This is a genomic window from Flavobacterium plurextorum (genome assembly GCF_002217395.1).
In the GTDB taxonomy this organism is placed as follows: domain Bacteria; phylum Bacteroidota; class Bacteroidia; order Flavobacteriales; family Flavobacteriaceae; genus Flavobacterium; species Flavobacterium plurextorum.
In genome coordinates this window covers 1-57671 of record NZ_MUHD01000028.1, presented here as the reverse complement: position 1 = coordinate 57671, position 57671 = coordinate 1, and the positions used below count along the sequence as shown (strand labels likewise).

Sequence of the window (57671 nt, the reverse complement as noted above, 5' to 3'; positions counted from 1 at the left end):
TTTCCATCCATTCCAGTCATCTTCATACATACCATCTTCAATAGAAATAATTGGATATTTAGCAGCAAGTTCAGCTAAATAATCAGCTTGTTCTTCAGATGTTCTGATTTTTCCAGTTTCTCCTTCAAATTTAGTGTAATCGTATTTTCCGTTTACATAAAATTCAGAAGCAGCACAGTCAAGAGCAATCATAATTTCGTCTCCAAAAGTATAACCTGCTTTTTCAACTGCTAATTTGATAGTATCTAAAGCATCTTCAGTACCACCAGCTAAGTTTGGAGCAAAACCTCCTTCATCACCAACAGCAGTACTTAAACCTCTATCATGTAACACTTTTTTCAAACTGTGGAAAATTTCAGTTCCCATTTGCATAGCATGTGTAAAAGAAGTTGCTTTTACAGGGAAAATCATAAACTCTTGAAATGCGATAGGAGCATCAGAGTGAGAACCACCGTTGATGATATTCATCATCGGAACAGGTAATGTATTAGCAGAAACCCCACCTACATATCTGTATAATGGCAAACCAAGTTCATTAGCAGCAGCTTTTGCAGCAGCAAGAGAAACTCCTAAAATTGCATTAGCTCCTAGTTTTGATTTATTTGGAGTTCCGTCTAAATCAATCATTAATTGGTCAATTGTATTTTGTTCGAAAACAGAAGTTCCAACTAATTCTTCAGCAATAACAGTATTTACATTGTTCACTGCATTCAAAACTCCCTTACCAAGATAAGCTTTACCTCCATCACGTAATTCAACAGCTTCATGCTCTCCAGTTGATGCTCCAGATGGAACAGCAGCTCTACCTAAAACTCCATTTTCAGTTACTACATCAACTTCAATAGTAGGATTTCCTCTAGAATCAAGAATTTGTCTTGCGTGAACTTTAATTATAATACTCATTATTTTTACTTTTTTATTAATAAATTATATTTTTTTTTCGAAATTATAAAAATATTTAATACTTAAAACGGATTTAAAGTAATAAACACCTTTATTTATTAACTACATCGTTTTAGATAAAGCTAATTCTATATTCTCGACAAATTGATCGAACAAATAAGACGAATCATGAGGTCCAGGACTAGCTTCTGGATGGTATTGCACTGAAAAACAATTTTTATTCTTCATTCTCATACCTGCAACTGTCCCGTCATTTAAATGTAAATGTGTTATTTCTAAATCAGGATGATTATCTAATTGCTCTTTCTTCACAGCAAAACCATGATTTTGAGAAGTAATTTCTCCTTTACCTGTAATAATGTTTTTCACAGGATGATTAATCCCACGATGCCCGTTAAACATTTTATAAGTTTCAACACCATTTGCCAAAGCAATAACTTGATGTCCTAAACAAATTCCAAATAAAGGTTTATCGTCTGCAAGGATTTTCTTTGCAACTTCAATTGCTCCAAAAAGCGGATCAGGATCACCAGGGCCGTTTGACAAGAAATATCCATCAGGATTAAATGACGCCAAATCTTCATAAGTAGAATTGTATGGAAAAACTTTCACATAACAATCTCTTTTAGCAAGATTTCTTAAAATATTCTTTTTGATTCCAAGATCTAAAGCTGAAACTTTATACTTAGCATTTTCTTCTCCAAAATAATATGGCTCAGTTGTTGACACTTTAGAAGCCAACTCCAATCCTTCCATATTTGGAACATCAGCTAATTCTTTCTTCAAGTCTTCTACAGAAGTTCCATCAGTACAAATAACAGCATTCATAGCACCATTATCACGAATGTAACTAACAAGAGCTCTTGTATCAACATCAGAAATGCATATTAAATTTTGTTTCACGAAATAATCTTCTAAACTCTCAGAAGCTCTTTCTCTTGAAAAATTAAAGCTAAAGTTTTTACAAACTAAACCTGCAATCTTGATGCTCTCAGACTCAATCTCTAAATCATTTACACCATAATTACCGATATGTGGATTAGTAGCGACCATTATTTGGCCAAAATAAGAAGGATCTGTAAAGATTTCTTGATATCCAGTCATTCCAGTATTAAAACATACTTCTCCGAAAGTTTTACCGCTTATACCGATAGATTTTCCATGAAAAATAGTTCCGTCACTAAGTAATAAAATGGCGCTTTGTCGTGTTGTGTATTTCATTCTTTAATTTGTATTGTTTTTAATCGTATTATGAAACCGAAAGTTTCACTTGTAATTAGATATTTTGCAAATTTACTTCTTTAAAAGAGTGCTGCCAAGATTTTTTAAAAATTTCATTGATAAAAATAAAACCAAGACATTTAAAAAAGTTAAATTTTAATTTCCTCTAAAAAAATCAAAAAAAAAGGATAAACTAAAAATTAGTTTATCCTTGATTTCTATAGAATCATTACTTTCATAATTATTCAGAAGCTTCAGTAGTCGTTTCTGATTCAGCAGCAGGAGCTTCAGGAGTAGTCTCCTCAGCTTTTTTAGCTTTACCACCACGACGGCTTTTTGCTTTTTTAACTTCTTTTTTACCACCATTGTAAAGTTCATTGAAATCTACAAGTTCGATCATTGCCATATCAGCATTATCTCCCAAACGATTTCCAACTTTAATGATACGAGTGTATCCACCTGGACGGTCACCAACTTTAGCAGCTACATCTCTGAACAAGTCAGTTACAGCATATTTGCTACGTAAGTAAGCAAAAACAATACGACGATTGTGAGTCGTATCTTCTTTTGATTTTGTGATTAAAGGCTCAACAAATTGTTTAAGCGCTTTAGCCTTAGCAACAGTAGTGTTAATACGTTTGTGCTCAATAAGAGAACAAGCCATATTAGCTAACATAGCTTTTCTATGTCCAGTCTGTCTGCTTAAGTGGTTGAATTTTTTTCCGTGTCTCATGACGTGTTTTTTTTATCTTCATCTTGCTACAATCCGCTATGGAGAGCAAAATATGAAGTAAATTATTCTTTATCTAATTTGTATTTAGCTAAATCCATTCCGAAAGTTAAATTTTTAACCGCTACAAGTTCATCTAGCTCAGTTAAAGATTTTTTACCAAAATTACGGAATTTCATTAGGTCATTTTTATTGAACGATACTAAATCACCAAGTGTATCAACTTCAGCCGCTTTCAAGCAATTTAATGCTCTCACAGATAAATCCATATCAACAAGCTTAGTTTTAAGCAATTGTCTCATATGCAATGACTCTTCATCATACGATTCTGTTTGTGCAATTTCGTCAGCCTCAAGTGTAATTCTTTCGTCAGAAAACAACATGAAATGGTGAATTAAAACTTTTGCAGCTTCAGTAAGAGCATCTTTAGGATTAATAGATCCATCAGTTTTAATTTCAAAAACCAATTTTTCGTAATCTGTTTTTTGCTCTACACGGAAGTTTTCAATTGCATACTTTACATTTTTTACCGGAGTAAAAATAGAGTCAGTAAAAATTGTTCCAATTGCAGCATTCTGTTTTTTGTTCTCCTCAGCAGGAACGTATCCTCTACCTTTTTCGATTGTTAAATCGAAGTTCAATTTGATTTTAGAATCTAAATTACAGATAACAAGGTCTGGATTCAAAACTTGGAAACCTGAAATAAATTTTTGAAAATCACCTGCTGTCAATTGATCTTTACCTGAAACAGAAATAGTAACTGATTCATTATCGATATCTTCGATCTGACGCTTGAAACGTACTTGTTTTAGATTAAGGATAATTTCGGTAACATCTTCAACAACACCTGAAATAGTAGAAAACTCATGATCTACACCTTCGATACGAACAGATGTAATTGCATAACCTTCTAATGCTGAAAGCAAAACTCTTCTAAGTGCATTACCAACTGTCAATCCATAACCAGGTTCTAAAGGTCTAAATTCGAATTTACCTTCAAAATCGGTTGAATCGATCATGATAACTTTATCGGGCTTTTGAAAATTAAATATTGCCATAAATTTCGACTAAGTCAATTATTATTTGTTGTACAACTCTACGATTAATTGTTCTTTAATGTTTTCTGGAATTTGAAGTCTTGCAGGTACAGAAACGAAAGTTCCTTCTTTAAGATCATTGTTCCAAGTAATCCATTCATAAACATGACTTGAATTTGATAAAGAACGTTCGATAGCTTCTAAAGATTTAGATTTTTCACGAACTGCAACTTTATCACCAGGCTTAAGGTGGTAAGAAGGAATATTTACAACCTCACCATTAACAGTAATGTGTCTGTGAGATACTATTTGACGAGCACCTCTTCTAGATGGAGCAATTCCCATTCTAAAAACAACATTATCTAATCTTGCTTCACATAATTGTAATAAAACCTCACCAGTTACTCCTTTAGTTGCTGATGCTTTTTCGAATAAATTTCTGAATTGTTTTTCTAAAATTCCATAAGAATATTTAGCTTTTTGCTTTTCCATTAACTGAACAGCGTACTCAGATTTTTTTCCTCTTTTTTTAGCCATCCCGTGTTGTCCAGGTGGGTAATTTCTTTTTTCGAAAGATTTATCATCTCCGAAGATTGCTTCGCCAAACTTACGAGCGATTCTTGTGCTAGGACCAGTATATCTTGCCATTTTAAATTGTTTAAGATTGAGATTATGAATTCAGGTCTTATCCTTCGATAATCTATATTCAATCTAGGTTATACTATAATTTTTGAGTATTAAACTCTACGTCTTTTAGGAGGACGACATCCATTGTGAGGCATTGGAGTAACATCGATAATCTCTGTAACTTCAATTCCACCGTTATGAATAGAACGGATAGCAGACTCACGTCCGTTACCTGGTCCTTTTACATAAACTTTTACTTTTTTAAGTCCTGCCTCAAGAGCTACTTTACTACAATCTTCTGCCGCCATTTGAGCTGCGTACGGAGTGTTCTTTTTAGAACCTCTGAAACCCATCTTACCTGCTGAAGACCAAGCAATAACTTCACCTTTCTTATTTGTCAAAGAAATGATAATATTGTTAAAAGTCGAAGAAACATGTGCTTCACCCGTTGATTCAACGATAACTTTACGTTTTTTTGCAGTTGCTTTAGCCATATTACTTATTATTTAGTTGCTTTTTTCTTGTTAGCAACAGTTTTTCTTTTTCCTTTTCTTGTTCTAGAGTTATTCTTAGTTCTTTGACCTCTTAAAGGAAGTCCAGATCTATGACGAATACCTCTATAACAACCAATATCCATCAAACGTTTGATGTTTAAAGAAACTTCAGAACGTAATTCTCCTTCAATTTTGTAAAATGATACAGCGTCACGAATCGCTCCGATTTCGTCATCATTCCAATCTTGAACTTTTTTATCTTGGCTAACTTGAGCTTTCTCTAAAATCTCAATAGCTCTACTTTTTCCTAATCCGAAAATATAGGTAAGTGCAATAACACCTCTTTTGTTTTTTGGGATATCTACCCCTGCTATTCTTGCCATAATTATCCTTGTCTTTGTTTAAATCTAGGATTTTTTTTGTTTATTACGTACAATCTCCCTTTTCTACGCACGATAATGCACTCGGCACTTCTCTTTTTTACTGATGCTCTAACTTTCATAGTGAATATCCTTTAATATCGATAAGTAATTCTTGCTTTTGACAAATCGTAAGGACTCATTTCTAGTTTCACTTTATCACCAGGTAATAACTTGATATAATGCATTCGCATCTTTCCAGAAATATGAGCAATTACAATATGTCCATTTTCTAACTCCACACGGAACATCGCATTTGATAATGCTTCAATGATTGATCCGTCTTGTTCTATTGCTGATTGTTTTGCCATAAATATATTAAGCTACCGCTTTTCTATTTTTACCAGTCTTCATTAAACCATCATAATGCTTGTTTAACAAGTATGAATTGATCTGTTGAATAGTATCTATTGCAACTCCAACCATAATTATTAATGAGGTACCTCCAAAAAACATTGCCCAAGATTGTTGTACATCCATAATACTTACAACAATAGCTGGGAACACAGCAATCAAAGCAAGGAATAAAGATCCTGGGAAAGTTATTAAAGACATCACCTTATCAAGAAATTCAGAAGTTTCAGCTCCTGGACGAACGCCCGGAATAAAACCACCGCTTCTCTTTAAATCATCAGCCATCTTGTTAGTAGGTACGGTAATTGCAGTATAAAAGAATGTAAATACAATAATTAAAGTTGCAAAAACAAAGTTATACCAAAAACCAAACATATTACTAAATGCACCAACAATTGATTGTGATGTATCTGATTTAGACAATCCAGCTACAGCTGCAGGGATAAACATAATTGCCTGAGCAAAAATGATTGGCATAACTCCAGAAGCATTAAGCTTTAAAGGAATCCATTGTCTATTACCTCCTGCCAAATCTTGCTCATAATCACCAGTTGTAGTACGACGAGCGTATTGAACTGGGATTCTACGTACGGCCATTGTAAGCAATACACAAGAAATGATTACCAATAACCACACAATAATTTCAATAACTAATAACATTGGACCTCCATTGTTATTGGTAACTCTCGTTGTAAACTCTTGTATAAAAGCTTGCGGTAAACGAGCTAGAATACCAACCATAATTAATAATGAAATTCCATTTCCAATACCTTTATCTGTAATTTTCTCACCAAGCCACATAGCAAAAATAGTACCAGTTACTAAGATGATAACAGACGAGAACAAAAATTCAGGAGAATTAAAGCCTAGTAGAAATGCACTACTAGGCAATGTTCTGTATAAATTATAGATATAAGTTGGACCTTGAACCAGTGTAATAGCTATAGTCAACCAACGAGTGATTTGATTAATCTTTTTTCTACCACTTTCTCCATCGTTCTGAAGTTTTTGCAAATATGGAATCGCAATTCCCATTAACTGAACAACAATAGATGCAGAAATATAAGGCATAATACCTAAAGCAAAAACTGAAGCTTTAGAGAAAGCACCTCCTGTAAACATGTCTAGGATAGATCCTAAACCATTTTTAGTTTGTCCCGCTAATCCTGTTAATTGAGTTGCGTCAATTCCAGGAAGCGTAACGTGTGCACCAAAACGATATACTAAAAGCAACCCTAATGTAATTAAGATTCTGTTTTTCAGTTCTTCGATTTTCCAAACATTACTTATTGATTCAATAAATTTCTTCATCTTAATAGATAAGTTATATAGTTACAGCTTCTCCACCAGCAGCTTCAATAGCAGCTTTTGCAGTAGCAGTAAATTTGTGGGCAGTTACTTTTAATTTTGCTTTCAATTCTCCTCTACCTAAAATCTTAACGATTTCATTTTTAGTAGCTAGACGATTTGCTACGAAATCTGTCATAGAAACAGAATCAGTAATCACACCATTGTCTACTAACAATTGAAGCGTATCTAAATTAACACCTTCGTATTCTTTACGATTGATGTTTGTGAAACCAAACTTAGGCACACGTCTTTGAAGTGGCATTTGCCCTCCTTCAAAACCAATCTTTTTAGAATAACCAGAACGAGATTTTGCTCCTTTGTGACCTCTTGCAGCAGTGCCACCTTTTCCAGAACCTTCTCCTCTACCTAATCTTTTATTTTGATTGTGTGTAGATCCTTCAGCAGGTTGTAAGTTACTTAAATTCATAACAGTATTTGTTATTTAGCTTCTTCAACAGAAACTAAGTGTTTAACTTTGTTTATCATCCCAAGGATAGCAGGATTTGACTCATGCTCCACAACTTGTCCCATTTTACGTAGACCTAAAGCTTCCAAACCTCTCTTTTGAGAAAGAGGACAGTTGATCTTGCTTCTTACTTGTTTTACTAATAATTTAGCCATAATTTCCTTGATTAACCTTTAAAAACTTTTTCTAAAGAAACTCCTCTTTGTTTTGCAACAGTGTGAGCGCTTCTCATTTGTAATAAAGCATCAAAAGTTGCTTTAACTACGTTATGTGGATTTGATGATCCTTGAGATTTTGATAATACGTCGTGAATACCTACTGATTCAAGAACCGAACGAACAGCTCCACCAGCAATAACTCCTGTACCATGAGAAGCAGGAATTAAGAATACACGTGCACCACCAAATTTTCCTTTTTGTTCGTGAGGAACAGATTGTCCATTCAAAGGAATTTTTACTAAATTTTTCTTAGCATCTTCTACTGCTTTCGCAATTGCTTCAGAAACGTCTTTAGATTTTCCTAATCCATGACCAACTACTCCATTTTCATCACCTACAACTACAATAGCAGAAAAACCGAAAGCTCTACCACCTTTTGTAACTTTAGTAACACGATTAACACTTACCAGACGATCTTTAAGTTCAAGACCACTTGGTTTTACCAATTCTACATTTTTGTATTTAGACATAATATATTAGAATTTAAGTCCAGCCGCTCTTGCGCCTTCTGCTAATGATTTAATACGACCGTGATATAAATATCCACCTCTATCAAAAGTGATGGTATCAATCCCAGCTTTTAACGCTTTCTCTGCAACTAATTTTCCAACAGCAGCAGCGATTTCAACGTTAGTACCTTTTCCTATTTCTTTTTCTCTTGAAGATGCAGCTAATATAGTAACTCCATTTACATCATCAATAAGTTGAGCGTAAATTTCTTTATTACTTCTAAATACAGATAGTCTTGGGTTAGCAGCAGTACCACTAATCGATTTTCTAATTCTGAATCTAATTCTCTGTCTTCTATCAGATTTTGTTAATGACATAATCTTATTTTTTAAGCTGATTTACCTGCTTTTCTTCTTAATACTTCACCCACAAATTTAACACCTTTTCCTTTGTATGGCTCTGGCTTACGGAAACCTCTGATTTTCGCAGCAACTTGACCTAAAAGTTGTTTATCAAATGATGTTAATTTTACGATTGGGTTCTTACCTTTTTCAGATATCGTCTCTAAAGCTACTTCTGGAGCAATTTCTAAAACAATATTGTGAGAATATCCAAGAGCTAAATCTAATTTTTGACCTTGGTTTGAAGCTCTATAACCAACTCCAACTAATTCTAGTTCTTTAGTAAAACCTTCATTTACTCCAACAATCATGTTATTGATTAATGATCTGTATAATCCGTGTTTTGCTCTTTGGTCTTTATGATCAGATGATCTTTCAACTGAAACTTGATCACCTTCAACTTTCACAGTTACGTCCGAAAACTCCTGAGTTAGTTGACCTTTTTTTCCTTTTACTGTAATAATACCGTCTTTAACTTCAACAGTTACACCAGCAGGGATTACAATTGGGCTTTTACCTATTCTTGACATCTTATCTAGTGTTTAAAATTAGTATACGTAACAAATTACTTCACCACCTACATTCAACTGCTTAGCTTGTTTTCCAGTCATCAAACCTTTTGATGTAGAAACAATAGCAATTCCTAATCCGTTAAGGATTCTAGGTAATTTGGCAGCACCAGCATACTTACGTAAACCTGGTTTACTAATTCTTTGGATATCTTTAATCACAGGCTCTTTAGTATCTTTATCGTACTTTAAAGCAATCTTGATAGAACCTTGAACAGTGTTCGTCTCAAATTTGTAACTCAAGATGTAACCTTGATCAAATAAGATCTTAGTTATTTCTTTTTTTAGATTAGAAGCTGGAATTTCAACAACTTTGTGGTTTGCAGCCACAGCGTTACGAACTCTAGTCAAATAATCTGCAATAGGATCTGTATACATATGTATTTGATTGCGATTATGGTTTTCGGGAGACACCCGTCTCCCGAACCTTTAATCAATTAAAATTATTTTTTGGTTTGCAAAAGTAATAACTTATTGCGAGATTACCAAGATGCTTTTTTTACTCCAGGAATTAACCCATTATTAGCCATCTCACGGAAAGTTACACGTGAAATACCGAATTGACGGATATAACCTCTTGGTCTACCTGTTAATTTACAACGATTGTGCAAACGAACTGGTGAAGCATTTTTAGGTAATTTTTGTAAGCCTTCATAATCTCCAGCTTCTAATAAAGCTTTTCTTTTTTCAGCGTACTTAGCTACCGTTTTCTCTCTTTTAACCTCACGGGCTTTCATTGATTCTTTAGCCATGTCTTAATTCTTTTTAAAAGGTAATCCTAATTCAGCCAATAATGACTTTGCTTCCTTGTCTGTTTTTGCAGTAGTAACAAATGTAATATCCATTCCTGAGATTTTGTTTACTTTGTCAATATCAATTTCTGGGAAAATGATTTGCTCCAAAACTCCAAGATTGTAGTTACCTCTTCCGTCGAAACCAGTAGCTTTGATACCACTAAAATCTCTAACGCGTGGTAAAGCAGAAGTAATAAGTCTATCTAAAAACTCATACATTCTTTCACCACGTAAAGTAACTTTTGCTCCAATAGGCATCCCTTTTCTCAATTTGAATGACGCAACGTCTTTCTTTGAAATTGTAGATACTGCTTTTTGTCCAGTGATCTTTGTCAACTCATCAACTGCATAGTCAATAAGTTTTTTATCAGATACAGCTGCACCAACTCCACGGCTCAAAACGATTTTTTCAAGTTTAGGAACTTGCATTACGTTTGTATATCCGAACTCTTCTTTAAGAGCAGAGATTACTCTACTCTTATATTCTTCTTTTAGTCTAGGTGTATATGCCATTACTATAGTACTTGATTAGATTTTTTTGAAAATCTTACTTTCTTATCTCCTTCTACTCTAATACCTACTCTAGTTGTTTCCTTAGTTTTAGGATCAATTAGAGAAATGTTAGAAATTTGAATAGAAGCTTCTTTCTTAACGATACCACCTTGAGGGTTTTTAGCACTTGGTTTTGTATGTTTTGAAACCATGTTTACACCTTCAACTATCGCTTTATTTTTCTCACGGTAAACACGTAAAACTTTACCTTCAGCACCTTTATGGTCTCCAGCAATAACTCTTACGATATCTCCTGATTTTATTTTTAGCTTTATCATCTTAAAACGAATTAAAGCACTTCTGGTGCTAATGATACAATTTTCATGAATTGTTTTTCACGAAGTTCTCTTGCTACCGGACCAAAAACACGAGTCCCTCTCATTTCACCTGCAGCGTTCAAAAGAACACATGCATTGTCATCGAAACGGATATAAGAACCATCAGCTCTTCTCACTTCTTTTTTGGTACGCACAACAACTGCAGTTGAAACAGCTCCTTTTTTCACGTTACCGTTTGGAGTTGCATCTTTAATAGATACTACAATCTTGTCACCAACAGAGGCATACCTTCTTTTGGTACCTCCTAAAACACGGATAGTTAAAACTTCTTTTGCTCCCGTGTTATCTGCTACTTTTAGTCTTGATTCCTGTTGTACCATAATTATTTAGCTCTTTCTAAGATTTCAACTAATCTCCAACATTTTGTTTTACTTAAAGGACGCGTTTCGCTAATTCTTACAGTATCTCCAATGTTACAGTCGTTTGTTTCGTCGTGTGCAACATATTTCTTAGTTTTCAACACGAACTTACCGTATAATGGGTGTTTTACTTTTCTTACTTCAGCAATAACAATAGATTTATCCATTTTATTTGAAGTAACAACACCTATTCTTTCTTTTCTTAAATTTCTTTTTTCTTCCATCTTTCAGCAGAATACAATTATTGTAACTCTCTTTTAGTTAACTCTGTAGCCAATCTTGCAACTGTTCTTCTAACACTTCTAATTTGAAGCGGATTAGCAATTGGAGAAATAGCGTGAGCCATTTTTAGGTCAGCATATACTTTCTTAGTTTGACTAAGTTTTTCTTGCAACTCCGCTGCAGAAAGATCTTTTATTTCTGATTGTTTCATAATAAATATTAATTATGCTTCGAAATCTCTAGCAACGACGAACTTAGTTTTTACTGGAAGTTTTTGAGCTGCAAGACGTAAAGCCTCTTTTGCAACTGACAATGGAACTCCTCCAACTTCAAACATAATTCTTCCTGGTTTAACAACAGCAGCCCAATACTCAACTGCTCCTTTACCTTTACCCATACGTACTTCAAGAGGTTTCTTAGTGATAGGTTTGTCTGGAAATATTTTAATCCATAATTGTCCTTCTCTCTTCATGTAACGAGTTGCAGCAATACGCGCAGCTTCGATTTGACGAGAAGTTAAGAACATTCCATCTTCATGTACAGATTTAATACCAAACATTCCATTAGAAAGTTCATGCCCTCTTTGAGAGTTACCTTTCATTTTACCTTTTTGTACCTTACGGTATTTTGTTCTTTTAGGCTGTAACATTTTTCTTTAGTTTAAAAATTTACTTTCTTTTACGAGCGTCTGGTTTTCCACCTTTATTAAAGTTAGATTTACCTCTAGGGGCATCTCCACCTTTACCACCACCAGTTCCAGATTGTTTTTTATCCATTCCTGCAAGCGGAGAAAGATCTCTCTTTCCATAAACTTCACCTTTCATGATCCATACTTTGATCCCCATTCTACCATAAGTAGTATGAGCTTCAGCCAAAGCATAATCAATATCAGCTCTGAAAGTTGATAGAGGAATTCTACCTTCTTTGAAACCTTCTGAACGCGCCATCTCAGCACCATTCAAACGACCAGAAATCAAAACTTTGATACCTTCAGCGTTCATACGCATAGAAGCAGCAATAGCCATTTTGATTGCACGTCTGTAAGAAATACGGCTTTCGATTTGACGAGCGATGCTTGTCGCCACAAGATAAGCATCTAACTCAGGTCGTTTAATTTCAAAGATGTTAATTTGAACCTCTTTGTCAGTAACTTTCTTAAGTTCTTCTTTCAACTTGTCTACCTCTTGTCCACCTTTTCCGATAATAATACCAGGTCTAGCAGTAGTGATAGTAACGGTTACAAGTTTCAAAGTTCTCTCAATGATTACTTTTGATACACTAGCTTTTGATAAACGAGCGTGGATATACTTTCTGATTTTGTGATCTTCGGCAAGTTTATCACCGTAGTCATTTCCACCATACCAGTTTGAGTCCCATCCTCTGATGATACCAAGTCTATTTCCAATTGGATTTGTCTTTTGTCCCATGCTGCTTAAGAATTGCTTTGTGTGTTATTGATAGCTCCAAGCACGATTGTAACGTGATTAGAACGTTTTCTTATTCTGTGTGCGCGACCTTGTGGAGCTGGACGAAGTCTTTTCAACATCATTCCACCATCTACTCTGATCTCTTTAACAAATAATCCAGCTTCTTCTAAATTACCTTCACTATTTTTTTGCTCCCAGTTGTTGATTGCAGATAACAATAGTTTCTCTAATTTTCTTGAAGCTTCTTTAGAACTGAATCTTAAAATGTTAAGTGCTCTTTCTACCTTCTGACCTCTTACCAAGTCCGCTACTAAGCGCATTTTTCTAGGTGAAGTAGGGCAGTTATTCAATTTTGCGAAAGCAATAGACTTATTAGCCTCTTTTCTCGCATCTGCTGTTTCTCTTTTACGAACTCCCATTGCTTCTTATTTTTTACCTTTATTTTTTGCTCCAGCATGACCTCTAAAAGATCTAGTTGGTGAAAACTCTCCTAATTTGTGACCTACCATGTTTTCTGTTACGTAAACTGGTACAAATTGACGACCGTTATGAACTGCGATAGTTTGTCCAACGAAATCCGGAGTAATCATAGAAGCTCTAGACCAAGTCTTTACCACACTATTTTTACCACTTTCTACGTTTTCTTGAACTTTCTTGTCTAATTTATAATGAACGAAAGGTCCTTTTTTTAATGAACGTGCCATATCTTATTATTTCTTTCTACGTTCTACGATATACTTGTTACTCGGGTTTTTCTTAGAACGAGTTCTGTAACCTTTAGCTGGCAATCCGTTTCTTGAACGTGGGTGCCCTCCAGAAGAACGTCCTTCACCACCTCCCATAGGGTGATCAACTGGGTTCATCGCTACTGGTCTAGTTCTAGGTCTTCTTCCTAACCATCTTGTTCTACCTGCTTTTCCAGACACAACTAATTGGTGGTCAGAATTAGAAACAGCTCCAATTGTAGCCGAACAAGTCAACAAGATCAATCTTGTTTCACCAGATGGCATTTTAATAGTAGCGTATTTCCCGTCTCTTGCCATTAACTGAGCAAAAGTTCCAGCTGAACGAGCAATAACAGCTCCTTGTCCTGGACGTAACTCAATACAAGATATAACAGTTCCAAGAGGAATTCTGCTTAAAGGTAATGTATTACCAATTTCAGGTTGAGATTCTGGACCAGAGACTAATTTCTGACCAACTTTCAATCCGTTTTGAGCAATTACATAAGTTTTCTCTCCATCAGCATAAGCTAATAAAGCGATAAATGCAGTACGATTTGGATCGTATTCGATTGATTTCACTGTAGCTGGAATTCCATCTTTAGTTCTTTTGAAATCAATAATACGATATCTCTGCTTGTGACCACCACCCGTATAACGCATGGTCATCTTTCCTTGACTATTTCTACCTCCAGAGTTTTTTATCGGCGCTATCAAAGAGCGTTCCGGCTTATCAGTTGTAATGGCGTCATAACCATTCACAACTCTAAATCGCTGACCTGGGGTAATAGGTTTTAATTTTCTTACTGACATTTTTCTATCTTAGATATTGTTGTAAAAATCAATTGTTTCTCCTTCTTGTACTTGAACAATTGCTTTTTTGATTGCATTTGTCTTTCCACTGATTAAACCACTTTTAGTGTATTTAGTAGATCTATCTGGTCTCACATTCATTGTGTTAACAGAAACGATAGTTACTCCATAAGCAGCCTCAACAGCTTTCTTAATTTGAACTTTGTTCGCTTTTTTGTCAACAACAAATCCGAAACGGTTTAGAACTTCACTTTCTTTGGTTACTTTTTCAGTTACTATAGGTCTAATTATGATACTCATACTCCTATTATTTACTTAAATTTTCTTCAATTAACTCCAAAGAACCTTCTAAAAGCACCAAGTTATTAGTGTTTAATATTGCGTAAGTGCTTAATTCTGAGCTAGTTACGACATTAGAAGCCTTTAAATTGCGTGACGACAAATATACATTTTTATTTGACTCTCCCAACACAAATAGAGATTTTTTATTTTCTAACCCTAAAGCTTTCAAAACGTTAATGAAATTTTTAGTGTTTGGCGCTTCAAAATTAAAGTCTTCAAGAACGATAATATTCGACTCTTTTGCTTTGATTGAGAAAGCTGATTTTCTTGCCAATCTTTTTAAGCTTTTATTCAATTTAAATGAATAACTTCTTGGTCTTGGTCCGAAAATTGTTCCACCACCTTTAAACAATGGATTTTTGATACTTCCCGCACGAGCCGTACCAGTTCCTTTTTGTTTTTTAATCTTACGTGTACTACCAGTCACTTCAGCTCTTTCTTTAGCTTTATGAGTACCTTGTCTTTGATTAGCAAGATATTGCTTAACATCAAGATATACAGCGTGATTGTTTGGTTCAATTGCGAATACTGAATCAGAAAGTTGAACTTTTCTACCAGTATCTTTTCCGTTGAAATCTAATACTTTTACTTCCATTACTTCTGAATGATTACATAAGAGTTTTTGTGACCAGGAATACACCCTTTAACAACAAGTAGATTCTTTTCAGCAACTACTTTTAAAACTCTAAGGTTTTGAACTTTTACATTATCTCCTCCCATTCTTCCAGCCATACGCATTCCTTTGAATACTCTAGATGGATAAGAAGAAGCTCCCACAGAACCTGGCGCTCTTAAACGGTTGTGCTGACCATGAGTAGCTTGCCCAACACCACCAAAACCGTGACGCTTAACAACACCTTGGAAACCTTTACCTTTAGACACACCTTGTACATCTACAAATTCTCCTTCTTCAAAAATAGAAACATCAATAAGATCTCCTAATTTTTGTTCAGTTGCAAAATCTTGGAATTCAACGACTTTTTTCTTAGCAACAGTTCCAGCTTTTTTAAAGTGACCTAAAGCCGCTTTAGTAGAATGTTTCTCGTTTTTGTCATCGAAACCTAGTTGCAACGCTTCGTACCCGTCAACACCTTTGGTTCTGACTTGGGTAACAACACACGGCCCAGCCTCGATTACTGTACAAGGAATGTTTTTCCCGTTTTCGTCGAAAATACTAGTCATGCCGATTTTTTTACCAATTAACCCAGACATAAATATTAATTATTAATTACTAAAATTCCCTTCAATTTGAAAATAACAGAAATTTCCAAACAGGGAGTGCAAAAGTAGACATTAAAATTGAATATACCAAACAGTTACAAAAATTAAATCGCTCATTATCAAAATCCAAGGATCTAACTCGCTAAAAACAGACTATATTTCAACAAAAAAAATACACCTCAAAACACAAAAACAAAATAAAGTTATCAACAAAAACAGGCCCGGCAATTAAAGAAAAAACACTGGCAAGTACCTAAACAAAAGACCTTTCAATAAAAAACACAACATTAAATCAAAACTCAAACAACAAAAACACAACGAGAAATTAAAGAAAACTGCAACAAAAAAAGCGAGACATTTCTGTCTCGCTTTTTATATATAAAATATAATAAAATTATACTTTTATTTCTACTTCAACTCCACTTGGCAATTCAAGTTTCATTAAAGCATCAATAGTTTTCGATGAAGATGAATAAATATCAATCAATCTCTTGTATGACATTACTTCAAATTGCTCTCTCGCTTTTTTGTTTACGTGCGGAGAACGTAGCACAGTGAAAAGTTTTTTGTGAGTTGGCAACGGAATTGGACCTGTTACAACTGCTCCAGTAGTTTTTACTGTTTTTACGATCTTTTCAGCAGATTTATCTACCAACATGTGATCGTAAGATTTTAGTTTTATTCTGATTTTTTGACTCATTTTCTTAAAATTAAGCGTTACCTTTTGCTTTTTTGATTACCTCTTCTGAAATATTAGAAGGTGTTTCTGCATAGTGAGAAAACTCCATTGTTGAAGTAGCTCTACCAGAAGATAAAGTTCTTAACGTAGTTACGTATCCAAACATTTCTGACAAAGGCACATCAGCCTTAATAGTTTTAGCACCATTTCTATCACCCATGTCATTAACTTGACCTCTACGACGATTCAAGTCACCTACGATATCACCCATATTTTCTTCTGGAGTAATAACTTCGATTTTCATGATTGGTTCAAGAATAACAGCTCCAGCAGCACGTCCTGACTCTTTATAACCCATTCTCGCAGCTAATTCAAAAGATAATGCATCAGAATCCACAGGGTGGAAAGATCCATCAGTCAAAGTAACTTTTAAACTATCCACAGCATAACCTGCTAATGGACCAGTTTTCATAGCCTCTCTAAACCCTTTTTCAACAGCCGGGATATATTCTTTAGGAACGTTACCACCTTTTACAGCATTGATAAATTGTAATCCAACTGGAACTTTACCATCAACTTCATCAGCAGGCTCAATTGTAAATACGATATCACCGAATTTACCACGACCTCCAGATTGTTTCTTATAAGTCTCTCTATGTGTCGCAGATCTTGTAAACGCTTCTTTGTATTCAACTTGAGGCTCACCTTGGTTTACTTCAACTTTAAATTCACGTTTCATACGATCTACTAAGATATCTAAGTGAAGCTCACCCATACCTGAAATAATAGTTTGCCCAGAAGCCTCATCAGTTCTAACTGTAAACGTAGGATCTTCTTCAGCTAATTTAGCTAAAGCCATACCCATTTTATCAACGTCAGCTTTTGTTTTTGGCTCAATAGCAATACCAATTACAGGATCAGGGAATTTCATAGATTCCAAGATAATTGGATTCTTTTCATCACATAAAGTATCTCCTGTTTTAATATCTTTAAATCCAACAGCTGCACCAATATCTCCAGCCTCAATAAATTCGATTGGATTTTGCTTATTAGCGTGCATCTGGTAAATACGAGAAATTCTTTCTTTGTTTCCAGAACGAGTATTTAAAACATAAGAACCAGCATCTAAACGTCCAGAATATGCACGGAAGAAAGCTAAACGACCTACGAATGGGTCAGTAGCAATTTTAAATGCTAAAGCAGCGAACGGCTCTTTAACATCTGGCTTACGTAAAATTTTAGTCTGATCTTCTTCTAATAAATCAGCATCATCAGGATGAATACCTTCGATACCTTCTTTATCCAAAGGAGATGGTAAATATTTACAAACTGCATCCAACATAAATTGAACACCTTTGTTTTTGAAAGATGAACCAGCAAGCATTGGAATAATTGCCATATCAATAGTGGCAGCTCTTAATGCATTATTGATTTCTTCCTCTGTAATAGAGTTTTCATCTTCCATATATTTATCCAAAAGATTCTCATCATAAGTAGCAATCTCTTCGATAAGAATTGAACGATAATGCTTCACATCATCAATCATATCTGCAGGAATCTCAACAATATCAAAAGTAGCTCCTTGAGTTTCATCATGCCATACAATAGCTTGATTTTTAACTAAGTCAACGATACCTTTAAAATCAGCTTCATCACCAATAGGCAAAGTAATTGCAACCGCATTCGATTTCAACATATCTTTCACCTGCCCACAAACTGCCAAGAAGTTAGCCCCTTGACGGTCCATTTTATTTACGAATCCCATACGAGGAACTCTATATTGATCAGCAAGTCTCCAGTTAGTTTCCGATTGAGGCTCAACACCATCAACAGCACTAAATAAGAAAACTAAACCATCTAACACACGTAAAGAACGATTTACCTCTACAGTAAAATCAACGTGCCCAGGAGTATCAATAATATTAAAGTGGTACGGTAATGATTCTGGAAGAACTTTACCTTGCTCAGTTGGAAAATTCCAAGTACAAGTTGTAGCCGCAGAAGTAATTGTAATACCTCTTTCTTGCTCTTGTGCCATCCAGTCCATTGTCGCTGCACCATCGTGCACCTCACCAAGCTTGTGTGACTTTCCAGTATAAAAAAGAATACGCTCTGTTGTTGTTGTTTTACCAGCATCAATATGAGCAGCAATCCCAATATTTCTTGTATATTTTAAATCTCTAGCCATTTCTTACGAATTAAAATCTAAAGTGAGAGAATGCTTTGTTAGCCTCTGCCATTTTGTGAGTATCCATTCTTTTCTTAACCGCAGCACCTTCTTCTTTAGCAGCAGCTAAACATTCTGACGCTAAACGTTGTGCCATAGATTTTTCATTTCTTCTTCTAGAATAAAGTATTAACCACTTCATTGCCATAGAAATTTTTCTATCTGGACGAATCTGCATTGGAATTTGAAATGTAGCTCCACCAACTCTACGACTACGTACTTCTACGTGAGGCATAACATTTGTTAAAGCATCTTTCCAAATTTCTAATGAAGTTTTCTCTGAATCTTGTTTCTTAGACTCAATAATGTCAATTGCATCATAAAATACTTTGAAAGCTGTAGATTTCTTACCATCCCACATTAAGTTGTTCACAAAACGCGTTACTAATTGGTCGTTAAACCTCGGATCTGGTAAAAGTGGTCTTTTCTTTGCCGCTCTTTTTCTCATGTCTTTTTCTTAAAAGTTTTTAAATTACTTTTTTGCTTCTTTTGGGCGTTTAGCACCGTACTTAGATCTTCTTTGCGTTCTTCCTGCAACTCCTGACGTGTCAAGCGCTCCACGAACGATATGATATCTAACACCTGGTAAATCTTTTACCCTTCCGCCTCTAACTAATACTATCGAGTGCTCTTGTAGATTGTGTCCTTCTCCAGGAATGTAAGCATTCACCTCATTACCATTTGTCAAACGCACACGCGCAACTTTACGCATTGCTGAGTTTGGTTTTTTTGGTGTAGTAGTGTAAACACGCGTACAAACCCCTCTTCTTTGAGGACAAGAATCTAAAGCAACCGATTTACTCTTCTTAGTTATCTGAGTTCTTCCTGTTCTTACTAATTGTTGAATTGTTGGCATAATTAATACTAAAAATTATTTATGTATATTAAATTCCCGCTTTTTACGGGGTTGCAAATGTATAAAATATTTTTCACTATACAAACGTTAATCCATTAATTTTCAACAACATTATTTATCGCTATGTTTTTACGAACAAACAATAGATATTTGTAACGCATTTAATCAACACAAAATAACACTTGAAACAATTTATCCTTATATTTTTCTTCAGCCTAAGTTTTTCTTGTTATGCCCAAAGTCTTCACTTAACCATTAGTGGATCAAACCCTCTCGAAACTCAAACTATTGACTCAACAAATTACTCAAAAACCCACAAAAACACAAAATCCCTTCTTAACGAAATAAGAATCACATCGCAGAAATTATCAAAAAAAGGATACATAGACAACCAAACAACAACAGCCACAAAAATAAACGACAGCACCTATAACACCTTAATAATCTTAAAAAAACAAATCACCAGCATACATATAAATATAAAATCAAACAATTCCATTTTCAATTTAGAAACAAAAAAAAACGACAGTATATTCATTCCATACAATGAAATAGAAAACTTTTTAAACAAAGCAACACTTGACGCCGAAAAACAAGGCTACGCATTAAACAAACTTAAACTTGAAAACATCCAACGAAAAAACAAAACAATATACTCTGACTTAAAATTTGAATCAGAAAAAAAGCGCACCATAAACTCGATCATCATAAAATATCAAAATACCACCAAAGCAGATTATTTCCCAAAAGGACATCTAAAACAGCTAAACAAAAAATACACAAACAAAACCTTCAATCAAGAAACACTAAAAGAACTTTACACAGATATTAACAACTACGAGTTTCTTAATCAAACAAAATATCCAGAGATTCTATTCACAAAGGACTCTACTAAAATTTATACTTATATAGAAAAAAGAAAAGCCAACAGTTTTGATGGCTACATTGGTTTCTCAAATGAAGAGAGCAAAAAAATCAGACTCAATGGATACCTTGACATCACCCTGTTAAACACATTACACTCAGGAGAGCAATTTTCGCTATACTGGAAAAGCGACGGCAACCAACAACAATCCTTTAATACAAAAATTGAAATACCATACATTTTCCAAAGCCCACTTGGAATAAAAGCTCAATTAAACATATTCAAGCAAGACAGTACTTTTCAAAACACCAAAACATCTATTGATCTAGGTTATTTTTTAAAATACAACTCTAAAATCTACCTAGGCTACCAAGCCACAGAATCAAGTAACATTCAAAATGTAAACAATTCAATCATTAGCGATTACAAGAACTCCTTCACAACACTAACCTTTGATTACAAAGAAAACGACAACAGTAATGATCTTTTTTACAAAAAAGCTACTATTTATTCCACAATTGGTTTTGGAAAAAGAAACACACCTAACTCACCAACAACAAAAACAACTCCACAATTACTCCTCAACTTAAATCTATCTTACAACTTTGAACTCAATAAAAAAAACTACTTCTACGTAAACCTTCAAAGCCAGTACCTAAAAAGCAAAAACTACATACCAAATGAACTATTCCGCTTTGGAGGATTAAAATCAATTCGAGGATTTGCAGAAAACAGCCTTCAGGGCAACAATGTCAACCTACTCCTAACAGAATACAGATACCGAACAAGCCAAAACTTATATATACACAGCATACTCGACAGCGGACTATACCAAGACCAAACCTCTCAAACAAATCCAAAAAAAATCAACACATTATTCTCTGCCGGTATTGGACTAGGGCTATTAACAAAAAACGGACTTTTAAAAATCACAATAGCTAACGGAAGCACAAACAAAACAGAAATAAAACTAAACAACAGCATGCTAAACATAAACTACAACGTTAAATTCTAACAACAACCCGCCCTTTAAAAACTTAACCTTTATTTCACATTACTCAAAAAACAAACCCACAAAAGCACCCAACACTAAACAAGAAATACCCAACTTTTAACCGCATTATAAATAGCTTAACACACAACAATTCAGTAATTATCCTAATTTTAACAGAAAACAACAGACCAAATACTCTCTTTTTTAAGACAAAAGTTATAAAAAAAACATTTAAATAGTCTGCTTGAATAAATTTAACATTTACCCCATTGTTGATATTTTTAATTATTCTCAATTTTAACACAAAAAAATACGGATTTGCAATTTTAAGCATGTTTTTTCAAACAAAACAACAAATTACGTGTTCAAAATTATAATTTAACTAAAAAAAAAACGCCTTATATTAGGTAGATTAACAAATTATTAAGATTTTTGTCAAACTAATTCAAAATATTTAAAAATGAAACTAAAGTTCAATGGATTCTTAGTACTTTTATTAGTACTAGTTGCGCAACTTTCTTTTGCGCAAGAAAGAGCTGTCTCTGGAACAGTTTCTGACAATGCAGGAATGCCTTTACCAGGTGTTAGTGTATTAGTTAAAGGAACTAAGACAGGAACGCAAACAGACTTTGATGGTAAATTTTCGATCAAAGCTTCTTCAAGCCAAGTTTTGGTATTTAGCTACATCGGGATGAAAACCCAAGAAGTAGCTGCGACTTCTGCGAATGTTAATGTAAAACTAGCTGATGCTGGCGCACAAGAACTAGAAGGTGTTGTTGTAACTGCCTTTGGTATTAAAAGAGAGAAAAAATCTCTTGGTTACGCAACAACAACCTTAAAATCAGAACAACTAACAGCGGTAGTAAACACTAACCCATTTGAAACACTTTCTGGTAAAATTGCGGGGGTAGATATTACTGCCCCATCTCAACCTGGAGCATCAACTAAAGTGATTATTCGTGGTTTAAACACTATTACTGGAAACTCTGGCCCTCTTTACATTGTAGATGGATCCCCTATTAACAACACAGCAACAGGTACAGGAAACGATGGAATTGGTACTGTAACAAGATCATATGATGCTGGTAACGGTATTAGTGACCTTGATCCTAACAACATCGAAAGCATGACCGTACTTAAAGGAGCAGCCGCATCTGCTTTATACGGTTCAAGAGCTGGTGGTGGTGTAATTCTTATTACCACTAAAAAAGGAAAAGCAAACACTGGAATTAAAGTTGACATGTTAGCATCAACAGAATTCAGTGAAGTAGCAAGAGTTCCTCATCTACAAAACCAATTTGGTCAAGGATGGAATGGAGCTGGTTATTCAAACCCAAACACTTTCAGCAACGAAAACGGTTCTTGGGGACCTGCATTCAACGGCGAAGTAAGACCTTGGGGAACTATATACAATAACACTCAACAAATCAAACCTTATGTTGGATTAAAAAATAACGTAAGAGATTTTTACAACACTGGTTCGTTAGCTACACAATCTGTAAACTTAAGCGGAGGTGGTGACACTTCAGATTTCTCATTAGTTTTCTCTAATGTAAACAGTGATGGAGTTGTTCCTTCTGATGCTGATTTGTACAAAAAACAATCTGTAGGTTTTAATGGTGGATTAAAATCGAACAAATTCACTTTAAGAACATCTATAAACTATGTTTACAAAAATCAAGCAGTTGTAAATACTGGACAAGGTGATGATGCTGGACAAGGATCCACTTTACAACAGGATTTACTTCAAATACCTAGAGATGTCAGCATTGTAGACTTACATGATTACAAGAATAACGTTTTCAACACACCTGATTACTATTTCACTCCTTATGCTGCAAATCCTTATTTTTCAATAAATGAAAACAGTACTAAAATTTATGGTAATAACATTTTTGGAAATGTAAACTTAAGCTACAAAATTACTGACAAACTTACTGCATCATGGCAAGTCGGAGGTAACTTAAGATCTGAGAGATTAAAAAGTTACGGAGCTGTTGTAGATTATGCCCCAGGCACTCCACAAGCTATTGCAGCAGCAAACAGAGTAGTTGGTGGAGTTACAGAAGGAAGATCAGAGTTCAGCGAATTCGACACCTTCTTTAACCTTAACTATAACACAAACTTAAGTGAGGATTGGACATTAAATCTTTTAGGAGGTCTAAATTACAACAAAAGAGAATCTGATGAGTTAACTAATACAATTACACAGTTAGGTATTAAAAACTTCTACGAACTTTCAAATTCTGCCCAAAGACCAGTAATCACACAGAATAACTCTGTAAGAAAAAATGCCGCTGTTTATGCTTCTGCTGAATTTGCGTACAAAAACAGATATTTTGCAACTATTACAGGTAGAGAAGATGTAACTTCTACATTGCCAATTGGCAATAATGCTTACTTCTACCCAGCTTTATCTCTTGGTGCTATAGTAATTGACAACGGAAGTACTTTCTTAAAATTAAGAGGAGCTGCTTCTAAAATTGCAAATGACACTCAACCTTACGTTACTGAAAATTCATATATCCCAGGTTCTGCTGCTGCAAACGCTGGTATAATTGCATCGCCAATTGGAGGAGTAAGCTATTATGAAGCATCTGGAAGACTTGGAAACCCAGAATTAAAACCAGAATCTACAGTTGAATATGAAATTGGAGCCGAAGGGTCTTTCTTGAAGAACAGAATCAGCTACGATGTTGCATTTTATCACAAAACCACTTCTGACCTAATTGTTAACTTACCTTTAGATCCTTCAACTGGATTTGTAAGTAAATACATTAATGCTGCAGAAATTATAAATAAAGGTATTGAACTTTCACTTACTGGAAGCCCAATCAAAAACAAAGACTTTTCTTGGAGTATTACCTATACTTTCACTAAAAACTTAAATGAAGTTACAGAATTAGCACCTGGATTCAAGGATATTGACCTAACAAGTTCATATGGAGTGACTTACAGAGCGACCAAAGGACAACCTATCGGAACATTCTATTCTCAAGCGCCAAAAACAAATGCGGCTGGACAATATATTGTAAATCCAGCTTCAGGAATGTATGAAGTAACTGATGACATCCAACGTTTAGGAAACTCACAACGTGATTTCGTTATGGGACTACAAAACACTTTTAAATACAAAAACTTTAACTTAGGCTTCTCATTAGACTGGAAACAAGGCGGAGAATTCTATTCTTACACTAAGAGACTTTCTCATTTCGTAGGAAACGGTATCGAAACTGTATTTAATGATAGAAACCCATTTATCATTCCTAATTCTGTTAACGAGCATGTTGACTCAAATGGCGCTGTAACTTACACAGAGAACACTACACCAATTGCTTATGACAAAGTTGCATCTTTCTACAATACTACAAATAATCCTGGTATTGAATCCACTCACGTAATTGACAAAACTTTTATAAGATTAAGAGAAGTTAATTTTAACTATGATTTCCCTTCTTCAGTAAGCAAAAATATGGGAATAAACAAAATTACACTTGGAGTTTACGCAAGAAATCTTTTCATGTGGACTCCTGGATCAAACCCATATACAGATCCTGAAACTGGAACATTCGGAACAGGTGTAATTTCAGATTTTGGAGAATTTGCATCTAACCCATCACAAAGATCAATTGGTGGAGTCTTAAAATTATCATTCTAATAATAAATATAGAAAAATGAAAAAAATAGCAACATTAGTAACAGCTCTTTTCTTATTAGTGTCATGTGACGATACATTTGACATTAATAGAGATCCGGATCTATTACCTCCGGGACAAGCATATAGCACCATTCTACCTGCTGGTATTGCAGGAGTAGCAGGAGCTCAAGGATCTTACTATGCAATTATAGGCGGATTTTGGTCACAATTCTGGACACAAAATAATACTTCTAATCAATACAAAGACGTAGATCAATATAGTATTGGAACCAATGATTATCAACAAGGTTGGACAGCAATGTATGATGCTTTAAATGACATTAGAGTTGTAAAAGCAAAAGCAAAAACTGAAGGCAACTGGAATTACTTTTTAATCGCGACGGTTCTTGAAGTACAAGCTTCTCAAGTAATGACAGATTTATATGACGACATTCCTTATGCAGAAGCAAACAACCCACAAATACTTCAACCTAAATTCAACACAGGAAAAGAAGCATATGATTTAATGATCGCAGATTTAAAGTTAGCACTATCAAAAGATCAAAGTGCATCAGTAGGTGATGTTCCATCTAAAGATGATTTCATCTTTGGAGGAAACATGGAAAACTGGACAAAATATGGTAACACTTTACTGCTAAAATTACACTTGAGATTAACTCAAGTAAACCCAGCACTTGCCGAATCTGGAATTAAATCTTTAATTAATTCAGGAGCTCAATTTTTAGATGTTGATGCCGCTATGACTCAATTTGAAGATGCAGCTGACAGAAGCAATCCTTTGTTTGAGTCAGATAGAAGACAATTGAATACAACACAAAACTTGAAAGCTAGTAAAACTATGTACAACTATCTTCAAGGTAAAGCTGACCCGCGTCTTGCTAAGTATTACGGAGCTGGGGTACCAAATAACCAAGGAGATTTTGAAAATACAACACCAGGACTTTCAACAGTAATCCTAAATGCGAAAACTCCAGTATATTTCATTAGCGCTGAGGAAAGCTACTTTTTACAGGCAGAAGCTCTTACAAGATATTATGCTGGTGCTGGAGCAAAAGCAAAATATGATTTAGGAGTAGCAGCAAACTTCACTAAATATTCTCTTGATGGATCTACTTTTACTGCTGCAGCTGGTAAATATGAATTCCCTGCAACTGGAACAACTGCACAGATCGAGGCAATTATTACACAAAAATGGATTTCAAGCTTCCCTGGTAATGGATACGAATCATTTGTAGAACAAAACAGAACTGGTTTCCCTAAAGAATCATCTGTAGCTCAAACTGATCCAGCATATATTGCAGGTCAATTAGCTATGTCTGTAGAAAATGTAACTGGAAACAAATTCCCTAGAAGAGTGGTTTTACCTAATACCGTAAAATCAAGAAACCCTAACGCTCCTACTTTAAAAGCGATCACTGTACCTGTATGGTGGGATGTTAATTAAAAAAAATAAACGATGAAAAAAATACTTATATTAGCAATAGTAGCTTCAGGGTTATTATTTACATCTTGTGAGGCAGATAGCGATAATGTTTCAAAAGTTACAAAGTACGCTAACATGTCTATTAATGGTGACGCACTTGTTGTCATGACACAAGGAGAAACCTATACAGAATTAGGTGCCAAAGCCGAAGCTGGAGGACAGCAACTTGAAGTTAAAACTGCTGGAACCGTAGACACTAGTAAACCTAGCATGTACAAAGTTAACTACTCTGCAGTGAATAGTGACGGATTTCCAGCCACAGTAACACGTACAGTTGTTGTTTTAAGTAACAAACCAAGCACAATAGACCTAACTGGTACTTTTCTTAGAAATGGCAACCCTAACGTCGTAAAAAGCTTAGGAGGAAGAAAATATACCTGTGACAATGCAACAGGTTACAATGTGGCCGATGACATGTTAACTATGGTATTCTATAACATAGATGACAAACAAGTATATGCGCCATACAACCCTAACGCTTCTGTATCTGGAATTTCAGCCGAAAGTAACATTGGAACCATTACCGACAAAGACAACTGGAGATGGGTAATTTATGCTTCAGCTGTATTTGGTACTGCGGAAAGAATATTTAAAAGATAATTTAATAAAATGAAAATGAAAAAATTAAAACAAAATATAACACGTATACTTGCTGCAATGCTAGTACTTACGTCATTTTCAGCTTGTGACGAAGTTGGAAACACCGATGCTGGAGGAACATCGACACAGGCTCTTGCCGGGGATTGGTTTGTCCAAACATCACTTAATGGCAAAGTAGTAATTGGTTATAAACGTATTTCTACTTACAATACATCAGCAAATGATGGAAAAGATATGTGGATTGATGATCACGGTACTATTTGGTTGTTTAAGTGCAAAACACCTGTAAATCTTGGCGCATCGACATTTGCAGGAAATAAATTAGTAAGTAGCGTTGTAGACGACGATCCTGATACAAAAGACGTTGTTGAAACATATGACATTACTGTAAACATTACAGACGGTAAAGTCGTTAAAAATGGAACAAAATCTACTGGAGGTCACACTGTTGACGCCATCTCTTTTAAAGCTGAATTCTCAGATGATCCAGGAAAAATCTATGAAATAGCAGGTTATAAGAGAACTGGTTTCGCTGAAGACGAACACTAAGCTAAATAAAGATTTTTATTTCAAAACCATCCCATTCATTTGGGGTGGTTTTTTTTTATATAAACAATATACCTATATTTGTCCTATGGAAAAAGAACATCAAATATTTGGCATTAGAGCCATTATAGAAGCAATACAAGCAGGTCAGGAAGTAGATAAAGTATTTATACAAAAAGATATTTCTGGTGAATTAATGAAAGATTTAATGAAGGTAATGAAACGTGCCAACATTAATTTCTCTTATGTTCCTGTTGAAAAACTAAACCGACTAACTCCAAACAATCACCAAGGTGCAGTAGCTACTATTTCACCGATTGGTTTTATCGATATAGAACACCTTGTAGAATCAACAATTGCTTCTGGTTCTAAACCATTATTTTTAATACTAGATCAAATCTCAGACGCTAGAAATTTTGGTGCAATTATTAGAACAGCTGAATGTACTGGTGTAAACGGAATTATAGTACAAAAAGCTGGTTCTGCTCCCGTAAACGGCGATACTGTTAAAACATCAGCTGGTGCTGTTTTTAATGTGCCTATCTGCAAAGTAGAACATATTAAAGATGCAATATTCTATCTTCAGGGATCCGGAATTAAAACTGTTGCAGCAACCGAAAAAACGGATCAGAACATTTATGATTTAGCATTAAATGAACCCGTAGCAATCATCATGGGATCTGAAGACAGAGGAATTAACCCATCTGTACTTAAGATCGTTGATGAAAAAGCAAAATTACCAATGTTTGGATCAATAGGATCTCTAAATGTATCTGTTGCCTGCGGTGCTTTTTTATATGAAGCCGTTCGCCAAAGAAGCTAAAAAATTTTGAAATAGGGTGGCAACTTAATACAATATTGAATGTCTTTAAAACCTGTTTATAAAATAATATTTAACAAACGTAGCTTAATCGTTGCAGCACTTTTCACTGCGACGATTAACTATGGACAAACAACAAAGTACAATCAATTTTGGGGCGAAGTTCAATTTAACAGAACTCTCAGCGAAAAATGGTCTACCGAATTAAACATTGGCACAAGCTACAGCAGTACCGAATCTTCTCCCAATATATTTGACGAAAACACACAAAGATCTCTTCGCGGATGGGCACATTATTACCTATCACCACGCTGGAAATTATCCTCTTTTGTCGCATTCTACAACAACAAAGATGTGCCTGAAATAGGTCAATTTCAATCTCCAGAATGGAGATTTGCTTTACAAGGCATTTATTATTTTCATAAAACAGGATATACACTCAGTACACGATTAAGAACTGAGCTTCGCCATATGAAAAATCAAGATGATACCTTTGAAAATGTACTACGATATAGACAGCAAATTAAATATATCAAACCAATAAATAGTAAAATTTTAAGAGAAGGAGTTGTCTACGCCATCGCATCTGATGAACTTTTTTTCAAATCTGGCACAAAAGTAACCGGACAAAGTTTCTTCGACAGAAATAGATTAAATATAGGAGCAGGATACTTATTCACAGAAGACACACAAATTGAACTAACTTATGCCAATGAATACTTGCCAAGAAATGACAATAATCAAATTGTAAATGCAGTATCATTAACCTTAACGTTCAACAACCTCCTGAAGAATATAGATAAAAAGATTTTACATAAACCTGAAGCTCCACACGAAGATTAACCTCACTTCTCCTCTTTTTTCAAAAAGCATGCAAGTTGTTTCATAATTGCATCTTTATGAAGTTTAAAGTTATAATCGCGCACAAATTCCGTCCCCTTCATATTGATTGCTGCGACAACAGCTTCAAACTTAGAAAATGCCTCTAGATCTTTATTGTCTATTAAATACAAAACCTGCATAATCGAATCATTTTCTAAATACTGTGTGTCATAATGAGTTAACTTATACTCTTTATGATCTGCCAGCTGAATAACTAAATCGTCTTTAATTTTTTTTCCTTCTTTTTTTTGAGGAAAAGGAGTTGGCTGAAGCGCCACAAAATAATTCTCTTTGTCAGTAACAATATTAATTTTTAGAGATTTAGACTTTGTTGTATAAAAAACAGCAGGATCAAAATAATATACCATAGATCCATCAGCCAGCACCCTATTTTTAACATCACACTGTGCATAAAAACTAGAACTGCAAAACAACAAAACCAAAACAGCAAATAATACTTTTCTCATAATCTCAAATAAATAAATGTGCCAAACAAAAATAACTAAATTTCCACGAAAACTAATTATTATTCTCCTGATTATCTACTGATTCAGTTTTAGTTACGATATAACGCACACCAATATCCGAGCTAAAATAAGAGCCAAACTCATCAATCTCATCTTCATTCTTTTCAGTATTTACAAAATTTCCATTCTCATCAAAATGCTTCATAAATGGATCTTCAAGAGGATCAAAATCAGGCTTCTGCCATTCATAAACAATAGGTCTTGAATATTCAGGTGTTTTATAAAATAAACTAAGCGCAAATCCCGTTAAAAGACCCGCTAGATGACCTTCCCAGGAAACTTTAGCATCGACATCAGGAAAAACATACCAAATCATTCCGCCATAAAGTAAAATCACCGACAATGAAAGCGCAACTAACCGATAATATTTTGTTTGAATTCCTTTAAAGAAAATAAAACTAACCAAAACATAAATTAAACCACTTGCCCCGATATGAAAATTTTCTCGGCCAATAATCCATGTAATTAATCCCGAAAACAAAATACCATAACCAATAACAGGAATGGTTTGTTTGGGATAAAAATATTGCAACGCTGCCAACAGAACCAAAAGCGGAATGGAATTGTTATATAAATGCTCTAAATTTTCATGAATAAATGGACTAAAGAAAACGCCCTGTAATCCATAAAAATCACGTGGATAGATTCCATTCTTATAAAAATCGAAATCAAATCTAATCTGAACCCAATAAACAATCCACAATAAGAGGACAAAAATTACTGGAAGGCCAATAACAGCATTAGAAAACTTAAAGTGGTTATCATTCATCTATATCAAATTGTAGTCTAATAATTCACATCAAAAAACTATCCAGTTACAATTTACTGATAATTTGTCAGTCAGCAAAAATTTCTTAAATCTTACTTCTTACTAAGTTCCGAACCTCTAAATAATAAAAAATACATTTGAAAATAGTAATTTTACAAAATGGAAGCACCGTTAGCCGAGCGTATTCGCCCACAGAAACTAGAAGATTATATTAGTCAAAGCCACTTAGTAGGTCCTAATGGTTCATTGACACAACAAATTTCTAAAGGAATAATTCCCTCTTTAATTTTATGGGGCCCGCCGGGAACTGGTAAAACTACCTTGGCACAAATTATAGCCCAAGAATCAAAACGCCCGTTTTATATTCTAAGCGCTATTAATTCTGGTGTTAAGGATATTCGTGATGTAATTGAAAAAGCCAAGCAAAGCGGCGGCTTATTTACAGCCAAAAACCCGATCTTGTTTATCGATGAGATTCATAGATTTAGTAAATCTCAACAAGACTCTCTTTTAGCGGCTGTTGAAAGAGGCTGGATTACTCTAGTTGGTGCTACTACCGAAAATCCAAGTTTTGAAGTTATACCTGCATTACTGTCACGTTGTCAAGTTTACATTCTCAATGCTTTTACAAAATCAGATTTGGAAGCACTATTACACCGTGCACTAAAAAATGATAAATACTTAGCCTCAAAAAATATTGTATTAAAAGAAACAGAAGCATTATTACGTCTTTCTGGCGGTGACGGCCGAAAATTATTAAACATTTTCGAACTTGTCATCAATGCCGCAGCCACCGAAGAAGTTATTATTACAAACGACCGAGTATTTGAGTTAGTCCAACAAAACACAGTCTTGTACGATAAAAGCGGTGAACAGCATTATGATATTGTTTCAGCCTTTATAAAATCAATTCGAGGAAGTGATCCAAATGGAGCTGTTTACTGGCTGGCAAGAATGATTGAAGGCGGTGAAGATGTAAAGTTTATTGCACGCAGAATGTTGATTCTTTCAAGTGAAGACATTGGAAACGCAAATCCAACAGCGTTTATTATGGCAAATAATACCTTTCAAGCAGTAACCACAATTGGATATCCTGAAAGTCGAATAATTCTTAGCCAATGTGCCATTTATCTTGCTACTTCTCCAAAAAGTAATGCATCCTATATGGCCATAGGAAATGCACAGCAATTGGTAAAACAAACAGGCGATTTACCTGTTCCAATTCATTTGCGAAATGCTCCAACAAAACTTATGAAAGAGTTAGGTTACGGTGACGATTATAAATATTCACACGATTATGCAAATAACTTTGCTGAACAAGAATTCCTGCCTGATGCCATAAAACAAACGGTTCTTTATAATCCAGGAAACAATTCGAGAGAGAATAGTAACCGTGAATTCTTAAAGAACCGTTGGAAAGATAAATATGGCTATTAAACCATATATTTATTTAAAATTTTACTGAAATCTTTTCAGAAACTAATTTGTCATTTTGATAATACTCAAAATACCATTGATTGTCTTTTGCATTCAAACTTCCTTGAACACCGTCTTTAATTGCAATAAACGAATCTGGACGTGAAGTTTTCAAAAGCTTCATAACAACTTTTGGAGTTTTATCAATTAACTGATATCCGTTTTCCATTGGCTGCGCGTATAATAAATTAGGATCAGAAACATCTGCCGTTGGCGTTGCTGCAATTCGTACAGCAGGAACTAAAGCTGTTGCGGCAACAACATTCTGCGCATTATTAGAAACAGGCGCAGCAGTTTTTCCACTGTATTTATATTTCAAAGCATTAACCGATTTAAAAGCATCTTCTAAACTTTCCTTATAGGCTGCCTCATAATCTTTTTCTTTACTTCTTCCTGTTTCAGATGTATAAATTACTTTTCCATAACAATCTTTAAACTCAATAAAAAGTTTAGTTACTAAAAATGCGTTATCTCTTTTTACATCAATATATAAAAGATCACATCTATCGCTAAAACCTGCAGGAATTTCTTCATTTGCATAAAAAGCCTGAAATCCAGCCTTAACTAAATTCGATTTAGTAATCGTTGCTAATCTATACTGATTATCTGTTTTTATAAAATCATATTTAAGCGGTATAATAACAGCCTTATAATCGTTAATCGATTGTGCAAATCCAAAGACTGAACAAAGAAGCAAAGTCAACAAAACTTTTAGTTTCATAATTATAAATATTTTTTAAGTTCTAATAAATGATTAATTTGTTTATATTTTTGAGGCACCTCAATGTTTTTAATATTAAAAAAAATAGCATCCAGACCTGCATTCAAAGCACCATTTACATCAGCATCAAAATCATCACCAATCATAATACTGTTCTCTTTTGATGTTTGTGCCAAATTGACTGCATAATCAAAGATAATACTATTTGGTTTTTTGACACCCGCCGATTCTGAATTTGTAATAGTAGTAAAATAACTGCCTAAAGCTGCATTACTAATCTTTCGATCTTGCACGTTTGCAAAACCATTTGTTATGATGTGAAGCTTATACTTTGGTCTCAAATACTCTAAAACCTCAATAGTTCCATCAAAGAGATAATTATTGTCCGGCAAAAAATCTATATAATCATTAGCAATCTGATTGATGCTCTCATCAGAAATGGTATAATTTAGAGCTTCAAAAGAAAGCTTCAATCTATTGTAACGTAATTCTTGATGTGTAATTTTATCTTCTTGATATAATTTCCAGCAAGCTTGGTTAATAGGAGCATATTTTTCGATAAAATCTCCAATTCTAACTTCAGAATACTTCTCGCTAAAAATTCGGTCAAAAGCCATTTCTGAGTTTTTATCAAAATCCCAAAGCGTATGGTCTAAGTCAAAAAAAATGTCTGTAATATTGGTATTCATAAATTAAAATATTCCTTCATCTACAAAACTATAATATTTTGTTTCAGTAATAATCAAATGATCTAAAATTTTAACATCTAAAATCTCTCCAGCCGCTTTTATCCTCCGAGTTATTTCTTTATCTGCCTCGCTTGGCAGTAAATTACCTGAGGGATGATTATGACACAAAATCAAGCCAGTAGCTCGATTTTCTAATGCTAGTCTAAAAATTAATCGTGCGTCGACAATTGTCCCTGAAATTCCACCTTTACTTAACTGTATTTTAGAAATCACTTTATTTGAATTATTCAGAAAAAGCACCCAAAATTCCTCGTGAGGTAATTCTCCAATAATAGGCCGCATAATTTCGAAAGCAATTTTACTTGATGTAATCTTTTTCAACTCAATGATATCCTCTGCCCTGCGTCTGCGACCTAACTCTAAAGCCGCAATAATAGTAATCGCTTTTGCCTCTCCAATACCGCGAAAGTTAATTAACTGAGAAATATCCAACTTTCCTAATGAATTAAGATTGTCAACACTCGCTAAAATACGTTTACTCAAAGCTACAGCAGATTCATTACGACTTCCAGAACCAATTAAAATGGCCAACAACTCGGCATCACTCAAAGCATCCCTCCCTTTCAGCATTAATTTTTCGCGTGGCTTATCATCATCTGACCAATTTTTAATAGGAAAATGATTTGATTTCATAAAAAGCATTATTTATCAATTAACTGAAAAACTAAATCAGCTTATTTTTCAGGAGGACGAATATATTAAAAAATAAGAAAAATCATTCATAAAAAATCTATTCTATTTATTTTATGTGTAATTTTAATTCGCTTTAAATAAAAAACAACTGTATTAAAAATGAGATCAATTTATACCATCATAATCTTACTTACACTCTTGTCTTGCAATCAAAAACAAAAAGATTCTTTAAAGACTCAAAATCTACAAGAAACTGCGAAAACTTTTGATCAAAAATTATCAAGCGCAGCTATATCTATAATTGATTCATCAATAGATTATGATCCTGCCTATTTTGCTATTCAATATCCAGATGGAGATGTGCCAGCAAATAAAGGAGTTTGCACTGATGTAATAATACGTTCGTATAGAAAACTAGGAATTGATCTTCAGAAAGAAGTACATGAAGATATGATTGAAAATTTTAAAGCGTATCCTAATTTAAAAAAATGGGGAATGACTAAAACAGATACTAATATTGATCATAGAAGAGTACCCAATCTTGAAGTGTTTTTTGAAAGAAAAGGTATAAGTCTGCCAGTAACTCAAAATCCATCAGATTATAAAACAGGAGAAATCGTAACATGGATGATCAATAACAAATTGCCTCATATTGGAATCATAACCCATAAAAAATCAAAAGATGGAGAACGAAATTTAATCGTTCATAATATTGGCGGCGGACAAGTTCTAGAAGACTGTTTATTTGATTATAAAATTGTGGGACATTATAAATTTCAATTAGAAAATTAGATAATATGTCAAATTGATTATTCAAAAATAAATTCAAAAAAAATGCCGATTGTTTTACAATCGGCAAAATATCTCATTATCAAATTAACTAATTGACATATTATCTAATTAATCAAACCTTTTACTTCATCAAAATTCAAGCCTCCGTAATTTCCAGAACTCATTAATAAAAGTGCTGAATTATCAAGATTTAAGTTAAATAAATACTCCTTAAATTCAGCTGGGTTAGTGTAAATAATTAAATCTTTTCTATTAAACGAAGTTGCAATCTGCTCATAAGTTACTTCTTCCAATTGTTTAATTTTCACCGCATCTGGAGAATAAAAAACAACAGCAACATCAGCATATTCAAGTGCTCCCTCATATTCTTTTAAGAACTCTGCATTAAGACTGCTGTAAGTGTGTAATTCTAAACAAGCAACCAAAGTTCTATTTGGATATTGCTCTTTTACTGCTTTTGTTGTCGCAGCCACTTTACTTGGCGAATGAGCAAAATCTTTATAGGCAACTTTTCCTTTTCCTTCTGCAATTTTCTCCAAACGTTTAGAGGCGCCTTTAAAACTTGCAATTGCTTCGTAAAAATCAGCTTCGTCCACACCCATATTTTGACAGATCCATTTTGCTCCAGCCAAATTATTTAAATTATGTGCTCCAAAAACTTCAATAGGCATATCGCCTTCTGGTGTTTTCAAAAGCGTTACACCATCAGCAACAGAATATTCTGGAGTATGGTAAGCCATTTTACGAATTGGGTTTGTCGCAGCTTCTGAAACTCTTTTTACTTCAGGATCATTTTCATTATATACTAAAATTCCGCCATTTGTTATCTTCGAAATAAAAATCTCAAACTGCTCTACATAATTTTCATATGTTGGAAAAACATTAATATGATCCCAAGCAATTCCAGAAATTAGAGCAATATTTGGCTGATATAAATGAAACTTCGGACGACGATCTATTGGAGAAGACAAATACTCATCACCTTCTAAAACCATAAAATCATTCTCTTCAGTTAAATGAACCATGGTATCAAAACCTTCTAACTGTGCTCCTACCATATAATCTACCTCAATATTATGATAATGCATTACATGCAAAATCATCGAAGTAATTGTCGTTTTTCCGTGTGAACCACCAATAACAACACGAGTTTTATTTTTAGACTGCTCGTATAAAAACTCCGGATACGAATAAATTTTCAATCCTAATTCCTGCGCTTTCAACAATTCAGGGTTATCCGCTTTTGCGTGCATTCCTAAAATGATGGCATCAATATCAGAAGTTATTTTCTCAGGAAACCAGCCCATTTCTGCAGGAAGAATTCCTTTCTTTTCTAATCTTGATTTTGAAGGTTCAAAAATAGCATCGTCACTTCCAGTAACCTGATATCCTTTATTGTGTAATGCCAATGCAAGATTATGCATAGCGCTCCCGCCAATAGCGATGAAATGTGTTTTCATTTAAAATGTTTAATCGTTAAACTGTTTCATTGGTTAATCGAAATAGCAAGTAACTAACAAAACTCAATTATTATTCTTCAAAAATAAGGAAATATAGATTGTATAATTTGGTTTTGAAGATAAATTGCTAATTTGTGCGAAAATTATCTTTAAATAATTTGAACTATTAACAGGCTTAAGTAAAATTTGAATCTTTATAGATTAAAACTCTTCCATGAAAAACATATTATTTGTATTCTTATTAATTTCTACGATTCTTTTTGGACAGCAAAATGACAAAAAATGGGATAAAGTTATTGCTCTTGAAAAAGAAGGTAAAGTAAAATCTGCCAACTCGATCGTTAACAAAATTTACAAAAAATCAGTTACCGAAAAAGATGAAGTTCAAATGATAAAATGCTTTTTCTATCAATCTAAATTTTTACAGGTCGTTGATGAAAATGCACAAACCAAAATTTTAAACAATCTTAAAACAGATATTAATCGTGTTTCAACACCATCAAAAGCAATTCTGAATTTGGTATATGCAAAATGTCTGAGTGATTTTCACAAAAAAGAACCTTACTTTTCGTACAATAGGACAGATACTACTTTTCAGGATGACAATTTTAAAACTTGGACCGACGCTTTTCTTATCAGCCAAATTATAAATTGCTACAAGAATTCTCTTGAAAATGAAACCATTTTAAAAAGCACTCCACTTACAGATTATGAAACTATTTTTGATTATTCGATTATAAATGATTTTAAAAATCAGACTTTATATGACTATGTTTTAACCGAAAATATAAATTATTTTTCATCAAAAATTTATGTCGGAGAAATTTCAAAGAATGAATTCTATATTTATAAAAAAGACTTACTTGGCAGCTCAACCGATTTTGTAAATCTAAATTTCGATTTTATAAAAAATACAGAACTGAAAAATGTATTAATACTATATCAAAAACTAGAAAAAACAAGTCCAACACTAGAAAATCAATGGAATAGAATACGGTTTTGTAAAAATAACATGATTACTTACAATACTGATTATCTCTATTTTTTAAACAATTTTCAAAAAAACACTGACAATCAAAACTTAATTCAAAAAATTCAATTAGAGAAAGCCTTGTTTTATTCTAGGTTTGCTTCCAAAAAAAAACATCCTGATTATAAAATTAAGGCCGTCGCTTTACTTGACAGTATTTTGGCTTCAAATATTCACTCGAATACATACAAACTTGCTTTACAAGAAAAAACGCAAATACAAGCTAAGTACTTATCCGTTCAACTTCAAAAAAACAGTTATATAGGCGAAAACACCAGAGCGCTTATTTACTACAACAACATCAATAAATTAAAAATATCCTTCTACAAAATCAATCAAAATCAATTATCAGAATTAAAAAGTTTCCCTTATAATGTAGACATTCGTTCGCATAAAATACTCGAAAATAAAAAACCAGTTGTTACTCAAGATTATATACTTCCTGAGAAAAAAGATTATTTTCAGTATTCAACAGAAGTCCTTTTACCAGCATTAGAAAAAGGCTCTTATGTAGCATTTATCGAAAGTGATTCTGACACGAAAACACAAAAGGCTTTCTCTGCAGATTTCATAAACATTACCAATATTGCAGTTTCAGCCCAAAAAGGAGCTTCAAAGGACTTGTTGCAAATCTTGAACAGAAAAACAGGAATGCCTTTAGAAAATGTAACTATAAAACTGCCAACCCAAACTCTTAAAACCGACAAAAATGGTTTAGCATTTGCCGAAAAAACAGAACCAAATTATTATGTCGATGATTATATACAATTTGCAACCTCAAACGACACACTTTCAATTAACAAAAGATCGTTAAACTACCTCTATGGTTCAAATAATCAAGAAGAAAAGCCCAAAGGAAATGTAAAACTATATTTAGACAGAGCAATCTACAGACCTGGACAAACGATTTATTTTAAAGGAATTGCTTTTCAAAAAGAGAAAAACATAACTTCTGTTGTAAAAAACACGTTTTTTAAAATTGTAATTATTGACCCAAACTATAAAAAAATCAAAGAATTTGAGGTTACAAGCAATGAATTTGGTTCTTTTTCGGGTGAGTTTCTTTTACCAAAAAATGGAAGAACTGGTAATTTCAACATAAAAATTGCTTCTCCTAAAGACTATCAATATGGTTTTGAATATGATATAAAAAAGCAAGAATATGCATTTTGGAACAATGCTGATTTTGAATATTCCCAAACTGATTTTAAGGTTGAAGAATATAAACGACCTAAATTCGAAATTAAATTTGATCCTGTAAAAGAAACCTATCAAATTGAAAAAGAAGTCAAACTAACAGGCTTAGCAAAAGCATTTGCAGGAAGTTCTATTTCTAATGCCAAAGTTGAATACCAAATCAGCGCAAAGTCTTTCGTTTTTGAACATGGCGGTTATTATCACAAAAACGGAAGAATTGAACCAATTTCTGAAGGAAAAACACAAACAGATTTGTCAGGGAAATTTGAAATAAATTTTATTGCTAAAACTTTTGAAGCTCTTTCTAAAGAAGATTTACCAATTTTAGAGTATATCATTAAAATTACTATAACAGATATTAATGGCGAAACTCAAACGGCTAAAACAGCGATAAAAGTAGGTTATCATGAACTCGTTTTAAATGCTTCTGTACCCAACTTTATAGTAACTAAAAACGAGAATAAAATTAAGATAACAAGTACCAATTTAAATGGCGAGTTTATTCCTGCCAATGGTGATCTTAAAATATATTTAACCAACTCATTTTCAAATAAATTCAAAGAAAGAATATTTCAACAACCAGAAATAGAAACAATCTCAAAAGAAGAATTTGAAAGATTATTTCCGTTTGAAAAAATTGAAAATATAAAAACCGATGAACTTGGGACTTTAGTTTACAGCAGAAAATTCAATACCGAAAAGGACAAAGAAATCGCTTTAGATTTTATGTCCGAATATAAATCTGGAGATTATGTTGTTGTTCTAGAAGCCTTCGATACTTTAAAAAACAAAATCGTATCTAAAACAAAATTGTCACTTTCTCAAAGTAAAGACAAACCTAATCCTTGGATGCTGATTACTGCACAGCAAATTAATAAAGATGCTAAAAAAGATGGTTTTGCAATTGTAAAATTAACCTCGACAGTGCCAAATCTTTTCATTAATATCTACGGCAGTTATCATAATATCTCTTATTATGAAGACAATATCAATTTGCAAAACAATCAATACACTATTAAAGTTCCTATAAAAAATTATTTTGAAAACGCAATGAACATAAGTTTTCAAAGTGTTTATGACAATCAGCTGCACAGCGGTCAAATAGATATTCCTTTAAAAACAGAAGAAAAAAAATTAGAAATAGATATTGAAACTTTTAGAAGCAAAATAGACCCTGGAAAAAATGAAAATTGGTCGTTTAAAGTAAATGCTGTTAGTACTTCAAATGAAGCTGAAGTTTTAGCTTCGATGTACGACAGTTCTTTAGATCAATTTAGCGAACAGAAATGGACGCTTCTACAATTTTACCACTTAAACTACAGCAGCGGTACTTTTAAAAGTGATATCGCTTCTGGAATCACAATAAATACTTTACAAAATTTAAATCCAATTGATGCAAAAATTCAATTGAACAACGAAAGTAATCCCAAATTAATGTGGTTTGGTTTTAACTTTAATGATTCGTTTACAGCTTACCAGCAAAGGGAATATCAAAAAGAATTGAATAAAAAACTAAAGAAACCATCAAATACTAAACTGGTTTTTGGAGTAATTACTGATGCTAAGAATTCACCAATTCCAAAAGCATCAGTTCAAGTAAAAGGAACGCAACGAATTCAAATCTCAGATAATGATGGTTATTATGAAATAGAAGCTGGATCAAATGAAGAACTAGTCTTTAGCAGCATTGGTTTCAAAGAACAATCTATCTTTCCTGAAAACAAAAAAAACATAAACATTAAACTTATAGAAGATGTAACTAATTTAAACGAAATTGTAGAAGTTGGATATGGAGCATTACGATCAAAAAAACCATTACCTAATGAAACTCTTGTAGAAGAAGATAACAGCGTTTACAATACTGCTGGAATTGATATAGCTTTAGAATTTGGAAAAATAAAAGAGAACAAAATTAAAGGCTTTGCCTCTAGAAATGCCCCGGCACCTCTATACATTCTTGATGGAGAAGCAGTAACACAAAATGATATTCAAAATCTCGATTCAAATGATATTGTTGAAATTGAAATTGTAAAAGATAAAGATGTCAGAGCGCAATATGGAGCTAAAGGCGCAAACGGAGTAATAATTATTACTACCAAGAAAGCTATTGAAGCTCTAAATCAAGTAAAAGCTAGAAAAAACCTTTCTGAAACTGCGTTCTTTCTGCCTAATTTAAAAACAGATTCTAAAGGAAAAGTAAGTTTCAATTTTACTTCGCCTGAAGCTTTAACAGCTTGGAAACTTCGTTTATTGGCTCATAATAAAGAAGCCGTTTCTGCTTATTTGGAGAAAAATGTAATTACGCAAAAAGAGCTCATGATTCTGCCAAATTTCCCTCGCTTTTTTAGAGAAAAAGATACTATTGTAATCAGCGCTAAAATTTCGAATATTACTGCCGAAGCAAAAACAGGAATTGCCAGTTTACAATTTTTTGATGCCGTTACCATGACACCAATTGATGTTAAGATGAACAATGCAAAAAACATCAAAAACTTCACTGCCGGTGCTTTTGGAAACACAACAGTAACTTGGAAAATTTCTATTCCTGAAAACCTGCAAGGTATTCAATATAAAATATTAGCAAAATCAGGCCGTTTTTCTGACGGAGAAGAAAACATTATTCCAGTTCTAACAAACAACATGCTCTTTACAGAAAGCATTCCAATTTGGGTACGCGAGAACTCCACAAAACAATACACGTTCGAGAATTTAAAAAATAATACTTCTTCGACTTTAAAAAATCATCAACTTACTTTAGAATATACTTCAAATCCAACTTGGATTGCCATTCAATCTTTACCGTATTTAATGGAGTATGAACATGAATGTTCTGAACAGACTTTTGCTCGTTTCTATGCAAATGTTTTAGCTTCAGAAATCATTTCAAACAATCCGAAAGTTGAGGCTGTTTTTGAAAATTGGAGAAAAAATGGAACACCAATCTCTAAACTAGAAGAAAACGAAGAACTAAAATCAATACTTCTTGCCGAAACACCTTGGCTAAATGACACGCAAACCGAAGATCAAAAGAAAAAAAATCTGGCTCTTTTATTTGATTTAGAAAAAATGAAAACTTCTCAGGAAGCCACTTTCGAAAAATTAAAACAAAAACAAAAACCTTCAGGAGGGTTTTCATGGTTTGACGGAAGCGAAGAAAGCGAATATATAACCAGACATATTCTGGCAGGTTTTGGGCATTTATCAAAATTGACTAAAACCAGCGATGTCAATAATAAAACGGACCAAATTGCAAAAAATGGAATTCCTTTTCTAGACACTAAATTTTTAGAACACTATAAAAACAAAATCAAAGACTTAAAACTTTCGGAGAAACTAATTTGGGTCAATCCATATTCTGATCTTCATTATTTATATACAAGAAGTTTTTATTTAGAAAAATATCCTCTATCAGATACGTTAAAAAAGACTGTCAAACTTTATTTGGAAACCGCCAAAAATGATTGGATAAATTATTCTATTTACGAGAAAGGGTTAGCAGCATTGACTTTGAATCGTTTTGACGAAAAAGAAACCGCTAAAAAAATCATTGAAAATCTAAAAGAAACATCATCAAACAACGAAGATTCGGGAATGTACTGGATTGCTAATAAATCAGGCTGGTATTGGTATCAGTCTCCAATAGAAACTCAGGCATTATTAATTGAGGCTTTCGCCGAAGTGAATAACGATAAAAAATCCGTTGATGCGATGAAAGTATGGCTGCTAAAAAACAAACAAACGAAAAATTGGCCAACAACAAAATCGACAACTGAAGCTGTTTATGCTTTATTAACACAAGGTACTGACTGGCTTTCTGTAAAAGACAACACGGTTATAAAATTAGGAGATGAAAAAATTGTAACTAAAAAACTGGCAGAAAATGAAAAAGAAGCCGAAATGGGTTACATCAAATTAAACTGGAAAGCCGAAGAAGTTAAAAAAGAAATGGCATCAATAAACATTCAAAACAAATCTAAAGTTCCAGGATTTGGAGGCGTTTACTGGCAGTATTTTGAAGATTTGGATAAAATCAAAAGCAATTCAGGATCTGTTTTATCAGTTTCGAAAGAATTGTATTTAAAGAAAAGCACATCAAAAGGAGATCAATTAGAAAAAATCACTTCAAAAAATCCTTTAAAAGTTGGCGACATAGTTACCGTTCGATTAATTATTACTTCGAAAGAAGACGCAGAATATATTCATCTAAAAGACATGCGCGCTTCTTGCTTTGAACCTATAAATGTACTTTCTAAATATCAATACAAAGATCGCTTAGGATATTACACCAGTACAAAAGATGCTGCAACACATTTCTTTTTTGATCAAATTAACAAAGGAACCTATGTTATAGAATATGATATTAGAGTAAATAACGGTGGAGAATTCTCTAACGGAATTACAACAATTCAAAGCATGTATGCTCCCGAATTTGCAAGTCACACTAAAGGAATTCGAGTAAAAGTTCAGTAGAAATTCTAAAAAAACAGGCATAAAAAAACCCGACAGATTTAAAATCTGTCGGGTTTACTTTTATAAATAAATTGAGATTATTTCACAATCGTCAATTCGTCAATAATGTTTTTAGCTCCAGCGTATTTATCAATAATCCAAAGTACATAACGAATATCAACATTGATAGTTCTTTGTAATTTAGGATCAAAAATAACATCTCCAGCCATCGCTTCGATATTTCCATCAAAAGCAATTCCAATTAGTTCACCTTTTCCGTTTAATACAGGCGAACCAGAGTTTCCTCCTGTAATATCATTATCAGTTAAAAAGTTTACTGGCATATAACCTGCTTTATCAGCATATTGTCCGAAATCTTTTTTCTTGTTCAACTCTAACAAACGAGCTGGCAAATCAAACTCTTGATCTCCTGCTTTATACTTTTTCACCATACTTTCCATGGTAGTATAATTATTGATCTTAGCATCATTACGAGGATCTGCAGGTAAAGCACGAACTTTTCCGTAAGTCAATCTCAAAGTAGAGTTTGCATCAGGATATTGAATCGCATTTAGTTTTGATTCTCTTAAGCCTTCAACTAATTTACGGAAAGCAATTGCAAAACCATCATCAGCTTTAGCCTGATCGTCAGTTTTAGCACGGTATTTTGTCAATAAATCATTAGAAATGATATACAAAGGATCATGTACAATCGCTAATGGTTTTGGATTAGCCATAAATGCTAATACTTTTTCTTTAGTTGTAAAATAACTAATTTCAGTTGCTTTTGCTACATCCTTAGTAAAGTCTCCGTTATTTTCAGATTTCATTTTAGCTATTTGTGGAGCTAAACCATATTCAGCCGCTTTAGAAGAATATAAATTCAATTGAGCAGTCAATACATCTTTCTCTAATGGAGCATAAAATTCGCCATAGATATTATCAATCATTGCGTTAATCTTAGGAAGCATTTCCGCTTTTTTCGCATCATTTTCATTGTAATATGCAATTAAAGCATTTCCTAAATTAGCTGGTCCAGTTGCATAGCTTGAAGTACGCAAAAGTTGTGTAAGATAATTATCATGAGTCGCTTTTAAATTCGTTTCTCTGTAATAATCGTTGATAGTAGGAATTACATTCTCATACTTTTCTTTATTAGCAGGTTTAGTTGCCCATTCGTAGAACTTATCTTCTTGTTCTGTTTTTGTTGCTACTGTTCCAGCTTTTGTCAAAGCATCAATCATACCTTGACGATTTTTCCAATAGTTGGCAGTAGAAGCATATTTAGACGCATATTGCAAACGAACTGTTGCATCTTTGTCCATATACTTTTTCATTACATCCATTCCAGTTTTAGCACCTTCAACCCATGCCGGATAAGCAAACTTAATGTTTTGCTCGATTCCGCCAGCAGGCATCCAACGGTTTGTACGCCCAGGATAACCTAAAATCATAGCAAAATCATTCTCTTTCACACCTTTAATACTTACAGGTAAGTAATGTTTAGGTTGCAATGGCACATTATCTTTTGAATATGCAGCAGGATTTCCGTTTTTATCAGCATATACTCTAAACATAGAGAAATCTCCTGTTTGACGAGGCCATTCCCAGTTGTCAGTATCTCCACCAAATTTACCAACACTTTCTGGCGGCGTTCCAACTAAACGAACGTCTGTATAATCTTGGTAAACGAAATAGTAATATTCATTTCCTTGAAAGAAAGGACGAACAGAAACAGTGTATTTTCCACCTTCGTTATTTTCCTTTTCAATCAAAGCGATTTCTTGCTGAATGATTTTGTTTCTTTCAGCTTCAGTCATTTGATCATTTACTTTTGACAAAATCCTTTTTGAAACATCATCCATACGAACAAAGAAACGAACGTACAATGATTTTGGTTTCAATTCGGCACTTCTTTGCTTTGCCCAAAATCCATTTTTCAAATGATTTTGTTCTGCAGTCGAAAGTTCTGCAATCGCACTATACCCGCAATGGTGATTTGTTAACACCAATCCTTCTTTAGAAACAATCTCAGCTGTACAACCTCCATTAAATTGTACAATAGCATCTTTTAAACTATGGTGATTAATACTGTAAATTTCTTCGGCTGTTAATTGCAAGCCCATTTTTTCCATATCTCTATGGTTCAATCTTTCGATAAACATCAAAAACCACATTCCCTCATCAGCTCTTACAGGAAAAGCCATTAGGCACATGGTCAAGAATAAAACTACTTTTTTCATGTTATTTTGTTTAAGTTCTGCGAATATAATTCATTTTGACAATTATTTCATCCTAAAGAATATCAAAATTGAACATGATATCAATTTTGCACTCGTTTATTACGAATTTAACATTCTAAAAACAAAAAGGCGTTCTATTTCTAGAACGCCTTTCCTATTATTTAAAAATGTAGATTATTCATTAAGCATTTTCCAAAGTTTATCCTTTAAATCGGTTAAACCTTGTTGTGCAACAGATGAAATAAACATATATGGAACGTCTTTAAAAGACACGTCCAATTCTGCTTTCAATTCAGCCTTAAGTTCATCATCCAGCATATCACATTTTGAAATCACTAAAAGACGTTCTTTATCTAACATTTCAGGATTGTATTTTGTTAATTCATTTACCAAAATATCGTACTCTGCTTTAATGTCTGGCGTATCAACTGGAACTAAAAACAGCAATGTTGAATTACGCTCAATGTGACGTAAGAAATAATGTCCAAGACCTTTACCTTCAGCAGCACCTTCAATAATTCCAGGAATATCAGCAATTACAAAAGATTGAAAATCTCTGTAAGCTACAATTCCTAAATTCGGTTTTAAAGTTGTAAAAGGATAATCGGCAATTTTTGGCTTAGCCGAAGTCAAGACAGACAACAATGTTGATTTTCCAGCATTAGGGAAACCAACTAAACCAACATCTGCCAAAACTTTAAGTTCTAGAATAACATCCATCTCAACACCCGGTAAACCTGGCTGAGCATATCTTGGAGTTTGATTTGTAGAACTTCTAAAATGCCAGTTTCCTAAACCTCCTTTTCCACCTTTTGAAAGAATTCTTTTTTCTCCGTGTTCAGTAACTTCAAAAAGAGTTTCTCCAGTTTCTTTGTCTTTTACAACAGTCCCTAACGGCACTTCGATAAATTTATCATCACCATCTGCTCCTGTACTACGATCTCCTCCACCGTCTCCACCGTGTCCAGCTTTAATATGACGCGCAAACTTTAAATGAAAAAGTGTCCAAAGACCTTTATTTCCAACTAAATATACGTGTCCGCCACGACCTCCATCACCACCATCAGGACCGCCTTTTTCAATAAATTTCTCTCTATGTAAATGCGTAGATCCCTTTCCTCCTTTTCCGGAAGAAACATATATCTTAACGTAATCTACAAAATTCCCTTCTGTCATTTTTTTGAATTTCAGATTTTAGATTTTAGATTTTAGATTACACTAAACTCTATTTCTAAACTCTATTATTTTAAATACTTAGTCTCGCTTTTCAGTACAAATTACAGCCGTACATTGCAACTGAAAGCTATTTTTATTTGTGTTTCAGACTTTCAGACTTCAAGTTATGCGTTACACAACTTGAAACTTTAAACTTGAGACTTGAAACAAATTTCCTTACTCTTTAAGCGTTTTTACAAGCACTTTATCAATCTTTACTCCATCCATGTCGATGACCTCTAAGACAAATTTCTGCCAAATCAGTTTCTCACCTTCTTTCGGAATATGAGAGAGTTCTGTCATAATCATCCCGCTTACCGTGTTTACTTCGTAATCATTTGTCAACTCATCCAGTTCAAAATAAGTTAAGAAATCATGCAATGAATAATGTCCGTCAACCAGCCACGAACCATCTTCTCTTTCTATAAGCTGAAACTCATCTTTATAAAACTCTGATGCATCACCAACTAAAGCTTCCAAAATATCATTCAAAGTAATCAATCCTTGAAAAACTCCGTATTCATCTGAAACTAAAGCATAGTGAACTCCTGTTTTTTTGAAATTCTCTAATGCTTTGTATGCAGTAGTTTGTTCCATTAAATATGGAGCATCTGTCATTATTGCTCGCAAATCGAAATTATCCTTCTCAATATTGGCAAAAATATTTTTCAAAGTAACAACTCCGGCAATATCATCATAATTCTCATTATACACTGGATAAACAGCATGCAAATCCTGAACCACCAACTCTTTAACTTTGATTTTATCAGCATTCAAAGGCAGCATATCAACAGATTTTCGGTGTGTCATTAAAGAACTTACTTTTCTGTCTCCAATATGAAAAACACGCTCCACAATATCTTGTTCAATCTCTTGAACTTCTCCAACCTCTGTTCCTTCTTTTATAATCGCCTTAATTTCTTCTTCCGTAACTTTTCCGTCAGCTGTTGGTTTTATCTGCAAAACATTCAATAAAAAATCAGTAGACGTTGTTAAGAGCCAAATAAAGGGCGCCGTGATAATAGAAACTATTTTCATTGGCATCGCAACCATTTTTGCAATCGCCTCTGGATAATTTAATCCAATACGTTTTGGTAACAACTCACCAAGAACTAGAGAGAAAAAAGTTAAAACAACAACTACAATTCCAACTGCTATAGAATGTGCATAAGGTTTTAAAACTTCAAATCCGCTTACAAATACTTCTACATCCATTGTGATTTTATCCCCGCTGTAAATACCCGTCAAAATTCCAATTAAGGTAATTCCGATTTGTACCGTTGATAAAAACTTATTTGGAGAATTCGCCAGATCCAGAGCAATTTTGGCACTATTGTTCCCTTTTTTCGCTGCTGTTTCCAGTCTGTTTTTTCTAGCCGAAATCAATGCAATTTCTGACATCGAGAAAACTCCGTTTAATAGTATTAGAAAAAATATTATTAGTATTTCCAATGTTTTAGTAGATTCGTTACTTGTTTGGTTATTTAATTTTTATTGTAATCTTGGTATTCTTTTAGCCCGAAGCTAAAAAAACTAATTTTTCCCGCCAGAAAACAGTTAACTCCCAAAGCGTCGGGAGAAGCTCGTTTTATAGAAAAGAAAAATAGTTTTTTTAGTGTCCCGACAACTATCGGGATAAATCATCAGTTAGTCCCGAAATCTCGGGAAGTTTCTACAAATTATCTATAACTGATGTTAAGCGCTCTGTAATTCCTTCAATAGTTCCAATACCATTTACGGCGTGGAATTTATTTTGTTCTTTATAATAACCAATTAATGGAGCTGTTTTTTCATTGTACTCCTGATATCTTACACGAATTTTTTCTTCGTCCTGATCATCTGCTCTTCCGCTTGTTTTTCCTCTTTCAAGTAAACGTGCTACCAAAATCTCGTCATCAGCCTCTAAAGCAATTGTAGCTGTTACGCTTGAACCAATAGTTGGTAAAAACTTATCTAAAGCCTCAGCTTGATCAATTGTTCTTGGGTAACCGTCGAACAAAAATCCTGCTGTATTAGGATGCTTATTTACTTCATCTATTAACATTGCAGTAGTAACTTCGCAAGGAACCAATTCTCCATTGTCCATAAATACTCTTGCTTTTTTACCTAAATCTGTATCATTCTTTAAATTAAAACGAAAAATATCTCCAGTCGAAAGATGTGTTAAATTGTATTTTTCTTTTAAAAATTCTGCCTGAGTTCCTTTTCCTGCTCCCGGCTTTCCAAATAAAACAATGTTAATCATAATAAGTGTGAGTTGTGTGACTTCTTAATTTTCGAAGAAGTTTAAAATGAATATATAGTTGTGTGTCTTTTAAATTATTCTGCTAGTTTGTAAACTTCTGCAAGATTTCGTCCTAAACCATCATAGTCCAATCCGTAACCTACAATAAATTTATTCGGAATTCTAATTCCGATGTAATCTATTTTTATATCTTTTTTATACGCTTCTGGCTTAAAGAACAATGTTGCCACTTTAAAGTGTTTTACATTTTGTGCTTTAAACAAATGTTTTAATTCTTCCAGCGTATTTCCTGTATCGATAATATCCTCAATGACAACAACACTTCTACCAGTCAAATCCTGATTGATTCCGATTAATTCTTTAACCGAATTTGTTGTTTCAGTTCCCTCATAAGAGGCCATTTTAATGAATGAAACCTCGCAAGGTTTTTTATATTTTTTCAAAAAATCGGCTACGACCATAAAAGCGCCATTCAAAACTCCAATAAAAATTGGAGTATCATCTCCAAAATCATCCTCTACCTGCGCAGCTAATTTAGTCAAAGCAAAATCAATTTCTTTAGCCGAAATAAACGGAACAAATTGTTTATCGTGAAGTTGTATCATTATTTTTAAATTTAAAATAATGGACAAAGATACAGATTTCGAATTTGAGAACCGAAAATTGAGCCTAAATTTGTATTTTTAAATCAAATTCAAAAAAATGCTTTCCGAACTGCAAGAAAAACTGGATTATGTTACGGCTCATAGAGAAAATCGCTTAAAGTGCGCTCAGTTCATTCTTGAAAGCCCTCAATTTTTTAACGAATTAGTTTCTATTTGTTTTACGCCCGAAGACAAAAACAATCACAAAGCCTGCTGGATTCTCGAATTTGTGTCTTATGAAGAGCTGCTTTGGCTGCAGCCTCACCTTGATTTTTTCTGTTCAAATTTGAAAGTCCTTAAAGACGAAAGTTCCATTCGTCCAATTGCAAAAGTGACACAGCTTTTAGTAAAATCACATTATAAAAAAGATGAAAACAGCATTTTTATGTCCGAAGAAAATCTGCAAAATTGTATTGAAGCGAGTTTCGATTGGCTGATAAATGATGTAAAAGTGGCTGCAAAAGCATATTCAATACGAACTTTATATGTTCTGGGAAATCATTATGATTGGATTCATCCCGAACTTCAGATTATTTTAAACAAAGATTACGGAGATCATTCCGCAGCTTATAAAGCCGTCGCTCGAGAAGTTTTAAAGAAAATTGAATAGTTTTTTTAGCCGCGAATTACACCAAATTTTCACTAATTAATTTTAAAACTGAGTTATAAACAAATTCATGAAAATTTGGTGTAATTCGTGGCCGACAAAAAAATCCTTTTTAATCCTTTTAATCTGCTCCTAAACTTTATTAATTCGTGGCGAAAAAAACTAAATTTTGGCTAAAAAAAGATTAAAAGGTATCTTTGCAAAAACACAACACAAAATGAATTATTTTTCTTCTGATTTTAAATTAGGAATCTTAGGCGGAGGACAATTAGGCAAAATGCTTTTGTTCGACACCAGAAAATTTGACATACAAACTTATGTTCTTGATCCAAGCGACGAAGCGCCGAGTAAAATTGCCTGCAACAAATTCTTTCAAGGTGATTTAATGGATTATGAAACAGTTTATAACTTTGGTAAACAAGTTGATGTTCTTACTTTTGAAATCGAATTAGTCAATCTTGAAGCATTGACACAATTAGAGAATGAAGGTTTAAAAATATATCCTTCACCAAAAACTCTAAAAGGAATTCAGAATAAAGGCGTTCAAAAAGAATTTTACGCTAAAAATAATATCCCAACTGCTCCATTTGAAAGATTTGAAAATTTAGACGAACTGAAATCTGCTGTCACATCGAGCGAAGTCGAGATGCCGTTTGTATGGAAATGTACTGAATTTGGTTATGACGGAAATGGCGTAAAAGTTATTCGTCAGGTTTCTGATTTAGATACTCTTCCAAATGTTGAATGTATTGCAGAAACTATGGTTCCGTTTAAAAATGAATTAGCGGTAATCGTGGTAAGAAATCCATCAGGAGAAATAAAAACATATCCGGTTGTAGAAATGGAATTTCATCCAGAAGCAAACCAAGTTGAATACGTCATCTGCCCAGCTAGAATCGACGAAAAAGTAGCCGAAAAAGCCAGAGCAATTGCTTTGAATGTTTCTCAAAACTTTAATCACGTTGGACTTTTGGCTGTTGAGATGTTCCAAACTCAAGACGATGAAATTTTAGTAAACGAAGTTGCTCCTCGCCCGCACAATTCAGGACATTATTCGATCGAAGCAAGTTACACTTCACAATTCGAAAATCATTTACGCGCTATTTTAGATCTTCCGCTAGGAAACACAGACAGTAAAGTTGCCGGAATTATGGTAAATTTAGTGGGTGCCGAAGGATTTTCTGGAGATGTAGTTTACGAAAATATCGAAACTATTTTAGGCTGGAATGGCGTTACACCACATATTTACGGTAAAAAACAAACACGTCCGTTCAGAAAAATGGGCCACGTAACTATTGTAAATCAAGATATGGCCGAAGCAAGAAGAATTGCTGAGGAAGTTAAGAATACTATTAGAGTGATTAGTGCATAGTAAATTAGTTATTAGTCTCAATTTACAGCTTAAAACAAAATAAACAGTTTTCAATCTCAGCAGAGCTTGAAACCTGAAACAAAACAAACAAAAAACTCATGAGCAAAGTAGCTATTATAATGGGAAGCATCTCAGACATGCCAGTTATGCAGGATGCGATCGACATATTAAAACAATTTAATGTAGAAGTTGAAGTAGATATCGTTTCGGCACACAGAACGCCGGAAAAATTATTCGATTTCAGCAAAAATGCACATACTCGCGGAATTTCGGTAATTATTGCCGGCGCTGGCGGTGCAGCACATTTACCTGGAATGGTCGCTTCAATGTCTCCGCTTCCAGTAATTGGAGTTCCTGTAAAATCAAGTAATTCTATCGACGGATGGGATTCAGTATTATCGATTCTTCAAATGCCAGGCGGCGTTCCAGTTGCAACTGTGGCGCTAAACGGAGCAAAAAATGCGGGAATCTTAGCAGCACAAATCATCGGAAGTCACGATAAAAAAGTCCTTGAAACTATTATTTCTTATAAAGAAGAATTAAAAGCGGCTGTTAACAAAGCTGCTGAAGGTCTTAATAAATAAATTTAGTGATCAGTGGTCAGTTTTTTAGCGTTCAGTAGTTGTCTTTATGAGAACTGAACACTAAAAACTGACCACTGACTGCTTTTAAAAAACTTTACTTATGAGCGTCTTAACTCAATATTTCAATACCAAACATAATACTGCGCCTTTTTCGCAAATAAAAGTCGAAGATTATGTTCCTGCATTCAATGAAGGAATTGCTTTGGCTAAAGCCGAAATTGATGCAATCGTAAATAATCCAGATGCGCCGACTTTTGAAAATACTGTTGTTGCTATGGACTTTTCTGGAGACATTTTAGATCGTCTTTCGAGTATTTTCTTCAACTTAAATTCGGCTGAAACGAATGACGAAATGCAAAAAATTGCTCAGGAAGTTTCGCCTTTATTATCTGAATTCGGAAATGACATTACACTAAATGCAGCTTTATTTGCTAAAATAAAAGCCGTTTACGATCAAAAAGAAAGTTTAGGTTTAAATCCTGAACAAACAACTTTATTAGATAAAAAATACAAAAGCTTTTCAAGAAACGGAGCCAATTTGCCTGAAGACAAGAAAGACCAATTGAGAGAAATCGACAAAGAATTATCGAAATTGAGTTTACAGTTTGGTGAAAATGTTTTGGCAGAAACGAATGCTTTTGAATTGCATTTGACAAACGAAAAAGATTTATCCGGTTTACCAGAAGGAACAATCGAAGCGGCAAGATTAATAGCCAAAAATCAAGAAAAAGAAGGCTGGATTTTCACATTAGATCATCCAAGTTACGTTCCGTTTTTAACTTATGCTGATAATCGCGAATTACGTAAAAAAATGGCGATTGCTTTTGGTGCAAAAGCATTTCAAAATAACGAATTCGATAATCAAGAAAATGTTCTAAAAATTGCTAAACTGCGTTTTGAAAGAGCTAATTTATTAGGATATAAAACACATGCACATTTTGTCTTAGAAGAAAGAATGGCCGAAAGTCCAGAAAAAGTTTTCTCTTTTTTAAATGATTTATTGGCAAAAGCAAAACCTGCAGCTCAAAAAGAATTTGCGGAATTGACTTCTTTCGCAAAAGAGCTGGACGGAATCGAACAACTTGAAAAATGGGACGGTGCTTATTATTCTGAAAAATTAAAACAACAGCTTTTTAATTTAGACGATGAAAAACTGAAACCATATTTTCAATTAGAAAAAGTTTTAGACGGTGCATTTACAGTTGCAAAAAAATTATACGGTTTAACTTTTACCGAAGTTTTTGATATCGATAAATATCACGAAGAAGTTACAACTTATGAAGTAAGAGATGCTGACAACAATTTGGTTTCGATTTTCTACGCCGATTTCTTCCCAAGAAAAGGAAAAAGAAACGGTGCCTGGATGACTTCATTTAAATCTCAATATGTAAAAGACGGCGTAAACGAAAGACCACACATTTCGAACGTTTGCAACTTTACAAAACCAACAGAAACAAAACCATCTTTATTGACTTTTAATGAAGTAACAACTTTATTCCACGAATTTGGTCACGGTTTGCACGGAATGCTGGCCGATACAGTTTATCCGAGTTTATCTGGAACATCTGTTTTTTGGGATTTTGTAGAATTACCAAGTCAGATTATGGAAAACTGGTGTTACGAACCAGAAGCTTTGGCTTTGTTTGCGAATCATTATGAAACCGGAGAAATTATTCCGATTGAATATGTACAGAAAATTAAAGAAAGTGCCAGTTTCCAAGAAGGTTTAGCGACATTGCGTCAATTAAGTTTTGGATTATTAGATATGGCTTGGCACGGACAAGATCCAACTAATATTACCGATTTAAAAACTTTCGAAACGGAACAATTTGCCAATACACAATTATATCCTGATGTAAAAGAAAATGCAATGAGTACTGCTTTTTCTCATATTTTTCAGGGTGGATATTCTTCAGGATATTACAGCTACAAATGGGCAGAAGTTTTAGACGCTGATGCTTTTGAATATTTCCAAGAAAAAGGAATTTTCAATGAAGAAGTAGCAAAAAAATTCAAAGACAATGTACTTTCAAAAGGAGGAACAGAGCATCCAATGATTTTATACAAACGTTTTAGAGGACAAGAACCAAAACCAGAAGCTTTATTAAAAAGAGCAGGATTGGTTTAGACTTCCTACCCGATTAGATATTTTGAAACCGAAGCAGAAACGCTTCGGTTTTTTTATTTGGTTTTACTTTAACTATCTTCGTGTTTTTAAATCTTAATCTTACAAATACAAGCCGTGAAAAAATATTTTAAAATAGCCCTTTATCTTGCAATTATTGGACTAATTGCAATTATTTCTGTAAATTACTATGTAAAGTCTTCAACAAAAAAGAACATTTATTATTCGATTAAAAAATTCCCAAAAAATGATGTTGGAATTATTTTTGGCGCAGGAATAAATGGAGATCAGCCAAGCAAATATTTAAAAGATCGCTTAGATGCAGGAATTATGCTTTGGAAAGCAAAACGTATCAATAAAATTCTACTTTCGGGAGATAATGGCCGTGATGAATATGATGAATTAACCGTTATGAAAAACTACTGTTTTAATCACGGAGTTGACACAACAAAAATATTTATTGATTATGCAGGTTTCGATACATATTCTACAATGTATCGCGCTAAACATATTTTCAAAATCAAAAAAGCCACTTTAATTTCGCAGGAATATCATTTAAATCGTGCCATTTACATTGGTCAAAAATTGGGAATTAAATCAGTTGGATATTCCGCAAATAAAGGAGAATATCTTGGGTATAAATATGTAACATTTAGAGAATACGGTTCTATATTCAAATCCTTCTTTGATGTTTTAAGAAATCGTGAACCTCGCTTTTTAGGCGGTGAAATTAATATTAACGGAGAATCCAATTATTCTAAAGAAGATAAACGATAAGGAACGAATAACATATCGCTCCGCTGGAGCTTTTTGATATTTGAAAATCATATTTTCTATAAATATTCTGCTCCACCGGAGCAATAAAAAAAATGGGCTGAATCATTTCTGAAACAGCCCATTTTTTAGTAAATAATCTAAAAGAAAAATCTTCTTCTCTTTTCTTTTTTCTTTACTCTTTACTCTATATTCTCTAATTTACTCTATATTCTCTAATTTACTCTTTCTCCAAAACTCTCTTTGCTAATTTCCCAACAGTCAATCCTTGAACTACAATTGAAAATAATACCACAATATAAGTTACTTCCAAAAGCAGGTTTTTATATTCGCCTTCAGGCATAGAAAGTACCAGTGCGATTGAAACTCCTCCTCGAATTCCTCCCCAAACCAAAACCATTAAAGAGCCTTTGTTGTAAGCCGATTTAATTCCAAAGAACTTAAATATATCAAAGAATTTCCACGGCAATACTATTGATGTCAATCTTGAAAAAAGCACTATAAAAATCGCAACAAAACCTGTTAATAATTGTTTGTTCAAATCTGGCAGTAATAACAATTCAAAACCAATGAATAAAAATAGAACAGCATTTAAAATCTCATCGATAAGTTCCCAAAACTTCTCTAGATAATCTTTTGTTTCTTCGCTCATTGCCACTTTTTTACCGTAATTACCAATAATTAATCCGGCAACTACCATTGCTAAAGGACTTGAAACGTGTAAACTTTGAGCGATCAAAAAACCTCCCATTACAATCGAAAGTGTTATCAAAACCGAAACCTTATAATCATCAATTTTCTTTAAAACCCTTGATGCCGTAAATCCTAAAACAGCTCCCAATAAAAGTCCGCCAATACCTTCTTTTGCAAATAACCAAGCAATAGAACTAAAACTCATATCAAATGCTGGATCAGTTGCCATTTTCAAAACAACAGCAAACATTACTACCGCTACTCCATCATTAAACAAAGATTCGCCAACAATTTTAGTTTCTATTCTTTTAGGAACTTTGGCTTCTTTTAAAACCCCCAACACAACAATTGGGTCTGTTGGTGAAATTAAAGTTCCAAAAACCAAACAAAATATATAAGGAATTGTAATTCCCAAAAGAGGTGCTATATAATAAAGAAGCATAGAAATAATCAAAGCCGACAATACTACACTAACGGTAGAATAAATCATAATTGGCACTTTCTGCTCTTTAAGATCAGACATATTCACATGAAGCGCACCTGCAAACAAAAGAAAGTTTAACATGGCTCCCATTAAGATTTCATTGAAATCAAATTCCTTTATTAACTCAAAGAAATGCTTTGTGGTAGCAGGAAAATAAGAGTCTCCTAAAAGGCGAATTCCAACCGAAACCAACATCGCAATAATCATAATTCCGATGGTTCCAGGAAGTTTTAAAAATCTCAAATTTAAATAGGCGAAGAAAGAAGCGAGTACAATAAGTACTGAAAAAGTGTAGTATAATTCCATAAAAGTGATTTTTACAAAAATAGCTGCAGCATTATTTAATCAAAATTTAATGCCTTGAATTAACATAACTTTATAATTCGTTAAATAACTTTCAATTATTTTTGAAAGTTTAAAAACTTTTGCTTACATTTGACTCATGGAATTCAAAGAAGCAAAAAATAAGTTTGTACAAACCTGGGGAGCATTAGGTTCTCAATGGGGAATTAATAAAACGATGGCACAAATCCATGCTTTATTAATGGTTTCAAACGAACCTATTTCTATGGAAGACATTATGGAAGAACTGCAAATCTCTCGTGGAAACGCCAGTATGAACTTAAGAGGCTTAATGGATTGGGGAATTGTTTATAAAGAATACAAAACAGGAGAAAGAAAAGAATTTTTTACTGCCGAAAAAGATCTTGACGAATTAGCCGTAAAGATTTCGAGAGAAAGAAGCAAAAGAGAAATAAAACCAACTCTTAAAATCTTAAAAGAAGTTTCGACAATTGAAGCAAAAGATTCTGCAGAAGAAAAACACTTTGTCGACCAGACCACTAAACTATATGATTTTGTTTTAAAAGCAGATAATATGTTAGATAAAATGACGGAATTTAATGAAAACTGGTTAGGAAAATTGGTTATCAAAATGATGAAGTAAAAAAATTTAATTAAAACTTTCATTTTTTTCTGAAAGTTTAAAAAAATCAATAACTATGAAAACTATAAATTACATCAATTCTTTTCTTCTTGGAATACCTCTAATCATTTTTATATTAGCTTTCTTAAAAATTATAGATTTAACGGTATACGGTTTATTGTCTGTCATATTTATCGGGCTATTTCAAATTATTGTTAGTGGATATATGTTATTTAAAGTGAAAAATGAATTTCGTAAAAGCAGAGTGGAAAAATTTAGCCTTATTTAACATTGAAGTTAATAGCGGAATTTTAGAAA

The 57671-nt window shown here is 33.6% G+C and carries 62 protein-coding genes (1 of these 62 running past the window's edge); 16 read left to right on the top strand and 46 right to left on the bottom strand.

Translation table 11 applies throughout. The features are described 5' to 3' along the window. The 34 genes from eno to rpsL all read right to left on the bottom strand — a co-directional run. Positions 1 to 903, bottom strand: the 5' portion of a protein-coding gene (eno, locus tag B0A81_RS15185; protein ID WP_089058807.1) for a phosphopyruvate hydratase. 390 nt of this gene lie to the left of the window's left edge; 903 of the gene's 1293 nt are visible here — the first part of the coding sequence; the start codon lies at positions 901 to 903; its stop codon lies beyond the left edge, outside the window. Positions 904 to 1005: 102 nt separating this feature from the next. Continuing rightward, positions 1006 to 2124, bottom strand: coding sequence for a glutamine-hydrolyzing carbamoyl-phosphate synthase small subunit (gene carA / locus B0A81_RS15180; RefSeq protein ID WP_089058806.1), 1119 nt, complete (start codon positions 2122 to 2124; stop codon positions 1006 to 1008). A 241-nt stretch (positions 2125 to 2365) separates the two neighbouring features. After that, the gene (rplQ, locus tag B0A81_RS15175; protein ID WP_031456031.1) at positions 2366 to 2857 is read right to left on the bottom strand and encodes a 50S ribosomal protein L17; all 492 of its coding nucleotides are present in this window, start codon (positions 2855 to 2857) and stop codon (positions 2366 to 2368) included. Positions 2858 to 2919: 62 nt separating this feature from the next. Further along, positions 2920 to 3912, bottom strand: coding sequence for a DNA-directed RNA polymerase subunit alpha (locus B0A81_RS15170; RefSeq protein ID WP_008464329.1), 993 nt, complete (start codon positions 3910 to 3912; stop codon positions 2920 to 2922). Positions 3913 to 3933: 21 nt separating this feature from the next. After that, on the bottom strand, positions 3934 to 4539 hold the full coding sequence (gene rpsD, locus B0A81_RS15165; RefSeq protein ID WP_029272055.1) for a 30S ribosomal protein S4: 606 nt from the start codon (positions 4537 to 4539) through the stop codon (positions 3934 to 3936). An 89-nt stretch (positions 4540 to 4628) separates the two neighbouring features. Beyond that, complete coding sequence (gene rpsK / locus B0A81_RS15160) at positions 4629 to 5012, bottom strand: 30S ribosomal protein S11 (protein WP_053470832.1); 384 nt, start codon at positions 5010 to 5012, stop codon at positions 4629 to 4631. Positions 5013 to 5020: 8 nt separating this feature from the next. Further along, the gene (rpsM, locus tag B0A81_RS15155) at positions 5021 to 5395 is read right to left on the bottom strand and encodes a 30S ribosomal protein S13 (RefSeq protein ID WP_012022478.1); all 375 of its coding nucleotides are present in this window, start codon (positions 5393 to 5395) and stop codon (positions 5021 to 5023) included. Between the two features lie 2 nt (positions 5396 to 5397). Further along, on the bottom strand, positions 5398 to 5514 hold the full coding sequence (gene ykgO / locus B0A81_RS15150) for a type B 50S ribosomal protein L36 (RefSeq protein WP_002987490.1): 117 nt from the start codon (positions 5512 to 5514) through the stop codon (positions 5398 to 5400). A 12-nt stretch (positions 5515 to 5526) separates the two neighbouring features. Beyond that, on the bottom strand, positions 5527 to 5742 hold the full coding sequence (gene infA / locus B0A81_RS15145) for a translation initiation factor IF-1 (protein ID WP_007136545.1): 216 nt from the start codon (positions 5740 to 5742) through the stop codon (positions 5527 to 5529). Positions 5743 to 5749: 7 nt separating this feature from the next. Continuing rightward, positions 5750 to 7096 (bottom strand): preprotein translocase subunit SecY, encoded by a 1347-nt coding sequence (gene secY / locus B0A81_RS15140; RefSeq protein WP_089055323.1) that lies wholly within the window; start codon positions 7094 to 7096, stop codon positions 5750 to 5752. Positions 7097 to 7109: 13 nt separating this feature from the next. After that, the gene (gene rplO, locus B0A81_RS15135) at positions 7110 to 7562 is read right to left on the bottom strand and encodes a 50S ribosomal protein L15 (RefSeq protein ID WP_026982954.1); all 453 of its coding nucleotides are present in this window, start codon (positions 7560 to 7562) and stop codon (positions 7110 to 7112) included. 11 nt (positions 7563 to 7573) lie between these two features. Beyond that, the gene (rpmD, locus tag B0A81_RS15130; RefSeq protein ID WP_056068811.1) at positions 7574 to 7756 is read right to left on the bottom strand and encodes a 50S ribosomal protein L30; all 183 of its coding nucleotides are present in this window, start codon (positions 7754 to 7756) and stop codon (positions 7574 to 7576) included. A gap of 11 nt (positions 7757 to 7767) precedes the next feature. After that, on the bottom strand, positions 7768 to 8292 hold the full coding sequence (gene rpsE / locus B0A81_RS15125; RefSeq protein ID WP_085950926.1) for a 30S ribosomal protein S5: 525 nt from the start codon (positions 8290 to 8292) through the stop codon (positions 7768 to 7770). 3 nt (positions 8293 to 8295) lie between these two features. Beyond that, positions 8296 to 8646, bottom strand: coding sequence for a 50S ribosomal protein L18 (gene rplR, locus B0A81_RS15120; RefSeq protein WP_089058805.1), 351 nt, complete (start codon positions 8644 to 8646; stop codon positions 8296 to 8298). 11 nt (positions 8647 to 8657) lie between these two features. Then, positions 8658 to 9200, bottom strand: a complete 543-nt coding sequence (gene rplF / locus B0A81_RS15115; protein WP_089058804.1) for a 50S ribosomal protein L6 — start codon at positions 9198 to 9200, stop codon at positions 8658 to 8660. 18 nt (positions 9201 to 9218) lie between these two features. Next, entirely contained in the window at positions 9219 to 9617 is a 399-nt protein-coding gene (gene rpsH / locus B0A81_RS15110) for a 30S ribosomal protein S8 (protein ID WP_029272051.1), read from the bottom strand. A 104-nt stretch (positions 9618 to 9721) separates the two neighbouring features. Further along, positions 9722 to 9991 carry a 30S ribosomal protein S14 gene (rpsN, locus tag B0A81_RS15105; protein ID WP_031456037.1) on the bottom strand — a complete coding sequence of 90 codons (270 nt, stop codon included), beginning with the start codon at positions 9989 to 9991 and terminating at the stop codon, positions 9722 to 9724. A gap of 3 nt (positions 9992 to 9994) precedes the next feature. Further along, positions 9995 to 10546, bottom strand: coding sequence for a 50S ribosomal protein L5 (rplE, locus tag B0A81_RS15100; protein WP_017495015.1), 552 nt, complete (start codon positions 10544 to 10546; stop codon positions 9995 to 9997). A gap of 2 nt (positions 10547 to 10548) precedes the next feature. Continuing rightward, positions 10549 to 10863 carry a 50S ribosomal protein L24 gene (rplX, locus tag B0A81_RS15095; RefSeq protein ID WP_007803650.1) on the bottom strand — a complete coding sequence of 105 codons (315 nt, stop codon included), beginning with the start codon at positions 10861 to 10863 and terminating at the stop codon, positions 10549 to 10551. A gap of 11 nt (positions 10864 to 10874) precedes the next feature. Next, a complete protein-coding gene (gene rplN / locus B0A81_RS15090; protein WP_007803649.1) occupies positions 10875 to 11243 on the bottom strand; it encodes a 50S ribosomal protein L14 in 369 nt (122 codons plus the stop codon). Between the two features lie 2 nt (positions 11244 to 11245). After that, the gene (gene rpsQ, locus B0A81_RS15085) at positions 11246 to 11506 is read right to left on the bottom strand and encodes a 30S ribosomal protein S17 (RefSeq protein WP_007803646.1); all 261 of its coding nucleotides are present in this window, start codon (positions 11504 to 11506) and stop codon (positions 11246 to 11248) included. A gap of 17 nt (positions 11507 to 11523) precedes the next feature. Then, positions 11524 to 11715, bottom strand: a complete 192-nt coding sequence (gene rpmC / locus B0A81_RS15080) for a 50S ribosomal protein L29 (RefSeq protein WP_008464297.1) — start codon at positions 11713 to 11715, stop codon at positions 11524 to 11526. Positions 11716 to 11727: 12 nt separating this feature from the next. Next, positions 11728 to 12153 carry a 50S ribosomal protein L16 gene (gene rplP, locus B0A81_RS15075; RefSeq protein ID WP_017495016.1) on the bottom strand — a complete coding sequence of 142 codons (426 nt, stop codon included), beginning with the start codon at positions 12151 to 12153 and terminating at the stop codon, positions 11728 to 11730. Between the two features lie 19 nt (positions 12154 to 12172). Next, positions 12173 to 12931, bottom strand: coding sequence for a 30S ribosomal protein S3 (rpsC, locus tag B0A81_RS15070; RefSeq protein WP_012022487.1), 759 nt, complete (start codon positions 12929 to 12931; stop codon positions 12173 to 12175). 5 nt (positions 12932 to 12936) lie between these two features. After that, positions 12937 to 13350, bottom strand: a complete 414-nt coding sequence (gene rplV, locus B0A81_RS15065) for a 50S ribosomal protein L22 (protein ID WP_007803631.1) — start codon at positions 13348 to 13350, stop codon at positions 12937 to 12939. A gap of 6 nt (positions 13351 to 13356) precedes the next feature. After that, positions 13357 to 13635, bottom strand: coding sequence for a 30S ribosomal protein S19 (rpsS, locus tag B0A81_RS15060; RefSeq protein WP_012022488.1), 279 nt, complete (start codon positions 13633 to 13635; stop codon positions 13357 to 13359). Positions 13636 to 13641: 6 nt separating this feature from the next. Then, complete coding sequence (gene rplB, locus B0A81_RS15055) at positions 13642 to 14466, bottom strand: 50S ribosomal protein L2 (protein ID WP_035650459.1); 825 nt, start codon at positions 14464 to 14466, stop codon at positions 13642 to 13644. 9 nt (positions 14467 to 14475) lie between these two features. After that, positions 14476 to 14766, bottom strand: a complete 291-nt coding sequence (gene rplW / locus B0A81_RS15050) for a 50S ribosomal protein L23 (protein ID WP_012022489.1) — start codon at positions 14764 to 14766, stop codon at positions 14476 to 14478. Between the two features lie 7 nt (positions 14767 to 14773). Then, positions 14774 to 15403: a 50S ribosomal protein L4 gene (rplD, locus tag B0A81_RS15045; RefSeq protein WP_065450855.1), complete on the bottom strand. Its 630-nt coding sequence runs from the start codon at positions 15401 to 15403 to the stop codon at positions 14774 to 14776. Next, the gene (rplC, locus tag B0A81_RS15040; protein WP_057124294.1) at positions 15403 to 16020 is read right to left on the bottom strand and encodes a 50S ribosomal protein L3; all 618 of its coding nucleotides are present in this window, start codon (positions 16018 to 16020) and stop codon (positions 15403 to 15405) included. The genes rplD and rplC overlap by 1 nt, the downstream gene beginning before the upstream one ends. Positions 16021 to 16423: 403 nt before the next feature. Then, complete coding sequence (gene rpsJ, locus B0A81_RS15035; RefSeq protein ID WP_007803605.1) at positions 16424 to 16729, bottom strand: 30S ribosomal protein S10; 306 nt, start codon at positions 16727 to 16729, stop codon at positions 16424 to 16426. 10 nt (positions 16730 to 16739) lie between these two features. After that, positions 16740 to 18896 (bottom strand): elongation factor G, encoded by a 2157-nt coding sequence (gene fusA, locus B0A81_RS15030; RefSeq protein ID WP_089058803.1) that lies wholly within the window; start codon positions 18894 to 18896, stop codon positions 16740 to 16742. Positions 18897 to 18906: 10 nt separating this feature from the next. Beyond that, the gene (gene rpsG, locus B0A81_RS15025; protein ID WP_071635232.1) at positions 18907 to 19383 is read right to left on the bottom strand and encodes a 30S ribosomal protein S7; all 477 of its coding nucleotides are present in this window, start codon (positions 19381 to 19383) and stop codon (positions 18907 to 18909) included. Between the two features lie 24 nt (positions 19384 to 19407). Next, entirely contained in the window at positions 19408 to 19791 is a 384-nt protein-coding gene (gene rpsL / locus B0A81_RS15020) for a 30S ribosomal protein S12 (protein WP_007136570.1), read from the bottom strand. Positions 19792 to 19973: 182 nt separating this feature from the next. Here rpsL and B0A81_RS15015 point away from each other — a divergent pair, with 182 nt between their 5' ends. The 7 genes from B0A81_RS15015 (at position 19974) to B0A81_RS14980 (ending at position 29600) form a co-directional block, all read left to right on the top strand. Further along, the gene (locus B0A81_RS15015; protein ID WP_165768076.1) at positions 19974 to 21671 is read left to right on the top strand and encodes a ShlB/FhaC/HecB family hemolysin secretion/activation protein; all 1698 of its coding nucleotides are present in this window, start codon (positions 19974 to 19976) and stop codon (positions 21669 to 21671) included. Between the two features lie 439 nt (positions 21672 to 22110). Further along, positions 22111 to 25308 (top strand): SusC/RagA family TonB-linked outer membrane protein, encoded by a 3198-nt coding sequence (locus tag B0A81_RS15005; protein ID WP_089058801.1) that lies wholly within the window; start codon positions 22111 to 22113, stop codon positions 25306 to 25308. Between the two features lie 16 nt (positions 25309 to 25324). After that, the gene (locus B0A81_RS15000) at positions 25325 to 26752 is read left to right on the top strand and encodes a SusD/RagB family nutrient-binding outer membrane lipoprotein (protein WP_089058800.1); all 1428 of its coding nucleotides are present in this window, start codon (positions 25325 to 25327) and stop codon (positions 26750 to 26752) included. Between the two features lie 114 nt (positions 26753 to 26866). After that, on the top strand, positions 26867 to 27391 hold the full coding sequence (locus tag B0A81_RS14995; protein ID WP_165768075.1) for an immunoglobulin-like domain-containing protein: 525 nt from the start codon (positions 26867 to 26869) through the stop codon (positions 27389 to 27391). A gap of 15 nt (positions 27392 to 27406) precedes the next feature. After that, positions 27407 to 27940, top strand: a complete 534-nt coding sequence (locus B0A81_RS14990; protein WP_165768074.1) for a lipid-binding protein — start codon at positions 27407 to 27409, stop codon at positions 27938 to 27940. 85 nt (positions 27941 to 28025) lie between these two features. Then, a complete protein-coding gene (rlmB, locus tag B0A81_RS14985; protein WP_089058797.1) occupies positions 28026 to 28760 on the top strand; it encodes a 23S rRNA (guanosine(2251)-2'-O)-methyltransferase RlmB in 735 nt (244 codons plus the stop codon). Between the two features lie 39 nt (positions 28761 to 28799). After that, entirely contained in the window at positions 28800 to 29600 is an 801-nt protein-coding gene (locus B0A81_RS14980; RefSeq protein ID WP_089058796.1) for a DUF2490 domain-containing protein, read from the top strand. Between the two features lie 2 nt (positions 29601 to 29602). Here the strand turns inward: B0A81_RS14980 and B0A81_RS14975 are convergent, their stop codons facing one another. Both B0A81_RS14975 and B0A81_RS14970 read right to left on the bottom strand, forming a co-directional pair. Further along, positions 29603 to 30106: a hypothetical protein gene (locus B0A81_RS14975; protein WP_089058795.1), complete on the bottom strand. Its 504-nt coding sequence runs from the start codon at positions 30104 to 30106 to the stop codon at positions 29603 to 29605. 52 nt (positions 30107 to 30158) lie between these two features. Further along, complete coding sequence (locus B0A81_RS14970) at positions 30159 to 30935, bottom strand: rhomboid family intramembrane serine protease (protein ID WP_089058794.1); 777 nt, start codon at positions 30933 to 30935, stop codon at positions 30159 to 30161. A 159-nt stretch (positions 30936 to 31094) separates the two neighbouring features. On the opposite strand from B0A81_RS14970, the gene B0A81_RS14965 reads away from it, so the two are divergent. Next, positions 31095 to 32372, top strand: coding sequence for a replication-associated recombination protein A (locus B0A81_RS14965; protein ID WP_089058793.1), 1278 nt, complete (start codon positions 31095 to 31097; stop codon positions 32370 to 32372). Positions 32373 to 32385: 13 nt separating this feature from the next. Here the strand turns inward: B0A81_RS14965 and B0A81_RS14960 are convergent, their stop codons facing one another. The 3 genes from B0A81_RS14960 to radC are packed head-to-tail and all read right to left on the bottom strand — an operon-like array spanning position 32386 to position 34514. After that, on the bottom strand, positions 32386 to 33132 hold the full coding sequence (locus tag B0A81_RS14960; protein WP_089058792.1) for a hypothetical protein: 747 nt from the start codon (positions 33130 to 33132) through the stop codon (positions 32386 to 32388). A gap of 2 nt (positions 33133 to 33134) precedes the next feature. Next, entirely contained in the window at positions 33135 to 33821 is a 687-nt protein-coding gene (locus B0A81_RS14955) for a YjjG family noncanonical pyrimidine nucleotidase (protein ID WP_089058791.1), read from the bottom strand. A gap of 3 nt (positions 33822 to 33824) precedes the next feature. Then, positions 33825 to 34514, bottom strand: coding sequence for a RadC family protein (gene radC / locus B0A81_RS14950; RefSeq protein ID WP_089058790.1), 690 nt, complete (start codon positions 34512 to 34514; stop codon positions 33825 to 33827). A gap of 159 nt (positions 34515 to 34673) precedes the next feature. Between radC and B0A81_RS14945 the strand changes: the two genes are divergently transcribed. After that, positions 34674 to 35306 (top strand): DUF1287 domain-containing protein, encoded by a 633-nt coding sequence (locus B0A81_RS14945; protein ID WP_089058789.1) that lies wholly within the window; start codon positions 34674 to 34676, stop codon positions 35304 to 35306. Between the two features lie 104 nt (positions 35307 to 35410). Here the strand turns inward: B0A81_RS14945 and B0A81_RS14940 are convergent, their stop codons facing one another. Continuing rightward, on the bottom strand, positions 35411 to 36766 hold the full coding sequence (locus tag B0A81_RS14940; protein ID WP_089058788.1) for a UDP-N-acetylmuramate--L-alanine ligase: 1356 nt from the start codon (positions 36764 to 36766) through the stop codon (positions 35411 to 35413). A gap of 214 nt (positions 36767 to 36980) precedes the next feature. On the opposite strand from B0A81_RS14940, the gene B0A81_RS14935 reads away from it, so the two are divergent. After that, the gene (locus tag B0A81_RS14935; RefSeq protein WP_089058787.1) at positions 36981 to 43463 is read left to right on the top strand and encodes an alpha-2-macroglobulin family protein; all 6483 of its coding nucleotides are present in this window, start codon (positions 36981 to 36983) and stop codon (positions 43461 to 43463) included. 77 nt (positions 43464 to 43540) lie between these two features. On the opposite strand, the gene B0A81_RS14930 is transcribed toward B0A81_RS14935, so the two are convergent. The 5 genes from B0A81_RS14930 to hpt form a co-directional block, all read right to left on the bottom strand. Beyond that, complete coding sequence (locus B0A81_RS14930; RefSeq protein WP_089058786.1) at positions 43541 to 45685, bottom strand: S46 family peptidase; 2145 nt, start codon at positions 45683 to 45685, stop codon at positions 43541 to 43543. Positions 45686 to 45859: 174 nt separating this feature from the next. Beyond that, the gene (gene obgE / locus B0A81_RS14925; RefSeq protein WP_089058785.1) at positions 45860 to 46861 is read right to left on the bottom strand and encodes a GTPase ObgE; all 1002 of its coding nucleotides are present in this window, start codon (positions 46859 to 46861) and stop codon (positions 45860 to 45862) included. Positions 46862 to 47077: 216 nt separating this feature from the next. Further along, on the bottom strand, positions 47078 to 48352 hold the full coding sequence (locus tag B0A81_RS14920) for a hemolysin family protein (RefSeq protein ID WP_089055343.1): 1275 nt from the start codon (positions 48350 to 48352) through the stop codon (positions 47078 to 47080). 220 nt (positions 48353 to 48572) lie between these two features. Then, positions 48573 to 49145 (bottom strand): adenylate kinase, encoded by a 573-nt coding sequence (locus B0A81_RS14915; RefSeq protein ID WP_089058784.1) that lies wholly within the window; start codon positions 49143 to 49145, stop codon positions 48573 to 48575. A gap of 74 nt (positions 49146 to 49219) precedes the next feature. Continuing rightward, positions 49220 to 49750 (bottom strand): hypoxanthine phosphoribosyltransferase, encoded by a 531-nt coding sequence (gene hpt / locus B0A81_RS14910; RefSeq protein WP_089058783.1) that lies wholly within the window; start codon positions 49748 to 49750, stop codon positions 49220 to 49222. A 97-nt stretch (positions 49751 to 49847) separates the two neighbouring features. On the opposite strand from hpt, the gene B0A81_RS14905 reads away from it, so the two are divergent. The 5 genes from B0A81_RS14905 (at position 49848) to B0A81_RS14885 (ending at position 55254) form a co-directional block, all read left to right on the top strand. Next, complete coding sequence (locus tag B0A81_RS14905; RefSeq protein WP_089058782.1) at positions 49848 to 50399, top strand: hypothetical protein; 552 nt, start codon at positions 49848 to 49850, stop codon at positions 50397 to 50399. A 214-nt stretch (positions 50400 to 50613) separates the two neighbouring features. Further along, positions 50614 to 51768: a 5-(carboxyamino)imidazole ribonucleotide synthase gene (locus B0A81_RS14900; RefSeq protein WP_089058838.1), complete on the top strand. Its 1155-nt coding sequence runs from the start codon at positions 50614 to 50616 to the stop codon at positions 51766 to 51768. A 98-nt stretch (positions 51769 to 51866) separates the two neighbouring features. Further along, positions 51867 to 52352 carry a 5-(carboxyamino)imidazole ribonucleotide mutase gene (gene purE, locus B0A81_RS14895; protein WP_089055348.1) on the top strand — a complete coding sequence of 162 codons (486 nt, stop codon included), beginning with the start codon at positions 51867 to 51869 and terminating at the stop codon, positions 52350 to 52352. Positions 52353 to 52452: 100 nt separating this feature from the next. After that, the gene (locus B0A81_RS14890; RefSeq protein ID WP_089058781.1) at positions 52453 to 54480 is read left to right on the top strand and encodes a M3 family metallopeptidase; all 2028 of its coding nucleotides are present in this window, start codon (positions 52453 to 52455) and stop codon (positions 54478 to 54480) included. 114 nt (positions 54481 to 54594) lie between these two features. Further along, positions 54595 to 55254, top strand: coding sequence for a SanA/YdcF family protein (locus B0A81_RS14885; RefSeq protein WP_089058780.1), 660 nt, complete (start codon positions 54595 to 54597; stop codon positions 55252 to 55254). A 217-nt stretch (positions 55255 to 55471) separates the two neighbouring features. On the opposite strand, the gene B0A81_RS14880 is transcribed toward B0A81_RS14885, so the two are convergent. Next, positions 55472 to 56734 carry a cation:proton antiporter gene (locus tag B0A81_RS14880; RefSeq protein ID WP_089058779.1) on the bottom strand — a complete coding sequence of 421 codons (1263 nt, stop codon included), beginning with the start codon at positions 56732 to 56734 and terminating at the stop codon, positions 55472 to 55474. Between the two features lie 136 nt (positions 56735 to 56870). Between B0A81_RS14880 and B0A81_RS14875 the strand changes: the two genes are divergently transcribed. After that, a complete protein-coding gene (locus B0A81_RS14875) occupies positions 56871 to 57374 on the top strand; it encodes a GbsR/MarR family transcriptional regulator (protein WP_089058778.1) in 504 nt (167 codons plus the stop codon). Positions 57375 to 57671: the final 297 nt, after the last annotated feature.

Coding starts and splice junctions, on each gene's coding strand:
- rplE (WP_017495015.1), bottom strand. CDS start 10,546: ATGGCATATACACCTAGACTAAAAGAAGAATATAAGAGTAGAGTAATC.
- rplQ (WP_031456031.1), bottom strand. CDS start 2,857: ATGAGACACGGAAAAAAATTCAACCACTTAAGCAGACAGACTGGACAT.
- rplN (WP_007803649.1), bottom strand. CDS start 11,243: ATGGTACAACAGGAATCAAGACTAAAAGTAGCAGATAACACGGGAGCA.
- rplX (WP_007803650.1), bottom strand. CDS start 10,863: ATGATAAAGCTAAAAATAAAATCAGGAGATATCGTAAGAGTTATTGCT.
- rplV (WP_007803631.1), bottom strand. CDS start 13,350: ATGGGAGTTCGTAAAAGAGAAACAGCAGATGCGAGAAAAGAGGCTAAT.
- purE (WP_089055348.1), top strand. CDS start 51,867: ATGAGCAAAGTAGCTATTATAATGGGAAGCATCTCAGACATGCCAGTT.
- rplO (WP_026982954.1), bottom strand. CDS start 7,562: ATGAATTTAAGTAACTTACAACCTGCTGAAGGATCTACACACAATCAA.
- B0A81_RS14965 (WP_089058793.1), top strand. CDS start 31,095: ATGGAAGCACCGTTAGCCGAGCGTATTCGCCCACAGAAACTAGAAGAT.
- fusA (WP_089058803.1), bottom strand. CDS start 18,896: ATGGCTAGAGATTTAAAATATACAAGAAATATTGGGATTGCTGCTCAT.
- B0A81_RS14975 (WP_089058795.1), bottom strand. CDS start 30,106: ATGAGAAAAGTATTATTTGCTGTTTTGGTTTTGTTGTTTTGCAGTTCT.
- B0A81_RS14935 (WP_089058787.1), top strand. CDS start 36,981: ATGAAAAACATATTATTTGTATTCTTATTAATTTCTACGATTCTTTTT.
- rpsH (WP_029272051.1), bottom strand. CDS start 9,617: ATGTATACAGATCCTATTGCAGATTATTTGACTAGAGTTCGTAACGCT.
- rplC (WP_057124294.1), bottom strand. CDS start 16,020: ATGTCTGGGTTAATTGGTAAAAAAATCGGCATGACTAGTATTTTCGAC.
- B0A81_RS14890 (WP_089058781.1), top strand. CDS start 52,453: ATGAGCGTCTTAACTCAATATTTCAATACCAAACATAATACTGCGCCT.
- B0A81_RS14945 (WP_089058789.1), top strand. CDS start 34,674: ATGAGATCAATTTATACCATCATAATCTTACTTACACTCTTGTCTTGC.
- hpt (WP_089058783.1), bottom strand. CDS start 49,750: ATGATACAACTTCACGATAAACAATTTGTTCCGTTTATTTCGGCTAAA.
- B0A81_RS14970 (WP_089058794.1), bottom strand. CDS start 30,935: ATGAATGATAACCACTTTAAGTTTTCTAATGCTGTTATTGGCCTTCCA.
- rpsG (WP_071635232.1), bottom strand. CDS start 19,383: ATGAGAAAAAGAGCGGCAAAGAAAAGACCACTTTTACCAGATCCGAGG.
- infA (WP_007136545.1), bottom strand. CDS start 5,742: ATGGCAAAACAATCAGCAATAGAACAAGACGGATCAATCATTGAAGCA.
- B0A81_RS15005 (WP_089058801.1), top strand. CDS start 22,111: ATGAAACTAAAGTTCAATGGATTCTTAGTACTTTTATTAGTACTAGTT.
- rpsC (WP_012022487.1), bottom strand. CDS start 12,931: ATGGGACAAAAGACAAATCCAATTGGAAATAGACTTGGTATCATCAGA.
- rplW (WP_012022489.1), bottom strand. CDS start 14,766: ATGAGTATCATAATTAGACCTATAGTAACTGAAAAAGTAACCAAAGAA.
- B0A81_RS14990 (WP_165768074.1), top strand. CDS start 27,407: ATGAAAAAATTAAAACAAAATATAACACGTATACTTGCTGCAATGCTA.
- rplR (WP_089058805.1), bottom strand. CDS start 8,646: ATGTCATTAACAAAATCTGATAGAAGACAGAGAATTAGATTCAGAATT.
- rlmB (WP_089058797.1), top strand. CDS start 28,026: ATGGAAAAAGAACATCAAATATTTGGCATTAGAGCCATTATAGAAGCA.
- radC (WP_089058790.1), bottom strand. CDS start 34,514: ATGAAATCAAATCATTTTCCTATTAAAAATTGGTCAGATGATGATAAG.
- rpmD (WP_056068811.1), bottom strand. CDS start 7,756: ATGGCTAAATTATTAGTAAAACAAGTAAGAAGCAAGATCAACTGTCCT.
- B0A81_RS14940 (WP_089058788.1), bottom strand. CDS start 36,766: ATGAAAACACATTTCATCGCTATTGGCGGGAGCGCTATGCATAATCTT.
- rpsJ (WP_007803605.1), bottom strand. CDS start 16,729: ATGAGTCAAAAAATCAGAATAAAACTAAAATCTTACGATCACATGTTG.
- obgE (WP_089058785.1), bottom strand. CDS start 46,861: ATGACAGAAGGGAATTTTGTAGATTACGTTAAGATATATGTTTCTTCC.
- rpsQ (WP_007803646.1), bottom strand. CDS start 11,506: ATGGAAGAAAAAAGAAATTTAAGAAAAGAAAGAATAGGTGTTGTTACT.
- rplD (WP_065450855.1), bottom strand. CDS start 15,403: ATGGAAGTAAAAGTATTAGATTTCAACGGAAAAGATACTGGTAGAAAA.
- B0A81_RS14880 (WP_089058779.1), bottom strand. CDS start 56,734: ATGGAATTATACTACACTTTTTCAGTACTTATTGTACTCGCTTCTTTC.
- B0A81_RS14995 (WP_165768075.1), top strand. CDS start 26,867: ATGTCTATTAATGGTGACGCACTTGTTGTCATGACACAAGGAGAAACC.
- rplB (WP_035650459.1), bottom strand. CDS start 14,466: ATGTCAGTAAGAAAATTAAAACCTATTACCCCAGGTCAGCGATTTAGA.
- rplP (WP_017495016.1), bottom strand. CDS start 12,153: ATGTTACAGCCTAAAAGAACAAAATACCGTAAGGTACAAAAAGGTAAA.
- rpsD (WP_029272055.1), bottom strand. CDS start 4,539: ATGGCAAGATATACTGGTCCTAGCACAAGAATCGCTCGTAAGTTTGGC.
- B0A81_RS14960 (WP_089058792.1), bottom strand. CDS start 33,132: ATGAAACTAAAAGTTTTGTTGACTTTGCTTCTTTGTTCAGTCTTTGGA.
- rplF (WP_089058804.1), bottom strand. CDS start 9,200: ATGTCAAGAATAGGTAAAAGCCCAATTGTAATCCCTGCTGGTGTAACT.
- B0A81_RS14900 (WP_089058838.1), top strand. CDS start 50,614: ATGAATTATTTTTCTTCTGATTTTAAATTAGGAATCTTAGGCGGAGGA.
- rpsM (WP_012022478.1), bottom strand. CDS start 5,395: ATGGCAAGAATAGCAGGGGTAGATATCCCAAAAAACAAAAGAGGTGTT.
- B0A81_RS14915 (WP_089058784.1), bottom strand. CDS start 49,145: ATGATTAACATTGTTTTATTTGGAAAGCCGGGAGCAGGAAAAGGAACT.
- B0A81_RS14905 (WP_089058782.1), top strand. CDS start 49,848: ATGCTTTCCGAACTGCAAGAAAAACTGGATTATGTTACGGCTCATAGA.
- B0A81_RS14955 (WP_089058791.1), bottom strand. CDS start 33,821: ATGAATACCAATATTACAGACATTTTTTTTGACTTAGACCATACGCTT.
- B0A81_RS14930 (WP_089058786.1), bottom strand. CDS start 45,685: ATGAAAAAAGTAGTTTTATTCTTGACCATGTGCCTAATGGCTTTTCCT.
- B0A81_RS14875 (WP_089058778.1), top strand. CDS start 56,871: ATGGAATTCAAAGAAGCAAAAAATAAGTTTGTACAAACCTGGGGAGCA.
- rpsN (WP_031456037.1), bottom strand. CDS start 9,991: ATGGCTAAAGAATCAATGAAAGCCCGTGAGGTTAAAAGAGAGAAAACG.
- carA (WP_089058806.1), bottom strand. CDS start 2,124: ATGAAATACACAACACGACAAAGCGCCATTTTATTACTTAGTGACGGA.
- rpsL (WP_007136570.1), bottom strand. CDS start 19,791: ATGCCAACAATTCAACAATTAGTAAGAACAGGAAGAACTCAGATAACT.
- B0A81_RS14980 (WP_089058796.1), top strand. CDS start 28,800: ATGTCTTTAAAACCTGTTTATAAAATAATATTTAACAAACGTAGCTTA.
- B0A81_RS15170 (WP_008464329.1), bottom strand. CDS start 3,912: ATGGCAATATTTAATTTTCAAAAGCCCGATAAAGTTATCATGATCGAT.
- rpsK (WP_053470832.1), bottom strand. CDS start 5,012: ATGGCTAAAGCAACTGCAAAAAAACGTAAAGTTATCGTTGAATCAACG.
- ykgO (WP_002987490.1), bottom strand. CDS start 5,514: ATGAAAGTTAGAGCATCAGTAAAAAAGAGAAGTGCCGAGTGCATTATC.
- secY (WP_089055323.1), bottom strand. CDS start 7,096: ATGAAGAAATTTATTGAATCAATAAGTAATGTTTGGAAAATCGAAGAA.
- B0A81_RS15000 (WP_089058800.1), top strand. CDS start 25,325: ATGAAAAAAATAGCAACATTAGTAACAGCTCTTTTCTTATTAGTGTCA.
- rpsS (WP_012022488.1), bottom strand. CDS start 13,635: ATGGCACGTTCATTAAAAAAAGGACCTTTCGTTCATTATAAATTAGAC.
- rpmC (WP_008464297.1), bottom strand. CDS start 11,715: ATGAAACAATCAGAAATAAAAGATCTTTCTGCAGCGGAGTTGCAAGAA.